52 protein-coding genes, 6 tRNA genes and 2 other RNA genes (1 of these 60 only partly in view) are annotated in these 56,641 nt (G+C 59.9%); 45 read left to right on the top strand and 15 right to left on the bottom strand.

The window, feature by feature from the left end:
* The 4 genes from fur to ybfF all read right to left on the bottom strand — a co-directional run.
* Positions 1-253, bottom strand: the 5' portion of a protein-coding gene (fur, locus tag ACRAWE_RS13915; RefSeq protein ID WP_019454058.1) for a ferric iron uptake transcriptional regulator. It extends 194 nt beyond the left edge of the window; 253 of the gene's 447 nt are visible here — the first part of the coding sequence; its start codon is at positions 251-253; its stop codon lies beyond the left edge, outside the window.
* A gap of 328 nt (positions 254-581) precedes the next feature.
* Entirely contained in the window at positions 582-1,121 is a 540-nt protein-coding gene (gene fldA / locus ACRAWE_RS13910; protein WP_004939938.1) for a flavodoxin FldA, read from the bottom strand.
* Between the two features lie 264 nt (positions 1,122-1,385).
* Positions 1,386-1,673, bottom strand: coding sequence for a LexA regulated protein (ybfE, locus tag ACRAWE_RS13905; protein WP_004939936.1), 288 nt, complete (start codon positions 1,671-1,673; stop codon positions 1,386-1,388).
* Positions 1,674-1,929: 256 nt separating this feature from the next.
* Positions 1,930-2,703: an esterase gene (gene ybfF / locus ACRAWE_RS13900; RefSeq protein ID WP_019454057.1), complete on the bottom strand. Its 774-nt coding sequence runs from the start codon at positions 2,701-2,703 to the stop codon at positions 1,930-1,932.
* A gap of 224 nt (positions 2,704-2,927) precedes the next feature.
* Between ybfF and seqA the strand changes: the two genes are divergently transcribed.
* The 4 genes from seqA (at position 2,928) to ACRAWE_RS13880 (ending at position 6,328) form a co-directional block, all read left to right on the top strand.
* The gene (gene seqA / locus ACRAWE_RS13895) at positions 2,928-3,470 is read left to right on the top strand and encodes a replication initiation negative regulator SeqA (protein WP_019454056.1); all 543 of its coding nucleotides are present in this window, start codon (positions 2,928-2,930) and stop codon (positions 3,468-3,470) included.
* 76 nt (positions 3,471-3,546) lie between these two features.
* Positions 3,547-5,190, top strand: coding sequence for a phosphoglucomutase (alpha-D-glucose-1,6-bisphosphate-dependent) (gene pgm, locus ACRAWE_RS13890; protein ID WP_432525494.1), 1,644 nt, complete (start codon positions 3,547-3,549; stop codon positions 5,188-5,190).
* Positions 5,191-5,381: 191 nt separating this feature from the next.
* The gene (locus tag ACRAWE_RS13885) at positions 5,382-6,029 is read left to right on the top strand and encodes a PadR family transcriptional regulator (protein WP_063918898.1); all 648 of its coding nucleotides are present in this window, start codon (positions 5,382-5,384) and stop codon (positions 6,027-6,029) included.
* Positions 6,029-6,328: a DUF3861 domain-containing protein gene (locus ACRAWE_RS13880; protein ID WP_019454052.1), complete on the top strand. Its 300-nt coding sequence runs from the start codon at positions 6,029-6,031 to the stop codon at positions 6,326-6,328. Before ACRAWE_RS13885 ends, ACRAWE_RS13880 begins: the two co-directional genes overlap by 1 nt.
* Positions 6,329-6,355: 27 nt before the next feature.
* Here ACRAWE_RS13880 and kdpE read toward each other — a convergent pair whose 3' ends face one another.
* The 6 genes from kdpE to ACRAWE_RS13850 form a co-directional block, all read right to left on the bottom strand.
* On the bottom strand, positions 6,356-7,045 hold the full coding sequence (kdpE, locus tag ACRAWE_RS13875; protein ID WP_019454051.1) for a two-component system response regulator KdpE: 690 nt from the start codon (positions 7,043-7,045) through the stop codon (positions 6,356-6,358).
* A gap of 16 nt (positions 7,046-7,061) precedes the next feature.
* Positions 7,062-9,758, bottom strand: a complete 2,697-nt coding sequence (gene kdpD, locus ACRAWE_RS13870; protein ID WP_432525493.1) for a two-component system sensor histidine kinase KdpD — start codon at positions 9,756-9,758, stop codon at positions 7,062-7,064.
* Positions 9,759-9,831: 73 nt separating this feature from the next.
* Positions 9,832-10,401 carry a potassium-transporting ATPase subunit KdpC gene (gene kdpC / locus ACRAWE_RS13865; protein WP_025160037.1) on the bottom strand — a complete coding sequence of 190 codons (570 nt, stop codon included), beginning with the start codon at positions 10,399-10,401 and terminating at the stop codon, positions 9,832-9,834.
* An 18-nt stretch (positions 10,402-10,419) separates the two neighbouring features.
* Entirely contained in the window at positions 10,420-12,489 is a 2,070-nt protein-coding gene (gene kdpB / locus ACRAWE_RS13860; protein ID WP_019454048.1) for a potassium-transporting ATPase subunit KdpB, read from the bottom strand.
* A gap of 26 nt (positions 12,490-12,515) precedes the next feature.
* Positions 12,516-14,204: a potassium-transporting ATPase subunit KdpA gene (gene kdpA / locus ACRAWE_RS13855; protein ID WP_019454047.1), complete on the bottom strand. Its 1,689-nt coding sequence runs from the start codon at positions 14,202-14,204 to the stop codon at positions 12,516-12,518.
* Positions 14,204-14,293 carry a K(+)-transporting ATPase subunit F gene (locus ACRAWE_RS13850; protein WP_016928742.1) on the bottom strand — a complete coding sequence of 30 codons (90 nt, stop codon included), beginning with the start codon at positions 14,291-14,293 and terminating at the stop codon, positions 14,204-14,206. The genes kdpA and ACRAWE_RS13850 overlap by 1 nt, the downstream gene beginning before the upstream one ends.
* 441 nt (positions 14,294-14,734) lie before the next feature.
* Here ACRAWE_RS13850 and ACRAWE_RS13845 point away from each other — a divergent pair, with 441 nt between their 5' ends.
* The 12 genes from ACRAWE_RS13845 (at position 14,735) to nei (ending at position 25,033) form a co-directional block, all read left to right on the top strand.
* The gene (locus tag ACRAWE_RS13845; RefSeq protein ID WP_004939916.1) at positions 14,735-14,944 is read left to right on the top strand and encodes a YbfA family protein; all 210 of its coding nucleotides are present in this window, start codon (positions 14,735-14,737) and stop codon (positions 14,942-14,944) included.
* 141 nt (positions 14,945-15,085) lie between these two features.
* Positions 15,086-16,042, top strand: coding sequence for a YbgA family protein (locus tag ACRAWE_RS13840; protein WP_063918902.1), 957 nt, complete (start codon positions 15,086-15,088; stop codon positions 16,040-16,042).
* 15 nt (positions 16,043-16,057) lie between these two features.
* Positions 16,058-17,488 (top strand): deoxyribodipyrimidine photo-lyase, encoded by a 1,431-nt coding sequence (phrB, locus tag ACRAWE_RS13835; protein ID WP_432525492.1) that lies wholly within the window; start codon positions 16,058-16,060, stop codon positions 17,486-17,488.
* Between the two features lie 22 nt (positions 17,489-17,510).
* The gene (locus ACRAWE_RS13830) at positions 17,511-18,491 is read left to right on the top strand and encodes an MBL fold metallo-hydrolase (protein ID WP_211129761.1); all 981 of its coding nucleotides are present in this window, start codon (positions 17,511-17,513) and stop codon (positions 18,489-18,491) included.
* An 18-nt stretch (positions 18,492-18,509) separates the two neighbouring features.
* Complete coding sequence (locus tag ACRAWE_RS13825; RefSeq protein WP_063918905.1) at positions 18,510-19,253, top strand: type 2 GTP cyclohydrolase I; 744 nt, start codon at positions 18,510-18,512, stop codon at positions 19,251-19,253.
* Between the two features lie 158 nt (positions 19,254-19,411).
* Entirely contained in the window at positions 19,412-20,068 is a 657-nt protein-coding gene (pxpB, locus tag ACRAWE_RS13820) for a 5-oxoprolinase subunit PxpB (protein WP_432525491.1), read from the top strand.
* Positions 20,062-20,994 (top strand): 5-oxoprolinase subunit PxpC, encoded by a 933-nt coding sequence (pxpC, locus tag ACRAWE_RS13815; RefSeq protein ID WP_063918906.1) that lies wholly within the window; start codon positions 20,062-20,064, stop codon positions 20,992-20,994. Before pxpB ends, pxpC begins: the two co-directional genes overlap by 7 nt.
* Complete coding sequence (pxpA, locus tag ACRAWE_RS13810; RefSeq protein ID WP_063918907.1) at positions 20,984-21,724, top strand: 5-oxoprolinase subunit PxpA; 741 nt, start codon at positions 20,984-20,986, stop codon at positions 21,722-21,724. Before pxpC ends, pxpA begins: the two co-directional genes overlap by 11 nt.
* 62 nt (positions 21,725-21,786) lie before the next feature.
* Positions 21,787-22,518: a DUF969 domain-containing protein gene (locus ACRAWE_RS13805; RefSeq protein WP_016928734.1), complete on the top strand. Its 732-nt coding sequence runs from the start codon at positions 21,787-21,789 to the stop codon at positions 22,516-22,518.
* The gene (locus ACRAWE_RS13800) at positions 22,515-23,534 is read left to right on the top strand and encodes a DUF979 domain-containing protein (RefSeq protein ID WP_019454039.1); all 1,020 of its coding nucleotides are present in this window, start codon (positions 22,515-22,517) and stop codon (positions 23,532-23,534) included. The genes ACRAWE_RS13805 and ACRAWE_RS13800 overlap by 4 nt, the downstream gene beginning before the upstream one ends.
* A gap of 8 nt (positions 23,535-23,542) precedes the next feature.
* A complete protein-coding gene (gene pcp, locus ACRAWE_RS13795; protein ID WP_019454038.1) occupies positions 23,543-24,187 on the top strand; it encodes a pyroglutamyl-peptidase I in 645 nt (214 codons plus the stop codon).
* A 54-nt stretch (positions 24,188-24,241) separates the two neighbouring features.
* Positions 24,242-25,033: an endonuclease VIII gene (nei, locus tag ACRAWE_RS13790; RefSeq protein ID WP_432525490.1), complete on the top strand. Its 792-nt coding sequence runs from the start codon at positions 24,242-24,244 to the stop codon at positions 25,031-25,033.
* A gap of 56 nt (positions 25,034-25,089) precedes the next feature.
* Here nei and ACRAWE_RS13785 read toward each other — a convergent pair whose 3' ends face one another.
* Entirely contained in the window at positions 25,090-26,382 is a 1,293-nt protein-coding gene (locus ACRAWE_RS13785; protein ID WP_016928730.1) for a citrate synthase, read from the bottom strand.
* Between the two features lie 729 nt (positions 26,383-27,111).
* On the opposite strand from ACRAWE_RS13785, the gene sdhC reads away from it, so the two are divergent.
* From sdhC to sucD, 8 genes are all read left to right on the top strand, one after another.
* Positions 27,112-27,501 (top strand): succinate dehydrogenase cytochrome b556 subunit, encoded by a 390-nt coding sequence (sdhC, locus tag ACRAWE_RS13780; protein ID WP_004939893.1) that lies wholly within the window; start codon positions 27,112-27,114, stop codon positions 27,499-27,501.
* Positions 27,495-27,842 (top strand): succinate dehydrogenase membrane anchor subunit, encoded by a 348-nt coding sequence (gene sdhD, locus ACRAWE_RS13775; protein ID WP_004939891.1) that lies wholly within the window; start codon positions 27,495-27,497, stop codon positions 27,840-27,842. The genes sdhC and sdhD overlap by 7 nt, the downstream gene beginning before the upstream one ends.
* The gene (gene sdhA, locus ACRAWE_RS13770) at positions 27,843-29,609 is read left to right on the top strand and encodes a succinate dehydrogenase flavoprotein subunit (protein ID WP_015376974.1); all 1,767 of its coding nucleotides are present in this window, start codon (positions 27,843-27,845) and stop codon (positions 29,607-29,609) included.
* A gap of 16 nt (positions 29,610-29,625) precedes the next feature.
* On the top strand, positions 29,626-30,342 hold the full coding sequence (locus ACRAWE_RS13765) for a succinate dehydrogenase iron-sulfur subunit (RefSeq protein WP_015376975.1): 717 nt from the start codon (positions 29,626-29,628) through the stop codon (positions 30,340-30,342).
* A 275-nt stretch (positions 30,343-30,617) separates the two neighbouring features.
* Positions 30,618-33,425: a 2-oxoglutarate dehydrogenase E1 component gene (sucA, locus tag ACRAWE_RS13760; RefSeq protein ID WP_004939884.1), complete on the top strand. Its 2,808-nt coding sequence runs from the start codon at positions 30,618-30,620 to the stop codon at positions 33,423-33,425.
* Positions 33,426-33,489: 64 nt separating this feature from the next.
* On the top strand, positions 33,490-34,707 hold the full coding sequence (gene odhB, locus ACRAWE_RS13755; RefSeq protein ID WP_015376977.1) for a 2-oxoglutarate dehydrogenase complex dihydrolipoyllysine-residue succinyltransferase: 1,218 nt from the start codon (positions 33,490-33,492) through the stop codon (positions 34,705-34,707).
* Positions 34,708-34,829: 122 nt separating this feature from the next.
* A complete protein-coding gene (gene sucC, locus ACRAWE_RS13750; protein WP_015376978.1) occupies positions 34,830-35,996 on the top strand; it encodes an ADP-forming succinate--CoA ligase subunit beta in 1,167 nt (388 codons plus the stop codon).
* Entirely contained in the window at positions 35,996-36,868 is an 873-nt protein-coding gene (gene sucD, locus ACRAWE_RS13745; RefSeq protein ID WP_004939878.1) for a succinate--CoA ligase subunit alpha, read from the top strand. Before sucC ends, sucD begins: the two co-directional genes overlap by 1 nt.
* Positions 36,869-36,940: 72 nt before the next feature.
* Here the strand turns inward: sucD and ACRAWE_RS13740 are convergent, their stop codons facing one another.
* Positions 36,941-38,839: a bifunctional metallophosphatase/5'-nucleotidase gene (locus ACRAWE_RS13740; RefSeq protein ID WP_063918910.1), complete on the bottom strand. Its 1,899-nt coding sequence runs from the start codon at positions 38,837-38,839 to the stop codon at positions 36,941-36,943.
* A gap of 683 nt (positions 38,840-39,522) precedes the next feature.
* Between ACRAWE_RS13740 and cydA the strand changes: the two genes are divergently transcribed.
* The 21 genes from cydA (at position 39,523) to pnuC (ending at position 51,701) form a co-directional block, all read left to right on the top strand.
* Positions 39,523-41,091 (top strand): cytochrome ubiquinol oxidase subunit I, encoded by a 1,569-nt coding sequence (cydA, locus tag ACRAWE_RS13735; protein WP_019454034.1) that lies wholly within the window; start codon positions 39,523-39,525, stop codon positions 41,089-41,091.
* A 14-nt stretch (positions 41,092-41,105) separates the two neighbouring features.
* A complete protein-coding gene (gene cydB / locus ACRAWE_RS13730; protein ID WP_019454033.1) occupies positions 41,106-42,245 on the top strand; it encodes a cytochrome d ubiquinol oxidase subunit II in 1,140 nt (379 codons plus the stop codon).
* A gap of 17 nt (positions 42,246-42,262) precedes the next feature.
* Positions 42,263-42,376, top strand: coding sequence for a cytochrome bd-I oxidase subunit CydX (gene cydX, locus ACRAWE_RS13725; RefSeq protein WP_004939868.1), 114 nt, complete (start codon positions 42,263-42,265; stop codon positions 42,374-42,376).
* Positions 42,376-42,672, top strand: a complete 297-nt coding sequence (gene ybgE, locus ACRAWE_RS13720; RefSeq protein ID WP_019454032.1) for a cyd operon protein YbgE — start codon at positions 42,376-42,378, stop codon at positions 42,670-42,672. Before cydX ends, ybgE begins: the two co-directional genes overlap by 1 nt.
* 130 nt (positions 42,673-42,802) lie before the next feature.
* Positions 42,803-43,207: a tol-pal system-associated acyl-CoA thioesterase gene (gene ybgC / locus ACRAWE_RS13715; RefSeq protein ID WP_025160034.1), complete on the top strand. Its 405-nt coding sequence runs from the start codon at positions 42,803-42,805 to the stop codon at positions 43,205-43,207.
* Positions 43,204-43,887, top strand: coding sequence for a Tol-Pal system protein TolQ (gene tolQ, locus ACRAWE_RS13710; protein WP_004939862.1), 684 nt, complete (start codon positions 43,204-43,206; stop codon positions 43,885-43,887). Before ybgC ends, tolQ begins: the two co-directional genes overlap by 4 nt.
* A 12-nt stretch (positions 43,888-43,899) precedes the next feature.
* Positions 43,900-44,328 (top strand): colicin uptake protein TolR, encoded by a 429-nt coding sequence (gene tolR / locus ACRAWE_RS13705; RefSeq protein ID WP_004939859.1) that lies wholly within the window; start codon positions 43,900-43,902, stop codon positions 44,326-44,328.
* An 81-nt stretch (positions 44,329-44,409) separates the two neighbouring features.
* Entirely contained in the window at positions 44,410-45,636 is a 1,227-nt protein-coding gene (gene tolA / locus ACRAWE_RS13700; RefSeq protein ID WP_019454030.1) for a cell envelope integrity protein TolA, read from the top strand.
* A 132-nt stretch (positions 45,637-45,768) separates the two neighbouring features.
* The gene (gene tolB, locus ACRAWE_RS13695) at positions 45,769-47,061 is read left to right on the top strand and encodes a Tol-Pal system beta propeller repeat protein TolB (protein ID WP_004939856.1); all 1,293 of its coding nucleotides are present in this window, start codon (positions 45,769-45,771) and stop codon (positions 47,059-47,061) included.
* A gap of 44 nt (positions 47,062-47,105) precedes the next feature.
* Complete coding sequence (gene pal / locus ACRAWE_RS13690; protein ID WP_025160033.1) at positions 47,106-47,615, top strand: peptidoglycan-associated lipoprotein Pal; 510 nt, start codon at positions 47,106-47,108, stop codon at positions 47,613-47,615.
* Between the two features lie 9 nt (positions 47,616-47,624).
* Positions 47,625-48,419, top strand: a complete 795-nt coding sequence (gene cpoB / locus ACRAWE_RS13685) for a cell division protein CpoB (RefSeq protein ID WP_063918913.1) — start codon at positions 47,625-47,627, stop codon at positions 48,417-48,419.
* Between the two features lie 178 nt (positions 48,420-48,597).
* Positions 48,598-48,673, top strand: a tRNA-Lys gene (locus ACRAWE_RS13680).
* A 29-nt stretch (positions 48,674-48,702) separates the two neighbouring features.
* Positions 48,703-48,778: transfer RNA gene (locus ACRAWE_RS13675), tRNA-Val, on the top strand.
* A 7-nt stretch (positions 48,779-48,785) separates the two neighbouring features.
* Positions 48,786-48,861 (top strand) — tRNA-Lys (locus tag ACRAWE_RS13670).
* 15 nt (positions 48,862-48,876) lie between these two features.
* Positions 48,877-49,001: non-coding RNA, RtT sRNA (locus ACRAWE_RS13665), on the top strand.
* A gap of 153 nt (positions 49,002-49,154) precedes the next feature.
* Positions 49,155-49,230, top strand: a tRNA-Lys gene (locus ACRAWE_RS13660).
* A gap of 13 nt (positions 49,231-49,243) precedes the next feature.
* Positions 49,244-49,366: non-coding RNA, RtT sRNA (locus ACRAWE_RS13655), on the top strand.
* A gap of 45 nt (positions 49,367-49,411) precedes the next feature.
* Positions 49,412-49,487 (top strand) — tRNA-Val (locus ACRAWE_RS13650).
* A 7-nt stretch (positions 49,488-49,494) separates the two neighbouring features.
* Positions 49,495-49,570 (top strand) — tRNA-Lys (locus ACRAWE_RS13645).
* Between the two features lie 323 nt (positions 49,571-49,893).
* On the top strand, positions 49,894-50,955 hold the full coding sequence (nadA, locus tag ACRAWE_RS13640; RefSeq protein WP_019454028.1) for a quinolinate synthase NadA: 1,062 nt from the start codon (positions 49,894-49,896) through the stop codon (positions 50,953-50,955).
* A gap of 20 nt (positions 50,956-50,975) precedes the next feature.
* A complete protein-coding gene (gene pnuC, locus ACRAWE_RS13635) occupies positions 50,976-51,701 on the top strand; it encodes a nicotinamide riboside transporter PnuC (RefSeq protein ID WP_063918914.1) in 726 nt (241 codons plus the stop codon).
* 35 nt (positions 51,702-51,736) lie between these two features.
* On the opposite strand, the gene zitB is transcribed toward pnuC, so the two are convergent.
* Genes zitB through ACRAWE_RS13620 form a run of 3 tightly spaced genes read right to left on the bottom strand, consistent with a single transcriptional unit; the run spans position 51,737 to position 56,501 of the window.
* Complete coding sequence (gene zitB / locus ACRAWE_RS13630; RefSeq protein WP_025160031.1) at positions 51,737-52,699, bottom strand: CDF family zinc transporter ZitB; 963 nt, start codon at positions 52,697-52,699, stop codon at positions 51,737-51,739.
* Positions 52,699-55,899 (bottom strand): ATP-binding protein, encoded by a 3,201-nt coding sequence (locus tag ACRAWE_RS13625; protein WP_432525486.1) that lies wholly within the window; start codon positions 55,897-55,899, stop codon positions 52,699-52,701. The genes zitB and ACRAWE_RS13625 overlap by 1 nt, the downstream gene beginning before the upstream one ends.
* Positions 55,896-56,501, bottom strand: a complete 606-nt coding sequence (locus ACRAWE_RS13620) for a response regulator (RefSeq protein ID WP_432525484.1) — start codon at positions 56,499-56,501, stop codon at positions 55,896-55,898. The genes ACRAWE_RS13625 and ACRAWE_RS13620 overlap by 4 nt, the downstream gene beginning before the upstream one ends.
* Between the last annotated feature and the right edge of the window lie 140 nt (positions 56,502-56,641).

Here is a 56,641-nt window from a genome sequence, read left to right as displayed (position 1 = left end):
GTTGGGTCAGTTCGAACACGGACTTGCCGCCTTCGAAATTGTGACGTGTCACAATGCCCGCATCGTCAAACTGGTTCAGTACGCGATAAACCGTTGCCAGGCCGATCTCTTCGCCCATATCAATCAGTTTTTTGTACAAATCTTCCGCACTGACGTGATGGCATTCCGGATTTTGCAGTACTTCCAGGATTTTGAGTCGCGGAAGCGTGACTTTTAAGCCGGCCTTCTTCAATGCGATGTTGTTGTCGGTCATGCGAATTCAGTCCTGTTACTATGCTAATCAAGTTGAGGCGTACTCGCCTGTGGCATCGGTCGGCACAAAGAGTTAATGCGTCTCATTATAGAACCGGTTGTACTAAATGGAAACCGCCGGTTGTTAACAAAGATATAATTGCACTATTGCATGTTTTGCATGCAACGCCTTGATGGGTGGGATAAACCGATAACTCAGTCTACCTTGACGGGGTGGGAAGTTACAAATCTGTAGCTTCTATCGCAGCAATCCCTGCTGCCGATGATGGCCCTGTGCGCACACTATGCACTTTACAGGGCCTTTGTTCAACCTTTCGCCAGTTGCGGCGTTAGCCGACGATATCGGCCAGGCTCAGCTCTTCGACGATCTGTTTGACCCAGGCATCGACGCGCTCGTTGGTCAGCTCCGGCTGGCGGTCTTCGTCGATCGCGAGACCAATGAAGTGGTTGTCGTCCGCCAGGCCTTTGGAGGCCTCGAAGTGGTAGCCTTTGGTCGGCCAGTGGCCCACGATGGCCGCGCCGCGCGGTTCAATGATGTCGCGGATGGTGCCCATCGCGTCACAGAAGTATTCCGCGTAGTCTTCCTGGTCGCCGCAGCCGAACAGCGCCACCAGTTTGCCGTTGAAATCGACTTCTTCCAGCGTCGGGAAGAAATCATCCCAGTCACACTGCGCTTCACCGTAGTACCAGGTCGGGATACCCAGCAGCAGGATATCGAACCCTTCCAGGTCTTCTTTGCTGCTTTTAGCGATGTCGTGTACTTCAGAGACGTCGTCGCCAAACTGTTTCTGGAGAATTTTCTGGATCATTTTGGCAATGTTTTCGGTATTGCCAGTGTCGCTGCCAAAGAAAATGCCTACAGTAGCCATATCGCGTATAACCTTTAAATTCAAGTAATTGCATTACTCGATGCCAGCACTGCCGCCGCTGACGCCGATTAAAATGATGCCATGACAAGAGCCTTTCGCCACGGAGGCGGGCGCCGACAGGCGCAGTCTCTTGCCGGTAAATGCGTATCATGCCAGAAAGTGGCGCCGGGGTTTTATCGCATTTATGCGATGCCGGAGAATGAAGAAAAGCGTGGTCGATCCGGCGTTGTCCTTAACGCCGCGCCGCGCGTGCGGCCGAAGAGATCAATGTTCCGGCTGTTCTTCCGCCAGTTGCGCCAACAGCATCTGCTCGATGAGTTCGCTGCGGCTAATGTTGCGCTGTTCCGCCAATTTGTTCAGGGCGTCCACCGCATCCGCGTTGATTTTCAGCTCTACGCGCCGCAATCCACGCACTTTATCGCGCCGTAACTGATTGCGCTTATTGATTCTAAGCTGTTCATCGCGGGAAAGCGGGTTGGTTTTCGGGCGCCCCGGACGGCGTTCATCTGCGAACAGATCCAGCGTCGTGCGATCCGTTTGTTCTTTTGCCATAGGTAGCGGTACTGCAAGGGAGTTTGCATCAAAAAGCGCTCGCACGCTTCCGGAGGCATCGGTTAACACACTTCGGGCCAATAAACCCTAACCCAAATTCACCCCCGAACCGGCGTTCGCGAACGCGCTGGCGCGGCGGCAAAATTATAGCGCGCCATATTACCCCAGCAGATGGAGCGGCGACAATGCCTAACTGCGGGCTAAACGCGCTAAGCCGTTATCTTTAGCGCGTTTTTTCGCCAGATGAGCGTATTTTTCAGGCTTCGTCGAGGAAACGGTGGATGGCGCGCAGCACCGCGTCCGGTTTTTCGGCGTGCACCCAATGGCCGGTGCCGGCGACGACATGGGCGCGGGCCTGCGGGAACTGGCGGGCGATGTCCGCACGATAGCTGTCCTGCACGTACGGCGACAGGCCGCCGCGAATGAACAGCGTCGGGTGCGGCCAGGCCGGCACGTCCTGCCAGCCGGTGATGTCTTCGTAGCGTTCGATCAGCACCGGCAGGTTGAAGCGCCATTCGCCATTGTGGAAGGACTTCAGCAGGAACTGGATCACGCCTTCTTCCTGCAGATAGTCGCGCATCAGCTGGGCGGCCGCCTGGCGTTGGGTGATGCCGGCGGCGCTGACGGCCTTCAGCGCGGCGAAGATCTCATCGTGGCGGCGAGTCTGGTAATCCACCGGCGCCACGTCGATGACGATCAGCTTAGCGATGCGCTCCGGCGCGATGGCGGTCAGCGCCATCGCCGCTTTACCGCCCATCGAATGGCCGATGACGATCGCTTTATCCAGCTGCAGTTCGTCGAGCAGCGCCAGCAGATCCTGCGCCATGGCGGGGTAGTTCATGTCGTCGGCGCGCGGGGAGAGGCCGTGGTTGCGCAGATCGACTTTGATCACGCTGTGCTGCTGGTGCAGATCGCGTGCCAGCACGCCCAGGTTGTCCAGATTGCCGAACAGCCCGTGGATCAGCAGCACCGGCAGCGCATCTGACTCGGCGGCCAGCAGTTGATAATGTAATTTCATGGCGAAGTTCATACTGAGAGAGATTCAGATTAGGGTATCATGATTGAATCGCACGATGAATCATGCGGAATTTTCGCGGCGCGGGCTTGGCAGTGCCGGCTATAGGTATTAGTCTGCATTTGCCGTCCGGAGGCACATTGTTGTGTTCGCTCCAGCGCTTTTAACCTTATAATCCCATGGCTTGAATGCAGGATCTGGCTTCAGGTTCTAAGTAGAAAAAACAGTATTGGATAAAGATGAAAACTATTGAAGTCGACGAAGAGCTTTACCGTTATATTGCCAGCCACACGCAACACATCGGTGAAAGCGCGTCCGATATTTTACGCCGCATGTTGAAATTCACCGCCGGTCAGCCGGTGCGCGCGTTGCCTGCCGCCAGTGCGTCGCAGTCCGTCGAGCTGGAAAAGGCGGCCCCGGCGCAGCGTCCGCGCGATCGCGTGCGCGCCATGCGCGAACTGCTGCTGTCGGATGAATACGCCGAGCAGAACAAAGCGGTCAACCGTTTCATGCTGGTGCTGTCCACGCTGTACACCCTCGATGCCGCCGGTTTCGCCGCTGCCACCGAGGCGTTGACCGGCCGTACCCGCACCTATTTCGCCGGCGATCAGCAGACCCTGCTGGCCAACGGCACGCACACCAAGCCGAAGCATGTACCGGGCACCCCTTACTGGGTGATCACCAATACCAATACCGGCCGCAAACGCAGCATGATCGAACACATCATGCAGGCCATGCAGTTCCCGGCGGAACTGATCGAGAAAGTTTGCGGTACCGTCTAATTTAGCGAACAGCCCGTCATGATGGCCGTGCGCGACATATTGCCCGGTCACCGACAGGGATGAGGGAGATATGTCGATGGCGAATAATCCACGTGCCGGGCAGCCCGCCCGCCAAAGCGATCTGATCAACGTAGCCCAGCTGACGTCGCAGTACTATGTGCTGCAACCGGAAGCCGGCAATCCCGCACATGCGGTGAAATTTGGCACCTCCGGCCACCGCGGCAGCGCGCAGCGCCACAGCTTCAACGAAGCGCACATCCTCGCCATCGCCCAGGCGATCGCTGAAGTTCGTCATCAGCAGGGCACTACCGGCCCATGCTATGTGGGCAAGGACACCCATGCGCTGTCCGAACCGGCCTTCATTTCCGTGCTGGAAGTGCTGACCGCCAACGGCGTCGATGTGATCGTGCAGGAAAACAACGGCTTCACGCCAACGCCAGCGGTATCGCACGCCATTCTGTGCCACAACCGCCGTGGCGGCGCGCAAGCCGACGGCATCGTCATTACGCCGTCCCATAACCCACCGGAAGACGGCGGCATCAAGTATAACCCGCCGAACGGCGGCCCGGCCGACACCAACCTGACGTCGGTGATCGAAAAGCGCGCCAACGACCTGCTGGCGCAGCAGTTGAAGGGCGTTCAGCGCCAGTTGCTGGACAAGGCCTGGAACAGCGGCCATCTGCACGCCAAAGATCTGGTGCAGCCTTATGTCGAAGGGCTGGTTGAGGTGGTAGACATGCCGGCCATCCAACGCGCCGGTCTGAAGCTGGGCGTGGATCCGCTCGGCGGTTCCGGCATCGCCTATTGGCAACGTGTGGCGGAGCACTACAAGCTGGATCTGACGCTGGTGAACGATTCCATCGATCAGACGTTCCGCTTTATGCACCTGGACCACGACGGCATCATCCGCATGGACTGTTCGTCCGAGTCGGCGATGGCCGGCCTGCTGGCGCTGCGCGACAAATTCGATCTGGCGTTCGCCAACGATCCGGATTACGACCGCCACGGCATCGTCACGCCAAAAGGCCTGATGAACCCGAACCACTATCTGGCGGTGGCCATCAACTACCTGTTCCAGCACCGCCCGCAGTGGGGCGCCGATGTCGCGGTAGGTAAAACGCTGGTGTCCAGCGCGATGATCGACCGCGTGGTGGCCGATCTGGGCCGCAAGCTGGTGGAAGTGCCGGTCGGCTTCAAGTGGTTCGTGGACGGCCTGTTCGACGGCAGCCTGGGCTTCGGCGGCGAAGAGAGCGCCGGGGCCTCGTTCCTGCGCTTCAACGGCCAACCTTGGTCGACCGACAAAGACGGCATTATCATGTGTCTGCTGGCGGCTGAAATCACCGCGGTAACCGGTGAAAATCCACAGCATCACTATGACGATCTGGCCAAGCGCTTCGGTGCGCCAAGCTACAACCGCATCCAGGCGCCGGCGACGGCGGCGCAAAAAGCGGCGCTGTCCAAGCTGTCGCCGGAGATGGTCAAGGCCAATACCCTGGCGGGCGACCCGATCACCGCGCGTCTGACTGCTGCGCCGGGCAACGGCGCTTCGATCGGCGGCCTGAAAGTGATGACCGACAACGGCTGGTTCGCGGCCCGTCCTTCCGGTACCGAAGAGGCATACAAGATCTACTGCGAGAGCTTCCTCGGGGCGGAACACCGCGAGAAAATCGAGCACGAAGCGGTCGAAATCGTCAGCGAAGTGCTGGCTTCCGCCAAATAATCGCTGTTCTCGTCTGATAAAAAGCGCTGTTTTTACAGCGCTTTTTTTATGCCTGTAATTTAGATATATCTTTTTCTCGGCGCAGGCTTGCGCATTTAGATATATCGATCTAGATTAGCGTTATCGACGCTGTTTAGATATATCTAAACAACCTCGTATTGATGTTCACTGTTAAAGCGAGGTATCACACCATGTTTCATCGATTAGGTTTGCACCGGCATCACCACCACCACCATGAATGCGAAGCAGGCGATGGCCGCCATCATCGCGGCGGGCGCCATCACTTCGGCGGCGACGGCGAAGAGCATGGCCGAGGCGGGCGCGGTGGCCGCGGCGGGCGTCATCGCCTGTTCGAACACGGCGATCTGCGCCTGGTACTGCTGGCGCTGGTGGCGCGCAAGCCCAGCCACGGGTACGAATTGATCAAAGCGATCGAAGAAGCCTCTTCCGGCCTGTACGTGCCGAGCCCGGGGGTGATTTACCCCACGCTGACGCTGCTGGAAGAGCAGGACTTTCTCGAACCGCTCACCACCGGCAACGGCCGCAAAAGCTACCGCATCACCACGGCGGGCGAGGGCGAGCTGCAAAAGCATCAACAGGTAGTTGAAGTCATTCTGGCGCGTCTGGCGGGCGCCGGCCGCGAGCATCATCGGCACGGCAACCTGGCGGAAGGCATTTACGACGCCATGAACCGTCTGCGCAGTCTGCTGCGCGGCAACGTGATGCGCGCCGATCTTACGCCGCAGCAGGTGGAGCGCATCAACGCCGCGCTGTTGACCGCCGTGGCGGCGATCGAAAGCGAAATGCAAATTCAACCCACGCAGCAGGAGAAGAACTGATGCCCGGCCACCGTTTTAACATTACCGTTGAAGCCCTGAGCGATCGCCAGGGCAACCCCGTCGAGAAAACACCGCTGAGTTTTGAGGTGACTAACCACGACGATATTCTCGAGATCGTCGAGCGCATCCGGGCGCGTGACGATCTGAACTTCGGCCCTGAACAGAGCGCGGCCTTCGCGGTAGGGTTGAAACTGTTCTCCGAAGTGATGATTGAAAACCGCAAACATCCGGTGTTCGCTCCGCTGCGCGAGGCGTTTAAAGAATTTATGGTTGGCTTGAAGAAGGGCCCGGCGGCGTAAAGGCGCGGCAAACCGCGCCCGTCGGGGTTAAGGCATGAAACGATAGCCGACGCCGGTTTCGGTCAGCAGATGTTTGGGCCGGGCCGGATCGGCTTCCAGCTTCTGCCGCAGATGGCCCATGTAGATGCGCAGGTAGTGGCTGTGTTCCACGTAGTTCGGCCCCCAGACATGGCTCAACAGCTGGCGTTGGGTAATCACCTTGCCGGCGTTGGCCAGCAGTTCCGCCAACAGGCGAAACTCTATCGGCGTCAGGTGCAGATCTTCGTCGTTGCGTAGCACCCGGCGGTTGACCAGATCGACGGTGATTTCCGAAAAGCTCACCAGCGGGCTTTCCTGCTGGCTGGCGGAGTGGCGGCGCAGCGCGACCCGCACCCGCGCCAACAGTTCGCCGATGCCGAACGGTTTGCTGAGATAGTCGTCGGCGCCGGCGTCCAGCGCGGCGATTTTGTCCTCTTCGGCGTTGCGCGCCGACAGCACGATCACCGGAATGGCGCTCCACTGCCGCAGATCGCGGATGTAGCTCAGCCCGTCGCCATCCGGTAAGCCCAAATCAAGGATGATCAGATCCGGTTTGCGCGTACCGGCCTCAATCAGCCCGCGTTGCAGGGTTTCACTTTCAAACACCCGCAGGCCTTCGCTCTCCAGCGCGGTGCGCACGAAGCGGCGGATCTCTTTTTCATCTTCAACAATCAGAATGTTGGTTGGCGTTATGCTCACGTTTCCCCTGCGTTGATTACAGATCGAAGGCATCGCCGTCGATCTCGGGCGGTTTTTCCAGCGGCAGCACGAAGCGGAAGCTGGCGCCGCCGTTGGCGCCGTTTTCCGCCCAGATGCGGCCATCATGCACTTCAATAATGGCACGGCAAATGGCTAACCCCAAGCCGACGCCGGGGATCGCCGACTCTTTATTGCCGCGTGAAAACTTGTCGAAAATCAGCTGCAGCTGATCGGCCGGGATGCCGGGGCCGTTATCCCAGACCTCGACTTCCAGCCACTCGGGCAGCGTGCGGGCGCGAATGCCGATGGTGGCCTCGGCGCCGGCGTATTTATTGGCGTTTTCCAACAGGTTGGTGAACACCCGTTCCAGCAGGCTGCCGTCGCAGTTGACCAGGATCTGTTCCGGCGGCAGCTCGACCACGATCGGATGCTGGCTGAGCAGCGGCTCCAGCATGTGCAGCGAGGCGCCGACGATCTCTTCCAGCGACTGCCACTCTTTACGCAGGCTGAAACCGCCGGATTGGATGCGCGCCATATCCAGCAGGTTGTTCACCAGCCGGGTGGTGCTCAGCACCTGCTGGCGGATCTGGCTGGCCTGGGTGGCGTGATTGGAACCTTCGGCCGCCAGGTCCAGCGTGAGGATTTCCGCCTGGCCGAACAGCACGGTCAGCGGCGTGCGCAGATCGTGCGACAGCGCCGCCAGCAGTGAGTTGCGCAGCTGTTCGCGTTCGGCGTCCAGCTTGGCTTCTTCGGCGCTGCGCGCCAGGTGCAGCCGCTCCAGCGCGCTGGCGATCAGCACCGCGAAAGTCTGCAGCAGCCGCTGCTGTTCCGGCACCATCAGCTGGCGCAAGTTGTTGGGCTCGATCGCCAGCAGGCCGAAGGTCTGCTTGGGGGTATTGAGCGGCAGCAGTTGATAAGGCACGCCGGGCAGGGTGTCGGTGCCAGCGCCGGCCGGCAACCCTTTGTCGAAGCTCCAGCGCGCGATGGCCTCGTCTACCGACAGCAGGCCGCCTTCTTCGCCGACCATTTGCTGCAGCCGGCCGTCCTCCTGCGGCAGCAGCAGTACGGTTTTCGCCTGGAAGCTGCTGGAGAGGAAGTGGCGGCTGGTATTGGCGATGTCGGCCACGGTCAGCGCGCGGCTCAGCCCGCGCGACATTTCGTACAGGTGGCGCGCCCGCTGCTCGCGGTAGCGCGCTACCCGGGCCTGATAACGCACCCCGGCGGTCAGGTTGCCGATGATGATGCCGACGGCGAGCATCACGCCGAAGGTCAGCAGATATTGCATATCGCTGACGGCGAACGACCATTCGGGCTGGACGAAGAACAGATCGAAACTGGCGACGTTGATCACCGCCGCCAGCACCGATGGCCAACGGCCGAAGAACAGCGCGACGATCGCCACGCCGAGCAAATAGACCATCACCAGGTTGGCCTGATCGAAGCCCGGCAGCAGCCACTGGGAGAGCAGGGTAATCAGCGCGCACAGCGCCACGGCGACCGCGCAACCGCGCAGCTGCATGCGCCATTTCTCGTTGAAGCCGCGGCCGTCGTGCTCTTTGCCCGGCGGCGGCTGCGCGTTGTCACTTTCCAGCGCGACGATCACCAGATCGAGATCCGGGCCCAGCCGGCCGAGGCGATCGGCGAAGCTGCCGCGCAGCTTCCAGCGCTGCTCGCTGCGGCGGCCGATGATGATTTTGCCGAGGTTATGCTCGCGAGCGTAGCGCAGCACCGCCCGCTCTTCGGACGGATCGGCCAGGGTGGCGGTTTCAGCGCCCAGCTCCTGCGCCAACCGCAGCGCGCGCAGAATGGCGCGGCGCTGGTTTTCCGGCAGCCGGTGCAGCTTGGGGGTTTCCACATAGACTGCATGCCAGTGGCAGCCTAGCCGCGCAGCCAGCCGGGCGGCGATGCGTACCAGCTTTTCGTTGCCGCTGTTGTGGCCGACGCACAGCAGAATGCTGTCGCGGGTGTGCCACACTTTCTCGCGCCCTTGCGTATCGCGAAACTCGCGCATCTGGTCATCGACCCGATCGGCGGTGCGACGCAGTGCCAGCTCGCGCAGGGCGATCAGGTTGCCTTTACGGAAGAAATGCTCGATGGCGCGCTCGGCCTGGCCGGGAATGTACACTTTGCCTTCGTGCAGCCGCCGGCGCAGATCGTCCGGCGGCAGATCGACCAGCACCACTTCGCTGGCCTCGTCAAACACGTGGTCAGGCACCGTTTCGCGCACCCGCACGCCGGTCACGCCGCCCACCACGTCGTTAAGGCTTTCCAGATGTTGTACGTTGACGGTCGTCAGCACGTCGATGCCGGCGTCCAGCAGTTCTTCCACATCCTGCCAGCGTTTGGGGTGACGCGAGCCGTGGGCGTTGCTGTGCGCCAGTTCGTCCATCAGGATCAGCGCCGGGTGGCGCGCCAGCGCGGCGTCGAGATCGAATTCATGCACCAGTCGGCCGCGATGCTGAATGCGTTTTTGCGGCAGCAGCGCCAGGCCGTCGAGCAGGGCGGCGGTCTCGCTGCGGCCGTGGGTTTCCACCACGCCGACCAGCACGTCCAGCCCCTGACCGCGTAAGCGCTGGGCCTCCTGCAGCATGGCGTAGGTTTTACCCACGCCGGCGCAGGCGCCGAAGAATACCTTCAACCGTCCGCGCGGTTTTTCATTGGCCAGCGCCAGCAGGCTGTCGGGATCGGGACGCTGCTGTTCTTCTTCGACCATGACAATTCCTTGTGTTACCAAGCAAAAAGGGGTTCGGCACGCCGAACCCTATCACTATGCTGAATCCGACGCGTTACTTCAACGCATCCAGCGCCAGGTTCAGCTTCAGTACGTTGACCACCGATTCTCCCATGAAGTTGGGCGTGGCCCGATCGACGTTGTCGTCGATCAGTTTGGCGACCTGCTCCGGCGGCAGATGGCGCGCCGCCGCGACCCGCGCCAGCTGATACTGTGCGGCGGCGATCGAAATCTGCGGATCCAACCCGCTGCCGGAGGCGGTCAGCAGATCCACCGGGATCGGGCCGCTCATCGCCGGATTGGCCTGGCGCAGCTGCGCCGCGCGTTCGGCGATAGCCTTATCCAGCGCCGGGTTGGTGGCCGCCAGGTTGCTGCCGGCAGAGGCCAGTGGATTATAGGCCGAATCACCGGTGGCCGAAGGACGGCCCCAGAAATAGTCGGCGCGCGTGAAGTTCTGGCCGATCAGCGCGGAGCCGACCGCCTTGTCATCCCGGTACAGCAGCGAACCGTTGGCCGCGCCCGGAAACAGCAGCTGCGCCAGCCCGGTGGTCAGCAGCGGATAGGCGATGCCGGTGATCAGCGTCAGCAGGATCAGCATCACCAGCGCAGGTCGTAAATAAGTCATGTTCATTTCCCTCAATGGTTAACCGGCGACGTGCAGCGCGACCAGGATCAGGTCGATCAGTTTGATGCCGATGAACGGCACCAGCAGACCGCCGACCCCATACAACCACAGGTTGCGGCGCAGCAGGGCCGCGGCGCTCATCGGTTTGTAGCTCACCCCTTTCAGCGCCAGCGGGATCAGGAACACGATCACCAGAGCGTTGAAGATCACCGCCGACATGATGGCGGAGGCCGGGGAGTGCAGGTGCATCACGTTCAGCGCGTTCAGCTGCGGATAGGTGGCCGCGAACGCCGCCGGAATGATGGCGAAGTATTTGGCCACGTCGTTGGCGATGCTGAAGGTGGTCAGCGAGCCGCGCGTCATCAGCATTTGCTTGCCGATGTGTACCACTTCGATCAGCTTGGTCGGGTTGGAATCCAGATCGACCATGTTGCCCGCCTCTTTGGCGGCCTGGGTGCCGGAGTTCATCGCCACCGCCACATCGGCCTGCGCCAGCGCCGGGGCGTCGTTGGTGCCGTCGCCGGTCATCGCCACCAGGCGGCCTTCCGCCTGATACTGGCGGATCAGCGCCAGCTTGGCTTCCGGCGTGGCTTCCGACAGGAAGTCGTCCACCCCGGCTTCGGCGGCGATCGCCGCTGCGGTCAGCGGGTTATCGCCGGTGATCATCACCGTTTTGATGCCCATCTTGCGCAGCTCATTGAAGCGCTCCTTGATGCCGCCCTTGACGATATCCTTCAACGCCACCACGCCCAGCACCCGTGCGCCTTCCGCCACCACCAGCGGCGTGCCGCCGGTGCGCGCCACGCTTTCCACCAGATCGTCCACCGCCCGCGGGAAGTGCCCCTGATTGGATTCGACGTGGCGGCGAATGGCGTCCACTGCGCCTTTACGGATCATACGCTCCTGCACGTTGACGCCGCTCATGCGGGTCTGGGCGGAGAAGGGCACGAAGGTGGCATTCAGCGCCTGCAGATCGCGTTCGCGCAGGTTAAAACGCTGTTTGGCCAGCACCACGATGCTGCGGCCTTCCGGCGTTTCGTCCGCCAGCGAGGCCAGTTGCGCGGCGTCCGCCAGTTCCTGTTCTTTCACGCCCGGCGCCGGCAAAAACTCTGAGGCCTGACGGTTGCCCAGCGTGATGGTGCCGGTTTTATCCAGCAGCAGCACGTCCACGTCGCCGGCGGCTTCCACCGCGCGCCCGCTGGTGGCGATCACGTTGGCGCCGAGCATGCGGCTCATCCCGGCCACGCCAATGGCGGACAGCAGGCCGCCGATGGTGGTGGGGATCAGGCAGACCAGCAGCGCGACCAGCACGGTGATGGTGACCACGCTGCCGCTGCCGGCCGCTTCGACGCTGTACTGCGAGAACGGGAACAGGGTGGCGGTGGCCAGCACGAACACGATGGTCAACGCCACCAGCAGAATGGTCAGCGCGATCTCGTTCGGCGTTTTGCGGCGCTTGGCGCCCTCCACCATGGCGATCATGCGATCGAGGAACGTTTCCCCCGGATTGACGCTGCACTGCACCACCAGCCAGTCGGACAGCACGCGGGTGCCGCCGGTGACCGAGGAGAAGTCGCCGCCGGACTCGCGGATCACCGGCGCGGATTCGCCGGTGATGGCGCTTTCATCCACCGAAGCGCCGCCTTCCAGCACCTCGCCGTCGCATGGGATGGTGTCACCGGCTTCCACCAGCACGATATCGCCTTTGCGCAGGCTCTCGGCGGCCACTTTCTCCGTGGCACCGTCGCGGCGCGGGCCAGCCAGCTTTTTCGCCCAGCTGGTTTTCTTGGTGCCCTTCAGGCTTTCCGCCTGGGCCTTGCTGCGGCCTTCGGCCAGCGCTTCGGCGAAGTTGGCGAACAGCACGGTGAACCACAGCCACAGGGAGACGCTGCCGGTAAAGGCGGCGGCGCCGTCGGTCTGGCCGGTGAGGATCGCCAGCCAGATGGCGGTGGTCAGAATGCTGCCGATATACACCACGAACATCACCGGATTGCGCCATTGAACGCGAGGGTCCAGTTTTTTCAGCGCATCGATCAGCGCGGTGCGCACCAGAGCCGGTTCAAACAGCGCGCGTTGTTTGCGAGTCATCTCTTATTCTCTCTCTGTGACGTCGGTTAGTTTGCCAACCAAAGTTGCAAATGCTCGGCCACCGGGCCCAGCGCCAGCGCCGGCACGAAGGTCAGCGCCCCCACCAGCAGCACGGTGCCGATCAGCAGGCCGATGAACAGCGGCCCATAGGTCGGCAGGGTGCCGTTGCCCGCCGGCTGGCGTTGCTTGGCGCTCAGTGAACCGGCGATCGCCAGCACCGGCAGGATCACCCCGAAGCGGCCGACGAACATGGCGAAGGCCAGCAGCAGGTTGTAGAACGGCGTATTGACGCTCAACCCGGCGAAGGCGCTGCCGTTGTTGTTGGCGGCGGAAGACAGGGCGTACAGCACTTCGCTGAAGCCGTGAGCGCCCGGGTTGAGAATGCCGGCGCGGCCCGCGTCGGTGCCGATGGCCAGCGCACTGCCCAGCAACACCAGCGTCGGCGTGACCAGGATCGCCAACGCGGTCATCTTCATGTCATAGACGTCGATTTTCTTGCCCAGGTATTCCGGGGTGCGGCCGATCATCAGACCGGCGATAAACACCGTCAGCATCACGAACAGCAGCATGCCGTACAGACCGGAGCCGACGCCGCCGAACACCACTTCACCGATCTGCATCAGCCACATCGGCACCATGCCGCCCAGCGCGGTGAAGGAGTCGTGCATGGCGTTGACCGCCCCGCAGGACGCGGCGGTGGTCACCACCGAGAACAGGCTGGTGGCGAGAATGCCGAAGCGCGACTCTTTGCCTTCCATATTGATGTTGCTGTCGGCGCCCAGTGCGCTCAGGTGCGGGTTGCCCGCCAGCTCGGCATACATCACCACCACCACCGCCACCACGAAGATCAGCGCCATCGCCCAGATCAGCGCATGGCCCTGGCGGTTTTCACCGGCCAGTTGGCCGAAGGAGAAGCACAGCGCGCAGGGGATCAGGAAGATGGCCAGCATCTGCACGAAGTTGGTCAACACGGTCGGGTTTTCGAACGGATGCGCCGAGTTGGCGCCGAAGAAGCCGCCGCCGTTGGTGCCGAGCATCTTGATCGCTTCCTGCGAGGCCACCGGCCCCATTGGCAGCGTCTGCTGCGCGCCTTCCAGCGTGGTGACGTGCAGGTAAGGCAGGAAGTTTTGCAGCGTGCCCTGGCTGACGAAGAACAGGGCGATCAGCAGCGCGATCGGCAGCAGCACGTACAGCGTGATGCGGAACAGATCGGCCCAGGCGTTGCCGACGGTCTTGCCGGCGCGGCGGGTAAAGGCGCGGATCAGCGCAAAGGCCACGGCGATGCCGGTGGCGGCAGAGACGAAGTTCTGCACCGCCAGCCCGGCCATTTGGCTGAAATAACTGAGGGCGCTTTCGCCGCTGTAGGCCTGCCAGTTGGTGTTGGTGACGAAGCTGACGGCGGTGTTGAGCGCCAGATCCCAGGAGAGGCCCGGGAAGCCTTGCGGGTTGAGCGGCAGCGAGCCCTGCGTCATCAGCAAGGCGAACAGCAGCGCCAGGCCGAGCAGGTTGAACGCCAGGATCGCCAGCGCGTACTGCCACCAGTTCATCTCGGTGGCGCGAATGCCGCAGGCACGCCAGACGCCGGCTTCCACCCCGCGTAGCGCAGGCAGCGGCTCACCTTCGATCAGGCGCGCCATAAAGCCGCCCAGCGGCCGGGCCAGCAGCAGAAGCACCAGCAGGAAGCTGGCGATCAGTAAAAAGGCTGAAGCCGCCATCAGAAATCCTCCGCGTTAAACAAGGCGTAGACCAGATAGGCCAACAGCAGCAGAACCAACAGCGCACCACCAATAACGCTGAAACTCACGGGACACCTCCAGAGGTGTTGTTTTTGATAGAGGCAGTGTAGGGAGAGGGGTAGAAAGAAGATGAAAAAATCGCGCGGGCGGGTGTAAAAAAAGTATAAAAATGGCTGAAATTTCAGCGGAAATTAGGCGTTTCAGGCATCAGGCTCGCGGTGAGATTGCGCCTGATGCCTGAATGAGAACGGGCAGAGGCGGGAGATAACGAACCAGGAAATAACCACAATGTAACCCATGTTTAGTTAAAAATTAACTTGGCTGTAACAAAATTACGAATCACTGAGGTGATTAGCGATTTTTTGTGCGATTTAGTGGTCGGATGAGTAGTAAACTTTCATCAAGTGCGCTAAAATTTTGCTCAGTTACCAAATTACCGATTGTTCATTTGATACGCCGACGCCGTTTTCCCTGACAAATCAACGGCAGGCGTTTTTAAGGAGGTTCGCATGTCTACTACCTATCACGCTTATTCACTGCATCGGATTCTCCTGCGCCGCAGCGCAGTAGTCATCGCGGGCATTTTGGCCCTGCCGGTGATGCTGTTCCGCAGCGATCGCGGGCGTTTTTACAGCTACCTGCACCGCGTCTGGTCAAAAACCAGCGACAAGCCGGTCTGGCTGCAGCAGGCGGAATTGGCGTCCTGCGATTTCTACTGAGTCACTGCCGACTCACGAAAAACCCTCGCCCTGCGGCGGGGGTTTTTTTATGCCTCTGGCCGCCCCTATCAAGCGCAAGGTCGTATTCGGCAAGCCGTTCTTCTACACTTTCCTCATCGGCCAACAACACGGGAGAGAGGTATGAGCGACAAGATCCCTATCGGCATCAGCGCCTGTTTACTGGGCGAGACGGTGCGTTTCGACGGCGGCCACAAGCGGCTGGCCTTTGCGGTGGAACAGTTGGCGCCCTATGTGCGCTTTGAGCCCGTTTGCCCGGAAATGGCGATCGGCCTGCCGACGCCGCGCCCGGCGCTGCGCCTGGTGAAGCAGGCTCAGCCCTGGCCGGCGATGCGTTACAGCAATGACGCGAGCGTGGATCTGACCGAGGAGATGCGCCGCTTCTCCGCACAGCGCGTGGCGGCGCTGCAGCATCTGTGCGGCTATATCGTCTGCGCCAAGTCGCCGAGCTGCGGCCTGGAGCGAGTGCGGGTCTACAGCGAAAACGGCAAGGACTCGCGTAAAAACGGCGTCGGGCTGTTTACCGCTGAACTGCTGCGTCAGATGCCGTGGCTGCCGGTGGAAGAAGACGGACGATTGCAGGATGCGGCACTGCGGGAAAACTTCATTGAACGGGTGTACGCGCTGTACGAGCTGAATATGCTGTGGCGTCAGGGGCTGACCCGCGGCGGGCTGATCGCGTTTCACAGCCGCTACAAGCTTTCACTGCTGGCGCATTCGCAGCCGGCGTATCGCGAGCTGGGGCGCTTCGTCGCCGATATTCACCGCTGGGACTCGTTGGAAGCCTTCGCTGTGGAATACCGCAGCCGCCTGATGGCGCTGTTGGCGCACAAGGCGACGCGCCGCAACCACACCAACGTGTTGATGCACGTGCAGGGCTATTTCCGCCGTCAGCTCAGCGCGGCGCAACGCCAGGAGCTGGCGCACCTGATCGACCGTTATCGGCAGGGCATGCAGCCGCTGTTGGCGCCGATCGCGCTGCTTAAACATTACATGGCGGAATACCCCGACCGCTATCTGGCGGAACAACGCTATTTCGAACCTTACCCGGAGGCGCTGCGTTTGCGTTACGGCCATTGATTGACAAGGAGTTTTATGACCACTCATCTGGTCTGGTTGCGTAACGATCTGCGTATCACCGACAACAAAGCGCTGCACGCTGCCTGCAGCGATCCCGAAGCCCGAGTGTTGGCGGTGTTTATCGCCACCCCGCAGCAGTGGCGGCAACATGAGATGGCGCCGCGGCAGGCGGCGCTGATCCATGCCAGCCTGCGGGCGGTGCAGCAGGCGCTGGCGCAAAAAGGCATTGCGTTGCATTGCCATGCCGGCACGGATTTTGCCGCTTCGATCGACTGGCTGGCGGACTATTGCCGGCGGGAGCAGGTGGATGCGCTGTTTTACAATCGCCAGTACGAACTGAATGAACAGCGACGCGATGCGCGGCTGGAGCTGCAGTTGAATGGACGGGTAACGTGCCACGGTTTTGATGACAGCCTGCTGTTGCCACCGGGCAGCGTGCAAACCGGCGGCGGGGAGATGTACAAGGTCTATACGCCGTTTCGCAACGCCTTCATTCATCGCCTGACCGAGTCCGATCTCAACTGCTTGCCGGCACCGAAAACCCGTGCCGGTGGCGCGTTGCCTGTGCCTGAGGCGCCAGCGGCGTTCGATTACCCTACGGCAGACATCGGGGATGGCTATCCCGCCGGCGAGGAGGCCGCGCTGCAGCGGCTGCGCGCCTTTTGCCGCGAGCAGGTGCAGGATTACCTTCGCCAGCGCGATCTGCCGGCCCTCGCCGGTACCAGCAGCCTGTCGCCCTATCTGGCGATCGGCGCGCTGTCGCCGCGCCAGTGCTTCAACCGCCTGCGTGCCGAATGCCCGCAGTTGCTGGAAGATCGCGAGAGCGGTGCCTTCGCCTGGCTCAACGAGCTGATTTGGCGCGAGTTCTACCGCCATCTGCTGGTGGCCTATCCCGAGCTGTGCCGCCATCGGCCGTTTATCGCCTGGACGGACAAGGTGCGCTGGTGCGATGACGCGGAGAAACTGCAGGCCTGGCAGCGGGGCGAGACCGGTTACCCGATCGTCGATGCCGCCATGCGCCAGCTGAACACCACCGGCTGGATGCACAACCGGCTGCGCATGATCAGCGCCAGTTTCCTGGTGAAGGACCTGCTGATCGACTGGCGGGCCGGTGAGCGTTATTTCATGTCGCAATTGCTGGACGGCGATCTGGCGGCCAACAACGGCGGCTGGCAGTGGGCGGCTTCCACCGGCACCGACGCCGCGCCGTATTTCCGCATCTTCAACCCGACAACGCAGGGTGAACGTTTTGATCCACAAGGCACTTTTATCCGTAAATGGTTGCCGGAACTGGCGGATGTGCCCGACAATGACATCCATCATCCTCACCGTTGGGCGGAAAAGCAGCCATGCGTGCTGAATTACCCGCTGCCGATCGTCGATCATAAGCAAGCCCGTCTGGAGACGCTGGCGGCGTTCGAGGCGGCGAAACGGGGAGAGTCTTGAGGCAACTGCAAGGAGCGACGCAATGATGAAAAAGGTGTTGGCCCTGTGCCTGAGCGGCTATTCCGCGCTGGCGATCGCCGGCTTTGACGTGGTGGCGCTGGGCGTCGATGGCGGCGTCAGCGACGGCAACCTGACTTCCTACCTGATCCGCAGCGACAATCAGCCGCAGTATGTGGCGCTGGACGCCGGTTCGCTGCTGCCGGGCATCGCCAAAGGGCTGGAGAAGGGCAGCTTCCCGCAGGTGACGCCCGAGCTGGCCGCGCCTTATACGCCGCAGGGCTATGTGTTCCGGCAGTTGATCGGCAGCTACTTTATCAGCCACGGCCATCTGGACCACGTGGCGGGGCTGATCGTCGGCTCGCCGGAAGACAATAAAAAAACCGTTTACGCCCAGGCGGACACCGTGCTGACCTTGCGTAATCACTACTTTAACTGGAAGGCCTGGCCGAACTTTACCGACGCCGGCAACGGCGCGCGGCTGGGCACCTACCGGCTGCAAACGGTGCGGCCGCAGCAGCGGTTTACCCTCGGCCTGACCGGGTTGACCGGCGTGATGTACCCGCTCAGCCACGATCGCTACCCGTCGTCGATGCTGCTGATTTCCAACGGCAACGAGTTCTTCGCCTATTTCGGCGATACCGGGCCGGATAAGGTGGAGCAGTCGCGCGATCTCGATACCGTCTGGCGCACGCTGGGGCCGCTTGTCGAGCAGAAAAAGCTCAAAGGCATGATTATCGAAACCTCTTATCCCAACGGGGTTGAGGACAAACATCTGTACGGCCATTTGACGCCGGCCTGGCTGCTGAAGGAGCTGAAGAACCTGACGCAGTACAGCGGCGGCGAAGGCTCGCTGAACGGTCTGCCGGTGGTCATCAGCCACATCAAGCCCAGCCTGAAGCAGGGCGAAGACGCGCGCGCCGCCATTGCGCAGCAGCTGGCGCAGGGCAACGATCTGGGGGTGAAATTCATCCTGATGGCGCAGGGCGACCGACAGACATTTTGACTATGAAGAGAGAAGAGAATGCGTAACCTCGATCTGGAACAACTGATCAACACGGAACTGAACGCTGCGGCGTTTCAGGACTACGCCCCCAACGGTTTGCAGGTAGAGGGGCGTGCGCATGTACAGCGCATCGTGACCGGCGTCACCGCCTGTCAGGCGCTGCTGGACGCCGCGGTGGCGCATCAGGCCGACGCGATTATCGTACACCACGGCTATTTCTGGAAAAACGAGGCGCCGGCGGTACGCGGCATGAAACGCAATCGCCTGAAAACGTTGCTGACCCACGACATCAACCTGTACGGCTATCATTTGCCGCTGGACGCGCATCCGGTGCTGGGCAACAACGCGCAGCTGGCGCAGGCGTTGGGCATTCGGGTGATTGGCGAAGTCGAGCCGCTGGTGCCGCACGGCGAATTTGAACAGCCGCTGACCGGCGAAGCGCTGCAGCAGCGTATCGAAAGCCGGCTGGGGCGCGCGGTGTTGCACTGCGGCGATAACGCGCCTGAGCACATTCGCCGGGTGGCCTGGTGCACCGGCGGCGGCCAGGGCTTTATCGACAGCGCGGCGCGCTTTGGCGTCGATGCTTTTATCAGCGGTGAAGTCTCTGAGCAGACCATCCACAGCGCGCGCGAAATGGGCGTTCACTTCTTCGCCGCCGGCCACCACGCCACCGAGCGCGGCGGCGTGAAAGCGTTGGGAGAGTGGCTGGCTCAGTACCACGGCTTTGATGTGACCTTTATCGATATCCCGAATCCCGCCTGATTTCTTCTTCCCCGGATCCAGCCCGGCCTGTGCGCCGGCTGAATCCTTTTACCGCGCTATTTCCTTATTTTCCCTATGGTTGCGTTCTATTGACAGCCGGGGCCGCGTCACGCATAACTGGTGTGTTTTTCATCGCGATAATAATAAGGAGAATAAGGGTGCAACAAGCACGATGTTACCTGTTGGGTGAAAGAGCGGTGGTGCTTGAACTGTCGCCGCCGGTGACGCTGCCCAGCCAGCGGCGCATTTGGGCGTTGGCGGAAAAGCTGAATCACCATCCCGACGTGCGGGAAGTGGTGCCGGGGATGAATAACCTGACGCTGTTGCTGCATACGCCGCAGGCCGATGCCGAAGCGATGCTGGCATTGCTGCAGCAGGGGTGGGAGAGCAAAGAGAGCCTGACGCCGGAATCGCGTCAGGTGGATATTCCGGTTATCTACGGCGGGAAACAGGGCCCCGACCTGGATGAGGTGGCGCGTCATACCGGCATGACGCCGCAACAGGTGGTGGAATGCCACGCGGCGGCGGCCTATGTGGTCTATTTCCTCGGCTTTCAGCCGGGCTTCTCCTATTTGGGCGGCATGCCGGAACAACTGGCGACGCCGCGCCGCGCTGAACCGCGTCTGGCGGTGGCGGCCGGCTCCGTCGGCATCGGTGGCAGCCAGACCGGCATCTATCCGCTGGTGACGCCCGGTGGCTGGCAGCTGATTGGCCGCACGCCGCTGGCGCTGTTCAATCCGCATGAAATGCCGCCGACGTTGCTGCGCCCGGGCGATAACGTACGCTTCGTGCCACAGAAGGAGGGCGTATGCTGATTATTCTGCGTGCCGGCATCTATACCACGGTGCAGGATTTGGGCCGCGAGGGATTCCGCCGTCTGGGCATCAGCACCGGCGGAGCGCTGGATCAACCGGCGCTGAAGATAGCCAACCTGCTGGTGGGCAATACGCCGGAGGCCGCCGGGCTGGAGATCACCCTCGGCCAGTTCAGCGCCGAGTTTACCCGCTCTGGCTGGATCGCCCTGACCGGCGCCGGCTGCGACGCGCAGCTGGACGGCAAACCGCTGTGGACCGGCTGGCGCTATCCGGTGAGAAAGGGGCAGCGGCTGGCGCTGGGCACGCCGAAACGCGGCATGCGCAGCTACCTGGCGATCTCCGGCGGCATCGCCGTGCCGGAAATGCTGGGCTCGCGCAGCACCGATATGAAAGCCGCCTTTGGCGGATGCGAGGGGCGTAATCTGAAGGACGGCGACCGGTTGCCGCTCGGCAAATCTGCCGCTCAACCGCAGCATTCCTGCGGCGTGAAGCAACTGCTGTTCACCAATCGCATCCGCGCGTTGCCGGGGCCGGAGTACGCCGAATTCAGCGAAGAGGCACAGGAGACGTTCTGGCGCGCCGCCTGGCAGCTCAGCCCGCAGAGCAACCGCATGGGTTACCGTCTGCACGGCGGCACGCCGCTGGAGCGCACCACCGACCGCGAGATGCTGTCGCACGGCCTGTTGCCCGGCGTGGTGCAGGTGCCGCACAACGGCCAGCCGATCGTGCTGATGGCCGATGCGCAAACCACCGGCGGTTACCCGCGTATTGCCTGCGTGATCGAAGCCGATCTCTACCATTTGGCGCAGATCCGACTCGGCGAACCGATTCACTTCGTTCTCTGCTCACTGGCGGAGGCGCAGCGCGCCAAGGCCGAGCAGGATCTCTTCCTTCGACAGATTGCCTGGGGGTTACATGATCGTTGATTTGAACGCCGATCTCGGCGAAGGCTGCGCCAACGACCAGGCGCTGCTGCAATTGGTGAGCTCGGCCAACATCGCCTGCGGCTTCCACGCCGGCGATGCGCAGACCATGCGTCAGTCGGTGCGCTGGGCATTGGAGTACGGCGTGGCGATCGGCGCCCACCCGAGTTTTCCCGATCGGGAGAACTTCGGCCGCACCCGCATGCAGCTGCCGCCGGAAACGGTGTACTCGCAGGTGGTGTATCAGCTCGGGGCGCTGGCGGCTATCGCCCGCGCCGAGGGCGGGGTGATGGTGCACGTCAAGCCGCACGGCATGCTGTACAACCAGGCGGCGGTTGAGCCGGCGCTGGCGGAAGCGATCGCCCGGGCGGTGCAGGCGGTCGATCCGGCGCTGCGGCTGGTGGGGCTGGCCGGCAGCGAGCTGATCCGCGCCGGGGAAAAGCTCGGTCTGACCACCCGGCAGGAGGTGTTCGCCGACCGCGGCTACCAGGCAGATGGCACACTGGTGCCGCGCGGCTTGCCGGGGGCGCTTATCGAGGACGACGAACAGGCGCTGGCGCAAACGCTGGAGATGGTGCGCCATCACCGGGTGCGCAGCGTGGATGGCGTCTGGACCGCGGTTCAGGCGGAAACCGTCTGCCTGCATGGGGATGGCGAGCATGCGCTGGCGTATGCGCGCAGGCTGCGGGACAGTTTTGTTCAGCAGGGGATCCGCGTCAGCGCGGAGCAGTAAAGCAGTAAAGCAAGACACAACATCACAAGCAAAAAACTATTAGAAAATATCGAGGGAAGACTATGGAACAGGCCGTGAATCTCTGGCCACTGATCGGCATCGCCGCTATCGTGGTCGGGTTTGTATTGCGTTTCAACCCGGTGCTGGTGGTCATCGCCGCCGGCATCATCACCGGTCTGGCGGCGCTGATGCCGCTGGACGTCATTCTGGAAAAGCTCGGCGAAGGCTTTCTCAACACCCGTAACCTGCCGCTGATCCTGCTGCTGCCGCTGGCGGTGATCGGCCTGCTGGAGCGCCACGGGTTGAAAGAGCGGGCGCAGGCGTGGATCGCCAAGATCAAAAGCGCCACCGCCGGCCGGCTGCTGATCGTGTACCTGTTCGTGCGCGAGATTACTGCGGCGATGGGCTTGACCAGCCTGGGCGGGCACCCGCAGATGGTGCGGCCACTGCTGGCGCCGATGGCGGAAGGGGCGACGGAAAACCGCTACGGCGAGCTGCCGGAGCGCACTCGCCACCGCCTGCGCGCCATGTCGGCCGCCACCGACAACGTCGGGCTGTTCTTCGGCGAAGATATCTTCGTGGCCTTCGGCGCGATCATCTTCATGCACAACTTTATGCTGGAGTCCGGCGGCATTCAGACCGAGCCATTGCATATCGCGCTGTGGGGCATTCCGACCGCCATTTTCGCTTTCCTGATCCACGCTTTCCGGCTGTATCGGATGGATAAACAGCTGAGCGCCGAGCTGGCGCAGCTGAATCAGGCGGCGCTGCAGGCGAAGGGGGAAGCACGATGAACTTCCAGCAACAATATCTCTACTGGCTGGCCGGCGCGGTGCTGCTGATTGTGGCGGTGATGTCCTTCCGCGATCGCGCCAACCCGCGCCGCATCACCACCGGGCTATTTTGGGGGCTGTACGGCCTGGTGTTCCTGGTCGGCGACTGGACTTACCGCCTGCTGGGCGATGTGCTCGGCGAAGGCAGCAACGAGAAACGCATGCTGCACATCATCGTTGGCGTGGTGGTGGTGGTGATGGCCCTGATCGCCGGCTTCGGCGGCGTGCGCCTCGGCAGCTATCATCAGCGAACGCCGCAGGAGCGCGAGGCCAGCGCCAAGCGGTTGGGCAACAGGCTGTTTATCCCCGCCCTGGCGATCCCGGTGGTGACGGTGATCGGCGTGCTGCTGTTCAACAACATTCCGGCGTTGCAAAGCGCAGTGTTCGGCAGCGGTAACCACGCGACGCTGATCACGCTGTTCTCGATGACCGTCGGCTGCCTGATTGGCCTGGCGATCGCGGTGAAAATGACCCATGAGAAGGCGTTGCAGCCGGTGCAGGAAGCGCGGCGCCTGCTGGATTCGATCGGCTGGGCGTTCATTCTGCCGCAGATCCTCGCCACGCTGGGCCTGCTGTTTACCGTCGCCGGCGTCGGCACCGCGATCTCGCATTTAACCCAGGAGTATCTGGCGGTGGATAACCGCTTTATCGCCGTGGCGGTCTACGCTATCGGTATGGCGGTGCTGACCATGGTGATGGGCAACGCCTTCGCCGCGTTCCCGATCGTCACCGCCGGCATCGGCATTCCGATCCTGGTGCTGCAACACGGCGGCAACCCGGCGGTGATGGCGGCGATCGGCATGTTCTCCGGCTATTGCGGCACCCTGATGACGCCGATGGCGGCGAACTTCAACATTGTGCCGGCGGCGCTGCTGGAGCTGCCGGACAAGAATGCGGTGATCAAGGCGCAGGTGCCGACCGGCGTGCTGCTACTGCTGGTTAACGTGTTCCTGCTGTATTTCCTGATGTTCCTGTAGGAGTAAGGATGCAAAAAGTATTGATTACCGGCTTCGAGCCGTTTGGCGGTGAGCGCCTCAACCCTTCCTGGGAAGTGGTGAAGCAGCTCAACGATCTGGAACTGGTCGGTACGCGCATTGTGGCGCGCCAGCTGCCGTGCGTGTTCGGTGCGGCGCTGGAGGCGCTCAACGCGGCGATCGATGAGGTGCAGCCGCTGATGGTGTTGGCTGTCGGCCAGGCCGGCGGCCGCACCGATATCACGATTGAGCGGGTGGCGATCAACGTCGACGATGCGCGCATTCCCGACAATCAGGGGCAGCAGCCGGTGGACGAGCCGATCGTCGCCGGCGGCCCGGCGGCCTATTTCAGCACTTTGCCGATCAAGGCGATGGTCAGTTCGATGCGCGAGGCCGGCATTCCGGCCTCCGTTTCGCAGACCGCCGGCACCTACGTGTGCAACCATGTCATGTATGGCTTGTTGCACCGGCTGAGCGGCCAGCGCGAGGTGAAGGGTGGGTTTATTCATATCCCGTACCTGCCGGAACAGGCGGCGGCGCACCCCGGCGCGCCGAGCATGGCGGCCTCGACGGTGCTGTTTGCGCTGGAGCTGGCCGTTTCCATCGCTTTGCAGGTGGAGCACGATCTGAAAGTGGCGGGCGGTGCAACGCATTAAGCCTGATAATCCCCGGCGCATCGGGCTGCGCCGGGTCTATGTAAGGAGTGGTCTATGCCGGAAGGACCGGAGATTCGCCGGGCGGCGGACAAACTGGCGGCGGCGGTGATCGATCAGCCGCTGACCGCCGTCGATTTCGCTTTTCCTCAGCTGAAACATTATCGCCAGCGTTTGCTCGGCGAGCGCATCGTCGCCATCGAGCCGCGCGGCAAGGCGCTGTTGACCCACTTTTCCAACGGGCTGACGATGTACAGCCATAACCAGCTGTACGGCGTGTGGAAAGTGGCGGCGGCGGGGGAGACGCCGGACACCAAGCGCGATCTGCGGGTGCGGCTGGAAACCGCCCACCGCGCGATATTGCTCTACAGCGCTTCCGATATTACCGTCGGGCCGCGTGAGGAAATAGAGCAACACCCGTTTTTGCAACGCATCGGCCCCGATGTGTTGGACATGTCGCTGACGGTAGACGATGTGGCGGAGCGGTTGCTGACGCCGCGTTTTCGTCGCAGGCAACTGAGCGGCATGCTGCTCGATCAGGCGTTTCTTGCCGGATTGGGCAACTATCTGCGCGCCGAAATCCTGTGGCAGGCCGAACTGGCGCCGCAGCACAAACCGCAGGATCTGACGCCAGAGGCGCTGCGCCACCTGGCGGAGGCATTGTTGGCGGTGCCGCGTCTTTCCTACCAGACGCGCGGGCAGGCGGATGACAACCGTCATCACGGCGCGCTGTTTCGCTTCAAGGTGTTTCATCGCAGCGGCGAGCCGTGCGAACGCTGCGGTGGGATGATCGTGCGCACCGAGCTGTCGTCGCGGCCGTTCTATTGGTGCCCGGGCTGCCAGAAATAGCCAAAAAAAACGCCGCCCGAAAGGGCGGCGCTGTAAGTTTCAGCCGGGAAGGCGGCTTACTTGTTTTTCAGCTGGGATTTGAAATCACGCTCGGCATAGCCGGTGTACAGCTGACGCGGACGGGCAATTTTGATGCCTTCGTCGTGCATTTCGTTCCAGTGGGCGATCCAGCCGATGGTGCGCGCGATGGCGAAGATCACGGTGAACATGGAAGAAGGAATGCCCATCGCCTTCAGGATGATGCCGGAGTAGAAGTCGACGTTCGGGTACAGTTTCTTCTCGATGAAGTACGGGTCGTTCAGCGCGATGTGTTCCAGCTCCATCGCTACCTGCAGCAGGTTGTCGTCCTTCTTGTTCAGCTCTTTCAGCACTTCGTGACAGGTTTCGCGCATCACGGTGGCGCGCGGATCGTAATTCTTGTACACGCGGTGGCCGAAGCCCATCAGGCGGAAGGAGTCGTTCTTGTCCTTGGCGCGCTTGATGAACTCTGGAATGTGCTCGACGGTCTTGATCTCTTCCAGCATTTTCAGCGCCGCTTCGTTGGCGCCGCCGTGTGCCGGTCCCCACAGGGAGGCAATGCCGGCCGCGATGCAGGCGAACGGGTTGGCGCCGGAAGAGCCGGCGGTACGCACGGTTGAGGTGGAGGCGTTCTGCTCATGGTCGGCGTGCAGGATCAGGATGCGATCCATGGCGCGCTCCAGCACCGGGTTCACCACGTACTCTTCGCACGGGGTGGCGAACATCATGTGCAGGAAGTTGCCGGCATAGGACAGATCGTTGCGCGGGTAAACGAACGGCTGGCCCAGGGAGTATTTGTAGCACATCGCCGCCACGGTCGGCATTTTGGACAGCAGACGGAACGCGGTGATTTCACGGTGACGCTCGTTGTTGACGTCCAGCGCATCGTGGTAGAACGCCGCCAGCGCACCGGTCACGCCGCACAGCACCGCCATCGGGTGCGAGTCGCGACGGAAGCCACGGAACAGATGGGTGATCTGGTCGTGGATCATGGTGTGGCGGGTCACGGTGGTCTTGAAGGTTTCGAATTCTTCCGGCGTTGGAGTCTCGCCGTACAGCAGGATGTAGCACACTTCCAGGTAGGAAGATTCTTTCGCCAGCTGCTCGATAGGGAAGCCGCGGTGCAGCAGCACGCCTTTGTCGCCGTCGATGAAGGTAATCTTGGATTCGCAAGAAGCGGTGGAGGTAAAGCCGGGATCAAATGTGAAATAACCTTTGGAACCCAGAGCGCGGACATCGAGGACATCGGGGCCCAGTGTCGGTGTCAATACGCCCAGTTCGATCGGAGCTTCGCTGTCATTAATGGTTAGCGTCGCTTTCTTATCAGTCATTTACTGTCTCCTTAGCGCCTTATTTTAAAAACCACTAACAACTGAAATACCTTAAATCTCTGCAGGTTGCCCGCAAAAAAATGGTGCGGACGCTAACTCTGTGAGCGACTGCGCAACTGTGCGCGGGTAGGGTACAGAGTGCTGACCAGGCGAACGAGACGGGTGACCAGTTGTTAACGATTCATAGTAATTCGTTATAGTCTGTTAATCTTACCTATGAGCTGTTCGAAGAGATGTGAACCTATCCCAATAATCTGTTTTTATGTGCTTTATTTGCTTTTGACGCCGGCAAACTCGAGCGGGAAACAACGGCTATTGGGATAGGTTCGCCAAATACACTGTTGCATAACTCGAACCCGGGAGGAAGTGTATCTGCTGACCCATAGCGCATCATAGGACCGTTTGTGCCCCTATATGTAATGGAAATGTTGATCTCTTGTCAAATCAGATAATTAATTTTGCACTAATTGTGAAATCCGTGATCTGAATCACTGTTCGGGGGAAATGTTATCAAAGCGGTTGTATGAGAATTGTAATCAGAATGTGATCCTCCTATACTGCCGCCAGGTCTCCGGATTACCCTGAAGTAGGAGCACCCAGCGTTATAAATGCGCGCCGTTTGAGCACAGAGGATGTTGATGTTTGAGCGCGTGACGTGTAAGGGTTTTAGGCTCTTAACGCTGTCTGATCCCCGCCCAGGCCCGGAGGAAGGAAAATAATAAGAGCTGTGTGGGCAAATACGTGAAAAAACAACGACCTGTCAACTTGGATCTGCAAACGATCCGGTTCCCCGTAACTGCGATAGCGTCTATCTTACACCGAGTCTCTGGCGTAATTACCTTCGTTGCCGTGGGTATCCTCCTCTGGCTGCTGGGCCTGTCACTCTCTTCCCAAGAGGGGTTCCTGCAGGCGGCCGCCATCATGAATAGCTTCATCGTCAAATTCATATTCTGGGGCATCCTCACGGCGCTGGCCTATCACATTTGCGGTGGCATCCGTCACTTGTTAATGGATTTTGGCTATATCGAAGAGAGTTTGGCCGCCGGCACCCGTTCCGCCCAGGTGGCGATCGGTCTGACCGTCGTGCTGTCAGTTCTGGCTGGAGTCCTCGTATGGTAAACAACGTTTCTGCATTAGGGCGCAACGGCGTGCACGATTGGCTGCTGCTGCGCGCTTCCGCTATCATCATTACCCTGTACGTCCTGTATATCCTGGGCTTTTTCGTCACGGCTCCGGAACTCACTTATGACATCTGGCGCGGTTTCTTCGCCACTTCCATTACGAAAGTGTTCACTCTGCTGACCTTGCTGTCGATTCTGGTGCACGCCTGGATCGGGCTGTGGCAGGTGCTGACGGACTACGTCAAGCCGCTGGCGGTTCGCCTGGTGTTGCAGCTGGCTGTCGTGGTCGCGTTGCTGGTCTATTTACTGTACGGAACAATCGTAGTGTGGGGTGCTTAAATGAAACTGCCAGTCAGAGAGTTTGATGCCGTCGTAATCGGCGCCGGCGGTGCGGGCATGCGTGCCGCGCTGCAAATTTCCCAAGCGGGCTCGACCTGTGCCCTGCTGTCCAAAGTTTTCCCGACCCGTTCCCATACCGTGTCCGCACAGGGCGGCATCACCGTCGCGCTGGGCAACAGCCACGAGGACAACTGGGAATGGCATATGTACGACACGGTGAAAGGTTCCGACTATATCGGTGACCAGGACGCCATCGAATATATGTGTAAAACCGGCCCGGAAGCGATTCTGGAACTGGAACACATGGGGCTGCCGTTCTCTCGTCTGGACGACGGTCGCATCTATCAGCGTCCGTTCGGCGGCCAGTCGCTGAACTTCGGCGGCGAGCAGGCGGCGCGTACCGCAGCCGCAGCCGACCGTACCGGCCATGCGCTGCTGCACACCCTGTACCAACAGAACCTGAAAAACCACACCACTATCTTCTCCGAGTGGTATGCGCTTGATCTGGTGAAAAACCAGGACGGCGCGGTGGTCGGCACCACGGCTATCTGCATCGAAACCGGTGAAGTGGTTTACTTCAAAGCCAAGGCCACCGTGTTGGCGACCGGCGGCGCAGGCCGTATTTACCAGTCCACCACCAACGCCCACATCAACACCGGCGACGGTGTCGGCATGGCGCTGCGCGCCGGCGTGCCGGTACAGGACATGGAAATGTGGCAGTTCCACCCGACCGGCATCGCCGGCGCGGGCGTGCTGGTGACCGAGGGTTGCCGCGGCGAAGGCGGTTACCTGCTGAACAAACACGGCGAGCGCTTCATGGAGCGTTATGCGCCGAATGCCAAAGATCTGGCGGGCCGCGACGTGGTTGCCCGTTCGATCATGATCGAAATCCGCGAAGGCCGCGGCTGTGACGGTCCTTGGGGCCCGCACGCCAAGCTGAAGCTGGATCACCTGGGTAAAGAGGTGCTGGAATCCCGTCTGCCGGGCATTCTGGAACTGTCCCGCACCTTCGCGCACGTCGATCCGGTGAAAGAGCCGATCCCGGTTATCCCAACCTGTCACTATATGATGGGCGGCATTCCGACCAAGGTGACCGGCCAGGCGCTGACCGTGAACGAGAAAGGCGAAGACGTGGTGATCCCGGGGCTGTTCGCCGTGGGCGAAATCGCCTGCGTATCGGTGCACGGCGCCAACCGTCTGGGCGGCAACTCGCTGCTCGACCTGGTGGTGTTCGGCCGTTCCGCCGGTATGCACCTGCAGGAATCGCTGGAAGAGCAGGGCGTGAGCCGTGACGCCAGCGACTCCGACGTGGAAGCCTCGCTGGACCGTCTGAACCGTTGGAACAACACCCGTTCCGGCGAAGACCCGGTTGAAATTCGCAAAGCGCTGCAGTCTTGCATGCAGCACAACTTCTCGGTATTCCGCGAAGGCGATGCGATGGCCAAGGGCCTGGAAGAACTGAAAGTGATCCGTGAACGACTGAAGAACGCACGCCTGGACGATACCTCCAGCGAGTTCAACACCCAGCGCATCGAGTGTCTGGAGTTGGATAACCTGATGGAGACTGCGTATTCCACCGCCGTGTCGGCCAACTTCCGTACCGAGAGCCGTGGCGCACACAGCCGCTTCGACTACCCGGAACGCGATGACGCCAACTGGCTGTGCCATTCGCTGTATCTGCCGCAATCGGAAAGCATGACGCGCCGCGAAGTGAACATGCAACCGAAGCTGCGCCCGGCATTCCCGCCGAAAGTGCGTTCTTACTAATTGCGGAGATCGACAGATGAAACTCGAATTTTCCATTTATCGCTACAATCCGGATGTCGACGACGCCCCGCACATGCAGGACTACACCCTGGAAGCGGAAGAAGGCCGTGACATGATGCTGCTGGATGCGTTGATCCAGCTGAAAGAAAAAGACCCGACCCTGTCGTTCCGTCGCTCATGCCGCGAAGGCGTGTGCGGTTCCGACGGCCTGAACATGAACGGTAAAAACGGCCTGGCGTGCATCACCCCGGTTTCGTCGCTGCGTAAAGGCAACGGCAAGATCGTGATCCGTCCGCTGCCGGGCCTGCCGGTGGTGCGCGATCTGGTGGTGGATATGGGCCAGTTCTATACCCAGTATGAAAAGATCAAGCCTTACCTGCTGAACGACGGCAAGAACCCGCCGGCGCGCGAGCACTTGCAGTCGCCGGAGCAGCGCGCCAAGCTGGACGGTCTGTACGAGTGCATTCTGTGCGCCTGCTGCTCGACCTCTTGCCCATCGTTCTGGTGGAACCCGGACAAGTTCATCGGCCCGGCCGGTCTGCTGGCGGCGTATCGCTTCCTGATCGACAGCCGTGACACGGAAACGCAAGAACGTTTAGATGATCTGGACGACGCTTTTAGTGTTTTCCGCTGCCATAGCATTATGAATTGTGTCAGTGTATGTCCTAAAGGCTTGAACCCGACGCGTGCTATCGGGCATATCAAGTCCATGCTGCTGCAACGCGGCGCATAAACGGAATGAGATGCTGCGCCGGGCTCTTTTCCGGCGCACGTCCCATAGGGGAGGGAACCTCTAAAAACTGACCCGCGGCTGCGGCGCTATGCAGCCTGGTTCTTCCGCCGGTTTTTAGAGGTTCCTTGTAAGGGACCGCAAGGTCCATAACAGAACGTATCGGGCCGTCATGGCCGCAAGTACGTCGAGTGAACCGTTTTACGGCAAACCGTATTCATCACGGTAATTATGTTAACCACGGCGAAAACTAAAGCTTCAAAGCTTAAGGGATCATGATGCAGAACGGCGCAATGAAGGCCTGGCTGGATTCCTCCTATCTGGCGGGCGCGAACCAGTCTTACATAGAGCAGCTCTATGAAGACTTCTTAACCGATCCGGGTTCCGTTGAAGATAGCTGGCGTTCCATTTTTCAACAGCTACCAACCGCGGGTGTCAAACCCGATCAGCTTCACTCTCAAACGCGCGATTACTTCCGCCGCCTGGCGAAAGACTCCGCGCGCTACAACACCACCATCACCGATCCGGAAACCGACGCCAAACAGGTCAAGGTACTGCAGCTGATCAACGCCTTCCGCTTCCGCGGGCATCAGCATGCCAACCTCGATCCGCTTGGCCTGTGGCAGCGCGAGCAAGTTCCTGACCTTGATCCCGCTTACCACAACCTGACCGAAGCCGATTTCCAGGAAACCTTCAACGTGGGCTCTTTCGCCATCGGCAAAGAAACCATGAAGCTGGGCGATCTGTACGCTGCGCTGAAGCAGACCTACTGCGGTTCGATCGGTGCGGAATACATGCACATCACCAACACCGAAGAGAAACGCTGGATCCAGCAGCGCATCGAGTCGGTGGTGGGGCGCGCCAGCTTTACCGCCGACGAAAAACGCCGTTTCCTGAACGAGCTGACCGCGGCGGAAGGCCTGGAACGTTACCTGGGCGCCAAATTCCCGGGTGCCAAACGCTTCTCGCTGGAAGGCGGCGACGCGTTGGTGCCGATGCTCAAAGAGATGGTGCGCCACGCCGGTAAGAACGGCACGCGCGAAGTGGTGTTGGGCATGGCCCACCGCGGCCGTCTGAACGTGCTGATCAACGTGCTGGGCAAAAAGCCGGCCGATCTGTTCGACGAATTCGCCGGCAAGCATAAAGAACACCTCGGCACCGGTGACGTGAAATATCACCAGGGCTTCTCCTCCGACGTGGAAACCGAAGGCGGCATGGTTCACCTGGCGCTGGCGTTCAACCCGTCGCACCTGGAGATCGTCAGCCCGGTGGTCATGGGCTCGGTACGCGCCCGTCGCGATCGTCTGGACGAAGCGCGCAGCAACATGGTGTTGCCGATCACCATCCACGGCGACGCCGCCATCACCGGCCAGGGCGTGGTTCAGGAAACCCTGAACATGTCTCAGGCTCGCGGTTACGAAGTGGGCGGCACCGTGCGTATCGTCATCAACAACCAGGTTGGTTTCACCACCTCCAACCCGCTGGATGCGCGCTCTACCGAATACTGCACCGACATCGCCAAAATGGTTCAGTCGCCGATCTTCCACGTTAACGCGGACGATCCGGAAGCCGTGGCCTTCGTCACCCGTCTGGCGTTGGATTTCCGTAACACCTTTAAGCGTGACGTGATGATCGATCTGGTCTGCTACCGTCGCCATGGGCACAACGAGGCCGACGAGCCGAGCGCCACCCAGCCGGTGATGTATCAGAAGATCAAGAAACACCCTACGCCGCGCAAAATCTACGCTGACGTTCTGACCGAGCAGAAAGTGGCCAGCCTGGAAGATGCCACGGAAATGGTCAACCTGTACCGCGACGCGCTCGACCGCGGCGATTGCGTGGTTGAAGAGTGGCGTCCGATGAACCTGCACTCCTTCACCTGGTCACCGTACCTGAACCATGAGTGGGACGAAGAGTACCCGAGCAAGGTTGAGATGAAGCGTCTGCAGGAACTGGGCCGCCGCATCAGCACCGTGCCGGAAGCGATCGAAATGCAGTCGCGCGTGGCGAAAATCTACGCTGACCGCGCCGAGATGGCCGCAGGCAACAAGCCGTTCGACTGGGGCGCCGCCGAAACGCTGGCCTACGCCACCATGGCGGATGAAGGCATTCCAATCCGCATCTCCGGCGAAGACGCCGGCCGCGGCACCTTCTTCCACCGTCACGCGGTGGTGCACAACCAGAAAAACGGTTCGGTCTACGTTCCGCTGGCGAACATCCACAGCGGCCAGGGCGAATTCAAAGTCTGGGACTCCGTGCTGTCTGAAGAAGCGGTGCTGGCGTTCGAATACGGCTACGCGACGGCGGAACCACGCACGCTGACCATTTGGGAAGCGCAGTTCGGCGACTTCGCCAACGGCGCACAGGTCGTTATCGACCAGTTCATCAGCTCCGGCGAGCAAAAATGGGGCCGTATGTGCGGCCTGGTGATGCTGCTGCCGCACGGCTATGAAGGCCAGGGCCCTGAGCACTCTTCCGCGCGTCTGGAACGCTATCTGCAGCTGTGCGCAGAGCAGAACATGCAGGTGTGCGTCCCGTCCACGCCGGCGCAGGTTTACCATATGCTGCGTCGTCAGGCGCTGCGCGGTATGCGCCGTCCGTTGGTGGTGATGTCGCCGAAGTCGCTGCTGCGTCACCCGCTGGCGATTTCTTCGCTGGACGAGCTGGCCAACGGCACCTTCCTGCCGGCGATCGGCGAGATCGACGACTTGGATCCGAAAGCGGTCAAGCGCGTCGTGCTGTGCTCCGGCAAGGTCTACTACGACCTGCTGGAACAGCGTCGCAAGAACGAGCAGAAAGACGTGGCCATCGTGCGTATCGAGCAGCTGTATCCGTTCCCGCATCAGGCCGTTCAGGCCGTGCTGGAGCAATACTCGCACGTGCATGATTTCGTCTGGTGTCAGGAAGAGCCGCTGAACCAGGGCGCCTGGTACTGCAGCCAACACAACTTCCGTGAAGTGGTGCCGTTCGGGGCTTCTTTACGTTACGCAGGACGTCCGGCCTCCGCTTCTCCGGCGGTGGGCTATATGTCCGTACACCAGAAGCAGCAGCAGGCTCTGGTGAACGACGCGCTGAATATTGACTAATGTTCGCTCGCTTGCCGGCCGAGGGGCCGGCAAGCAGATGATAAAAAACTTAAGGGAAAGCTAAATGAGTAGCGTAGATATTCTGGTTCCTGACCTTCCTGAATCGGTTGCCGATGCGACCGTAGCCACCTGGCACAAAAAACCGGGCGACAGCGTGCAGCGTGATGAAGTCCTGGTTGAAATCGAAACCGACAAAGTGGTGTTGGAAGTGCCGGCCAGTGAAGCGGGTATTCTCGATGCTATCGTGGAAGAAGAGGGCGCGACCGTACTGTCTCGCCAGCTGCTCGGCCGCATCCGCCCAGGCGACAGCTCCGGCAAACCGACCGCCGAGAAGAGCCAGGAGAAAGAATCCACTCCTGCACAGCGCGCTACCGCGAGCCTGGAAGAAGAAAGCAATGACGCGCTCAGCCCGGCGATTCGCCGCCTGATCGCCGAACACGACCTCGATGCCGGCGCCATCAAAGGCACCGGCGTGGGTGGCCGCATCACCCGTGAAGACGTGGAAGCGCACCTGGCCAAAGGCGGCGCCGCTGCCAAACCGGCCGCCGCCGCTGAAGCCGCACCGCAGCCTGCTCTGGCCGGCCGCAGCGAAAAACGCGTGCCGATGACCCGCCTGCGCAAACGCGTCGCCGAGCGTCTGCTGGAAGCGAAGAACAGCACCGCGATGCTGACCACCTTCAACGAAATCAACATGCAGCCGATCATGGACCTGCGCAAGCAGTACGGCGAAGCCTTCGAGAAACGCCACGGCGTGCGTCTGGGCTTCATGTCCTTCTACATCAAGGCGGTGGTTGAAGCGCTGAAGCGCTTCCCGGAAGTGAACGCGTCGATCGACGGTTCCGACGTGGTTTACCACAACTACTTCGACATCAGCATCGCGGTTTCTACCCCGCGTGGCCTGGTGACGCCGGTACTGCGCGATGTGGACGCCATGAGCATGGCTGACATCGAGAAGAAAATCAAAGAGCTGGCCGTTAAGGGCCGCGACGGCAAACTGACCGTGGAAGAGCTGACCGGCGGTAACTTCACCATTACCAACGGCGGCGTATTCGGCTCGCTGATGTCCACCCCGATCATCAACCCGCCGCAGAGCGCCATCCTGGGCATGCACGCCATCAAAGATCGCCCAATGGCGGTCAATGGTCAGGTGGTGATCCAGCCGATGATGTATCTGGCGCTGTCTTATGACCACCGCCTGATCGACGGTAAAGAATCCGTCGGTTATCTGGTGACGGTCAAAGAGATGCTGGAAGATCCGGCTCGTCTGCTGCTGGACGTCTAGTAACCCTTGCCGGGCGCGGCGTGCCGCGCCCGCACTCTGTGCTATGTGGCCGGAAAACCATGCGGTTTGCCGCGGAATAATGGTCCGGCTAAAAACCTTCAGAACTGAATGGATAGAACATCATGAATTTACACGAATATCAGGCAAAACAGCTGTTTGCTCGGTATGGCATGCCGGCACCAACCGGTTACGCCTGTACCACTCCGCGTGAAGCAGAAGAAGCCGCATCCAAAATCGGCTCCGGCCCGTGGGTGGTGAAATGTCAGGTTCATGCTGGCGGCCGCGGTAAAGCGGGCGGCGTTAAAGTCGTCAACAGCAAAGAAGATATCCGTGCTTTCGCGGAAGCCTGGTTGGGCAAGCGTCTGGTGACTTACCAGACTGACGCGCTGGGCCAGCCGGTTAACCAGATCCTGGTTGAAGCGGCGACCGACATCGATAAAGAACTGTACCTGGGCGCCGTCGTAGACCGCGCGACCCGTCGCATCGTATTCATGGCGTCTACCGAAGGCGGCGTGGAAATCGAGAAAGTGGCGGAAGAAACCCCTGAACTGATCCACAAAATGACCATCGATCCGCTGGCGGGTCCACAGCCTTATCAGGGTCGTGAGCTGGCCTTCAAACTGGGCCTGACCGGTAAGCAAGTCAGCCAGTTCGCCAAGATCTTCATGGGTCTGGCGACGCTGTTCCTGGAGCGTGACCTGGCGATGGTTGAGATCAACCCGCTGGTGATCACCAAGCAGGGCGATCTGGTGTGCCTGGACGGCAAACTGGGCGCCGACGGCAACGCCCTGTTCCGTCAGCCGGAACTGCGTGAAATGCGTGACCCTTCTCAGGAAGACGAGCGTGAATCCCGTGCGGCTCAGTGGGAGCTGAACTACGTTGCCCTCGACGGCAACATCGGCTGCATGGTTAACGGCGCCGGTCTGGCGATGGGCACCATGGACATCGTTAAACTGCACGGCGGCGAACCGGCCAACTTCCTGGACGTGGGCGGCGGCGCGACCAAAGAGCGCGTGACCGAAGCGTTCAAAATCATCCTGTCCGACGACAAGGTGAAAGCGGTTCTGGTTAACATCTTCGGTGGTATCGTACGTTGCGATCTGATCGCCGACGGCATCATCGGCGCAGTGGCTGAAGTGGGCGTTAACGTCCCGGTCGTGGTGCGCCTGGAAGGGAACAATGCCGAACTGGGCGCCAAGAAACTGGCGGACAGCGGCCTGAATATCATTGCTGCGACCAGCCTGACTGATGCGGCTCAGCAAGTTGTTGCAGCAGTGGAGGGTAAATAATGTCCATTTTAATCGATAAGAACACCAAAGTAATTTGCCAGGGCTTCACCGGTAGCCAGGGGACTTTCCACTCCGAACAAGCTATCGCTTACGGCACCAAAATGGTTGGCGGCGTAACTCCGGGCAAAGGCGGCACTCAGCACCTGGGCCTGCCGGTGTTCAACACCGTGCGCGAAGCGGTTGAAGCGACCGGCGCGACCGCCTCGGTCATCTACGTTCCAGCACCGTTCTGCAAAGACTCCATCCTGGAAGCGATCGATGCCGGCATCAAACTGATCATCACCATCACCGAAGGCATCCCGACTCTGGACATGCTGACCGTGAAAGTGAAGCTGGACGAAGCCGGCGTGCGCATGATCGGGCCGAACTGCCCAGGCGTTATCACTCCGGGCGAGTGCAAAATCGGCATCATGCCTGGCCATATCCACCTGCCAGGCAAAGTGGGCATCGTTTCCCGCTCCGGCACCCTGACCTATGAAGCGGTGAAACAAACCACCGATGCCGGTCTGGGCCAGTCCACCTGCGTGGGCATCGGCGGCGACCCGATCCCGGGTTCCAACTTCATCGATATCCTGAAGATGTTCCAACAGGATCCGCAGACCGAAGCGATCGTGATGATCGGTGAGATCGGCGGCAGCGCTGAAGAAGAAGCGGCGGCTTACATCAAAGAACACGTCACCAAACCGGTTGTCGGCTACATTGCCGGCGTCACCGCGCCGAAAGGCAAGCGTATGGGCCACGCGGGCGCCATCATCGCCGGCGGCAAAGGCACGGCGGACGAGAAGTTTGCTGCGCTGGAAGCGGCGGGCGTGAAAACCGTTCGCAGCCTGGCGGACATCGGCGACGCGGTAAAAGCGGTGCTGAAGCGCTAAGAGTTTAGTACGAAATAACAATATCTCGACATGTTTGGCCACCCATTGGGTGGCCTTTTTTATGGGCGAAGATCAGAACTCGTTGAGCGCCTTGATCAGCGCGATCCGATCCTGCAGGCGGCGCTGTTGCACCGGATCCGCCGCGGTCTGCCGCTGCTGATCCAGCGAGGTGAGGGCGGCGCGGCAATCGTCGGCGTTGCTGAACAGCGCATCTTTGACGTTGATCGACGCAACGTTGGTGTAGCGGCCGTCGTCGGTGGTCGGCACCTGGATAACGCCCTCATTGAGCAGCCGTTTGACGATCGCCCGCTGCGGTTCGTATCCCTCCATGCCGATCAGTTTCCAGCGCTGCGGCACCACGCCCTGATAGTGGCCGTGTTTCACCTCCGTCAGGTAGCGCAGTGTCAGGTGGCGAATGGTGCCTTCTTCTTCACCGTAATGCGCTTTGCTGTCGAACAGCACCGGGAAGGATTGCCCCTCCAGCGCGCCGCCCTTTTGCGTCAGATGACCCATGCGGTAACTGTTCATGCCCAGGCGGATCGGCATGTCGTCGGTGACCGGCGTGCCGTCCGCCAGGCGCAGATCGACGATGCGCGAACCGGCGGGTTGGCGCAGATCGATGGTGTAGGTGACGCCGTCGAAGAAATCGTTGGTGGAATATTTGGACGAACGTCGCGCTGGGTTAAAGCTGTAGGTGACGTCGCCCGGCTGCAGCTGATTGAAGTAGCCGGCGGACCATTCCATGTAGCGTTTAAGCGCTTTGCCGTTGAGCTGATAAACGGTGATCTCGCCGCCGGCGTATTGGTAGTTAAAGGCGATATCTTTGGCCTTGATATCGCCGACGTCCAGCTTGGCGCGATCGTTGTCGATCTGCAGGGCGATCACCTGCGCCAGCGGCGCATAGTGCCGGGCGGCCTGCTGGAATAACTCACTGATGCCGGTATCCTGCACGTGCACCTGAGGAATGCCGCGGAACTCGTCGGCAGGTACCAGATCGCTGCCGCTCAGCTTCGCCACCACCCGATTGGCGTTGGCGCGCAAAATGTCGTGATACGGCTGGTAGAGCGCCTGCATGGCGCTGTCCGGCGTCAGCCCTTTGATGGGGTAGGTGTAGCTGTTTTTGTCGATCAGCGTGAATTTGCCGTCACGGCGTTCAAATTGCAGATCGATGCGCGACAGCGCGCGGCCGTATTTATCCGGTTCGGTGATGATGACGCCGTTGACCACCGCTTTGTCGATCTTCACATGCATGTGGCCGGCGACGATCGCCGCCAGCTCCGGGTTGGCGTTAGCGATGTCGGCCACGCCGGTGCCCGGGCGCTGGTTCTCGTTGTCGATGCCCATGTGCGCCACCAGCACGATGGCGTCGACCTGGCCGTCAATTTGCCTGATGACCTGTTTCACCGCCTGCACCGGATCGGTGAAGTTCAGCCCTTTGATGCGGTCGGTGCCTTTGGCGAATTCGGCGGTCATCGGCGTGTCCATGCCGATAATGCCGATCTTCACGCCCTGGCGTTCGACGATGGTGTAAGCGGGCAGGTAGGGTTTGCCGCTGTCCCAGACAATATTGCCTGCCAGCGCCGCCCCCTTGAACTGTTTGAGCGGCGTAGCCAGCACCGGCAGACCGAAGTCGAATTCGTGGTTGCCCATCACCCAGACATCGTAATTGAGCGCGTTGAGGCCCAGCATCATCGGGCTGACGGCTTCATGCTTGAAGGTTTCGACGAAGTTGCCCTGGATAGTGTCGCCGGCGTCCACCAGAATCAGGTTGGGCTGTTCGGCGCGCACCTTTTTGACCTGGGTGGCTATCTGGCTCAGGCTGCCCGCCAGGTTTTCCGTATCGCTGGCGTAGTCCCAGGGCACGAAGGTGCCGTGCAGATCGGAGGTGCCCAATAGGGTGATGTTTACCGTGTCGGCGGCCATGACGTTTCCCGAGAGTCCCAAGACAGAGGCAAAGATGATTTTTTTCATAACATATTGTCGCTCAATGCAATTTTAACATAAGTGGTCATTTTGCTACAAAATCGCAACCTTTACGATCCAATAGCGAGAAATAGACTAATATAGGAGGGAGATTTGTTGTTTTGTGACTGCAATCACTGTCACGGCTTAATGGAAATAAAAGGTTAATTATGTCGCAGAATAAGCGCGTAATAATACAATGGCGGCTCTTTTAAATTACATTTATTTAACACAAAAATATCATTAAAAAACAATTAAACCATTGCGCAACATGACCCTAAGAAAATTATGCGAAATGTGCTGATGAATATGGAAATAATATGCGGATAGGCTTAAATTGTCTCAGATCAAATTAGGCCGAAGTACCTCTTTCGGCTAAGATTTGACCTGTAACCAAAAGTCCAACCCACGTCACGTAAAAACCTATTTATTGTGTGGGATTGGGCGAGTATCATCCATGTTGTGATTATGGATGGTTGATCTTGTTGCATTTGTTACCCGTTGTCGGTTTTCAGTGGCGCGCTTGTCGACGGCCCAAGAGGCTATTGGCCGAGTGTGCGGTTGAAAGCGGAGAAGCTGGATCAAATTTGTTGTGTTTAAGGGCATTCACTGCGGGGCGTTACTGGCGGCTTTGAAAGAAGCGTGCCGATAACCGCGTGTCGGAGTCTTCCTGCGAGGAGCAAGGAGTCAAGATGTTTGATATTGTCGAACTGTCGCGCTTACAGTTTGCTTTAACGGCGATGTACCATTTCTTATTTGTCCCATTAACGCTCGGTATGGCGTTCTTGCTGGCAATTATGGAAACGGTATATGTCCTGTCTGGCAAACAAATCTATAAAGACATGACCAAATTCTGGGGCAAGTTATTTGCGATTAACTTTGCTCTGGGTGTGGCCACCGGTTTGACCATGGAGTTCCAGTTCGGGACTAACTGGTCGTATTTCTCTCACTACGTCGGCGATATCTTCGGGGCCCCATTGGCTATCGAAGGTCTGATGGCGTTCTTCCTTGAATCGACGCTGGTCGGCCTGTTCTTCTTCGGCTGGGATCGTCTGAGCAAGGTGCAGCACATGGCGGTAACCTGGTTCGTGGCCCTCGGCTCCAACCTGTCCGCGCTGTGGATCCTGGTCGCCAACGGCTGGATGCAGAACCCGATCGCGTCGGATTTCAACTTCGAAACCATGCGCATGGAGATGGTCAGCTTCTCCGAGCTGGTGCTTAACCCGGTTGCGCAGGTGAAATTCGTTCACACCGTGGCTTCCGGCTACACCTGTGGCGCGATGTTCGTTCTGGGCATCAGCTCCTACTATCTGCTGAAAGGCCGCGACATCGCCTTCGCCAAGCGCTCCTTCGCCATCGCCGCCAGCTTCGGTATGGCTGCCATTCTGTCCGTTATCGTTCTGGGTGATGAATCCGGTTACGAAATGGGCGACGTGCAGAAAACCAAACTGGCCGCCATCGAAGCGGAGTGGGACACTCAGCCGGCGCCGGCGTCCTTCACCCTGTTCGGCATTCCCGATCAGGACAAGATGGAAAACTCCTTCTCTATTCAGATCCCGTATGCGCTTGGCCTGATCGCCACCCGCTCCACGGACACTCAGGTCACCGGCCTGAAAGATCTGATGGCGCAGCATGAAGTGCGTATCCGCAACGGCATGAAAGCCTACCAGCTGCTGGAAGAGCTGCGTGGCGGCAACACCGATCCTGCAGTGCGCGCCGAATTCAACAAAACCAAGCAAGACCTGGGCTACGGCATGCTGCTGAAGCGCTATACCCCGAACGTCACCGACGCGACGGAAGCGCAGATCCAGCTGGCGACCAAGGACTCCATTCCGCGCGTGGCGCCGCTGTACTTCGCCTTCCGCATCATGGTGGCCTGTGGCGTAATCATGCTGTTGATCATCGGCCTGTCGTTCTGGAACGTGATCCGCGGCCGCATCGGCCAGAAAAAATGGCTGCACCGCGCGGCGCTGTACGGTTTGCCGCTGCCTTGGATCGCGATCGAGTCCGGTTGGTTCGTGGCGGAATACGGCCGTCAACCGTGGGCGATTGGTGAGGTGCTGCCGACGGCGGTCGCCAACTCTTCGCTGACCGCGGGCGACATTCTGTTCTCGATGGGGCTGATCTGCGGCTTGTACACCCTGTTCCTGGTGGCTGAATTGTACCTGATGTTCAAGTTTGCACGTCTGGGTCCAAGCAGCCTGAAAACCGGCCGCTATCACTTTGAACAACCGACTGCCGCCGTGCAGGAAGCGCGCTAAACAGGAGTCCACGTATGTTTGACTATGAAGTACTGCGATTTATTTGGTGGGTTCTGGTTGGCGTACTGCTGATCGGCTTCGCCGTCACCGACGGTTTCGACATGGGCGTCGGCATTCTGGTGCGCATCATCGGGAAAACCGATACCGAGCGCCGGGTGATGATCAACTCCATCGCCCCGCACTGGGACGGTAACCAGGTATGGCTGATCACCGCCGGCGGCGCGCTGTTCGCCGCCTGGCCGATGGTGTACGCAGCGGCCTTCTCCGGCTTCTACGTCGCGATGATCCTGGTGCTGGCCGCCTTGTTCTTCCGCCCGGTCGGTTTCGACTACCGTTCCAAGCTGGAGAGCAGCCGTTGGCGCAACATGTGGGACTGGGGCATTTTCATCGGCTCCTTCGTGCCGGCAGTGGTGTTCGGCGTGGCGTTCGGCAACCTGCTGCAGGGCGTGCCGTTCCACATGGACGAGTACATGCGTCTGTTCTACACCGGCAACTTCTTCCAACTGCTGAATCCGTTCGGTCTGTTGGCGGGCGTGGTCAGCCTGACCATGCTGGTCACTCAGGGCGCGACCTATCTGCAAATGCGCACCACCGGCGAGATCCACCTGCGTTCACGCGCCGCGGCACAAATCGCGACGCTGATCATGGCAGTGTGCTTCCTGCTGGCGGGCGTATGGCTGGTGAAGGGCATTGACGGCTTCGTCGTGACGTCGGCTCTGGACACCCTGGCGGAATCCAACCCGATGCGTAAAGAAGTGGCGCATCAGGCCGGCGCATGGTTGATCAACTTCAACAAGTATCCGCTGCTGTGGGCGTTGCCTGCACTGGGCGTGGTGCTGCCGTTGTTCACCATCCTGTTCTCGCGTCTGGAGAAAGGCGCGCTGGCGTTCGTCACCTCGTCGCTGACCATCGCCTGCGTCATCCTCACCGCCGGGGTCACCATGTTCCCGTTCGTGATGCCTTCCAGCACCGTGCCTAACGTCAGTCTGACCATGTGGGACGCGACCTCGAGCCTGTTGACGCTGAAAGTGATGACCGTTGTGGCGGCGATCTTCGTGCCTATCGTTTTGGCGTACACCAGCTGGTCGTACTACAAAATGTTCGGTCGCCTCGACAAGAACTACATCGAAAACAACAAGCATTCGCTGTACTAAGGATAAGGAGCTAAACCATGTGGTATTTTGCCTGGATTCTCGGAACGCTTCTTGCCTGCGCCTTCGGCATCATCACGGCGCTGGCGCTTGAGCAGAGCGAAGCGACCAAAGCTCAGCAAGACGGTAAGTGATGAGCTCGTCCGTGATTGACAAGCTGTACGCTGTCACCGACAAGGGCCCGATCCGGGCCCTTTCCCTGGTGCTGGCGTTGATTTTGGCGGGGTGCGTGTTCTGGGATCCGACGCGTTTCGCCGCCAAAACCAGCTCGCTGGAGATTTGGGAAGGGTTGCTGCTGATTTGGGCAGTGTGCGCCGGGGTGATCCACGGTTTCGGATTCCGCCCGCAGCGCAGCGTCTGGCGCGCTTTTTTTGCGCCGCTTCCCGCAATTGTGATCTTGTGCGCAGGATTACTTTACGTTTCTTTATAATCTCCCTGATGTCCCCACGTTATGGGCCCTCACGGCCCATAATTATTTTCATTCCCATCTTGTAACCCATTCCCAACCCGATCCGTCTTGCGTATAGTAGCAGCGTTAAATTGCATTGCTGGGAAGTAGAGTGAGTAATACGTTGTTTCGATGGCCGGTTCGCGTTTACTACGAGGATACCGATGCCAGTGGTGTGGTCTATCACGCCCGCTACGTCGCCTTTTTTGAAAGAGCGCGCACAGAGATGCTGCGTCAGCACAACTTTCATCAACAGCAGCTGCTCAGTGAACAAGTCGCTTTTGTCGTCCGGCGCATGACGGTGGATTATCTGGCTCCGGCTCGTCTCGACGAGCAACTGGAGGTTCAGAGCGAAATCACCTGTCTGCGCGGGGCTTCTCTCACGTTTGCTCAACGCATTGTCAATTCTGACGGGGCCCTACTGAGCCAGGCAGATGTCCTGATTGCCTGTATTGATCCACACCAAATGAAGCCAAGAGCGCTTCCTAAGTCTATTGTCGCGGAGTTTAAGCAGTGACTGACATGAACATCCTAGATTTATTCTTGAAGGCGAGCCTGCTGGTTAAGCTTATCATGTTGATTTTGATATGCTTCTCGGTGGCCTCTTGGGCGATCATCATTCAGCGTACCCGCATCCTCAATGCGGCGACGCGCGACGCCGAAGCCTTTGAAGACAAATTCTGGTCCGGTATCGAGCTTTCCCGTCTGTACCAGGAAAGTCAGGCGCGTCGCGATAGCCTGACCGGTTCCGAGCAGATCTTCCATTCCGGGTTCAAAGAGTTCGCCCGCCTGCACCGCGCCAACAACCATGCGCCGGAGTCGGTGATCGAAGGGGCGTCGCGCGCGATGCGCATCTCGATGAACCGCGAGCTGGAAACGCTGGAAACCCATATTCCGTTCCTCGGCACCGTCGGTTCGATCAGCCCGTATATCGGCCTGTTCGGCACCGTGTGGGGGATCATGCACGCCTTTATCGCGCTGGGCGCGGTGAAGCAAGCCACGCTGCAGATGGTGGCGCCGGGTATTGCCGAAGCGCTGATCGCCACCGCGATCGGTCTGTTCGCCGCAATCCCGGCGGTTATGGCCTATAACCGTCTCAACCAGCGCGTCAACAAGCTTGAGCAGAATTACGACAACTTTATGGAAGAGTTCACCGCTATTCTGCATCGTCAGGCCTTCTCCAGCGACAGCAAATAAGTAGGAGGTAGCATGGCGAGAGTACGTGGACGTAGTCGGCGCGAGCTGAAGTCCGAAATTAACATCGTTCCGCTGCTCGACGTGTTGCTGGTGCTGCTGCTGATCTTTATGGCAACCGCGCCAATCATCACGCAGAGCGTGGAGGTTGACCTGCCGGACGCCACCGATTCCAAAACGGTGTCCAGCGATGACAATCCGCCGGTGATCCTCGAAGTTTCCGGCGTAGGTCAATACACCTTGGTGGTGGATCACAACCGTATGGAGCTGCTGCCGCCTGAGCAAGTCGCGGCCGAGGCCAAGTCGCGTTTGGCGGCTAACCCGAAAACGGTCTTTTTGATCGGCGGTGCGAAGGAAGTCCCTTACGATGAGATTATCAAGGCATTGAATATTCTCCATCAGGCGGGCGTGGCTTCCGTGGGGCTGATGACCCAGCCGATCTGACCGTAAGGCGAACGGCAACCCGGTTCCTGCGCTACGGCCCAGGAACCCCGTATAAGCAACACCAGTTTTTGGGAATCTATTTTGGTAAAGGCAACTGAGCAAAACGATAAGCTGAACCGCGCCGTTATTGTTTCGGTCGTTCTGCACTTCATATTGATTGCCCTGCTGATTTGGGGATCGCTGCAGGAAAAGGTCGACATGGGCGCCGGCGGCGGTGGCGATGGCACCGTGGTGGGTGCGGTGATGGTCGATCCCGGCGCGGTGGTGGAGCAGTACAACCGCCAGCAGCAGCAGAGCAACGATGCGCAGCGTGCCGAAAAGCAGCGCCAGAAAAAAGCGGAGCAACAGGCCGAAGAGCTTCAGCAGAAGCAGGCGGAGCAACAGCAGCGCCTGAAAGAGCTGGAGAAAGAGCGTTTGGCGGCGCAGGAGAAAGCCGCGCAGGACGCCAAGGCGCAGGCTGAACAACAGCAGAAGGCGGCGGAGCAGCAGAAACAGGCTGCCGAGCAGCAAAAAGCGGCGGAAGCCGCCGCAGCCAAGGCCAAAGAGCAACAGAAGGTTGCCGAAGCCGCCGCCGCCAAGGCGAAAGCCGAAGCGGAAAAGATAGCGAAGGCGCAGGCGGACGCGCAGAAGAAAGCTGAAGCGGAAGCCAAGAAAGAAGCGGCCGCCGCTGCCGCCGCCAAGAAACAGGCGGAAGAGGCGAAGAAAGCCGCGGCCGCCGCCGCAGAGCAAAAGGCAGCAGAGGCCGCAGAGAAGAAAGCGGCCGCTGAAGCCGAGAAAAAAGCCGCAGCGGAAGCCGAGAAGAAGGCCGCCGCCGAGGCAGAGAAGAAAGCTGCGGCCGAGAAAGCGGCAGCCGCCAAAAAAGCCGCTGCGGACGCCAAGAAGAAGGCTGCCGCTGAGGCTGCGAAACAATCGGAGGAAGTTAGCGATCTGTTTGGCGGCCTGGCGGACGGCAAGAACGCGCCGAAGGGCGGCGGTGCCAAATCGAAAGGTGATGGTAAACCGGCCGGGCAGGGCAATGCCAAGGCGGCAGGCGCCAGCGGGGCGGATATCAGCGGTTATATGGGGCAGATTCAAGGGGCGATTCAGAGCAAGTTCTATGACGCCAGTTCGTTCGCCGGCAAAACCTGCGACCTGCGTATCAAGCTGGCGCCGGACGGCCTGCTGATAAGCGTACAAGCGGCAGGGGGCGATCCTGCTCTGTGTCAAGCAGCGGTGTCTGCCGCCAAGTTGGCACACATACCGAAGCCGCCGAGCGATGCCGTTTATCAGCACTTTAAGAATTCTATACTTGAATTCAAGCCGCAATAACGGTTGATTGAGTGAGTGATATCACAGGGATGTACTAAGGTAACCAACAGGGATTATGTAGTTTTACGTGAGTTGGTTTGTTAAAATTCTGCTAATTTATCGCAGGCATCCCGCCTGGATAAGGGAGATGAGATGAAGCAGGCATTTCGAGTAGCGCTAGGTTTTTTAATTCTGTGGGCGTCCGTGCTGCACGCGGAAGTTCGCATTGAAATCACCCAAGGGGTCGACTCCGCTCGCCCGATTGGCGTGGTGCCGTTTAAATGGGCGGGCCCAGGCACGCCGCCGGAAGATATCGGCAAGATTGTCGGTGCGGATCTGCGCAACAGCGGCAAATTCAACCCGATCGACGTGGCGCGTATGCCGCAGCAACCGACCTCCGCGTCTGAAGTGACGCCGGCGGCCTGGACTGCATTAGGCATCGACGCCGTGGTTGTCGGCCAGGTTCAACCTGGTGCCGACGGCAGCTACCTGATCTCCTACCAGCTGGTGGACACCTCGGGTTCGCCGGGCACCGTATTGGCGCAGAATCAGTATAAAGTGACCAAACAGTGGTTGCGTTATTCTGCTCATACCGCCAGCGATGAAGTGTTCGAGAAGCTGACCGGCATCAAGGGCGCATTCCGTACCCGTATCGCCTATGTCGTACAGACCAACGGCGGGAAATTCCCGTACGAGCTGCGCGTAGCGGATTACGACGGTTACAACCAGTTCACGGTGCACCGTTCGCCTGAGCCGCTGATGTCACCGGCCTGGTCGCCGGACGGTAGCAAACTGGCTTACGTGACCTTCGAGAGCGGCCGTTCCGCGCTGGTGGTGCAGACCTTGGCTAACGGCGCTATCCGCCAGATCGCTTCGTTCCCGCGCCACAACGGTGCGCCGGCGTTCTCGCCGGACGGCAGCAAGCTGGCTTTCGCGTTGTCCAAGAGCGGCAGCCTGAATCTGTATGTGATGAACCTCGGCTCCGGCCAGATCACGCAGCTGACCGATGGCCGCAACAACAACACCGAACCGACCTGGTTCCCGGATGGCCAGTCTCTGGCGTTTACCTCCGACCAGGGCGGGCGTCCGCAGATTTATAAAATCAGCGCCAGCGGCGGTGCCGCACAGCGTCTGACGTGGGAAGGCTCTCAGAACCAGGATTCTGAAGTCAGCTCCGATGGTAAATTCCTGGTGATGGTGAGCACCAACAGTGGTGCACAACACATCGCCAAACAAGATCTTGGATCGGGCGCCGTTCAGGTTTTGACCGGCACCTTCCTGGATGAAACGCCTAGTATTGCGCCAAACGGCACCATGGTGATCTATAGCTCCACGCAAGGTATGGGCTCCGTGTTGCAGTTGGTGTCAACTGATGGGCGTTTCAAAGCGCGTCTTCCGGCAACTGATGGACAGGTCAAATTCCCTGCCTGGTCGCCGTATCTGTGATGCATGTGTAAATATGTATGGCAAACTATAAAAGGATCAAAGAAATGCAACTGAACAAAGTGCTGAAAGGGCTTCTGCTGGCACTGCCAGTTCTGGCTGTAGCAGCTTGTAGTTCTAACAAAAGCGCAAACAACGACCAATCTGGTATGGGCGCTGGCACTGGTATGGAAAACGGCAGCAGCAACCTGTCTTCCGAAGAACAAGCTCGTCTGCAGATGCAAGAACTGCAGAAGAACAACATCGTTTACTTCGGTCTGGACAAGTATGACGTAAGCTCCGAATTCGCTCAGATGCTGGACGCGCACGCTGCATTCCTGCGTAACAACCCGTCTTACAAAGTGACCGTTGAAGGCCACGCTGACGAACGCGGCACGCCGGAATACAACATCGCTCTGGGTGAGCGCCGTGCTAACGCCGTTAAAATGTACCTGCAAGGTAAAGGCGTTTCCGCTGACCAGATCTCTATCGTTTCTTACGGTAAAGAAAAACCAGCAGTACTGGGCCACGACGAAGCGGCTTATGCTAAAAACCGTCGTGCCGTTCTGGTTTACTAAGAGAATCGCATGAACAGTAACTTCAGACGTCACCTGTTGAGTCTGTCGTTACTGGTTGGCGTAGCGGCCCCCTGGGCCGCTACTGCCCAAGCGCCAATCAGTAATGTCGGCTCCGGCTCGGTCGAAGACCGCGTCACTTCACTTGAGCGTATCAGCAATGCTCAAGGCCAGCTTTTAAACCAACTCCAGCAACAACTCTCTGATAACCAACGCGACATTGATTCTCTCCGTGGGCAAATCCAGGAAAGCCAGTATCAGTTGAATCAGGTCGTTGAACGCCAGAAGCAAATCTATCAACAGATGGATAGCCTCGGCCAGAGCGGCGCTCAGAGCGCCTCTGCGGCGGCGGGCGCTGCCAGTGGGGCAGCCGCAGGCGCATCTTCCGATGCGGGCGGCAGCACGCCTGCGGCCGCTTCTGCGACGCCGAGCGGTGGTGATGAGAACAGCGACTACAACGCCGCTGTTTCTCTGGCGCTGGAAAAAAAACAGTATGACCAGGCGATTTCCGCCTTTCAGTCCTTCGTAAAACAGTACCCGAAGTCTACCTATCAGCCCAACGCCAACTATTGGCTGGGTCAGTTGTTCTACAACAAGGGTAAAAAAGACGACGCGGCCTACTATTTTGCGGTGGTGGTGAAGAATTACGCTAAATCACCGAAGGCGCCGGACGCCATGTACAAGGTGGGTATCATCATGCAGGAGAAAGGGCAGGCCGATAAAGCCAAAGCCGTGTTCCAGCAGGTGATTAAACAATACCCAACCAGTGCGGCGGCCAAACAGGCGAAAAGTCGCGTAGGCGGTTAATAGTCAGAAAAATGAGCCCAGAAGTTAGTCGATTTGACCGATTTCTGGGCTCATTCGCGTGAAGAACAAGCAGTTGAACGCATCAGTAAAAAATTTAGGTTGCGCTGCCAAGATAAATTAGTAATATATGCCGCCGTTGCCAAGACATCTTGCAAGATGTTAAAGCGGCAGGGAAATTGGGTCGTTAGCTCAGTTGGTAGAGCAGTTGACTTTTAATCAATTGGTCGCAGGTTCGAATCCTGCACGACCCACCAATTTCTGAAGTAGCAGTAACCACAACAGTGGGTGATTAGCTCAGTTGGTAGAGCATCTCCTTTACACGGAGGGGGTCGGCGGTTCGAGCCCGTCATCACCCACCACTGTTATGGGTCGTTAGCTCAGTTGGTAGAGCAGTTGACTTTTAATCAATTGGTCGCAGGTTCGAATCCTGCACGACCCACCATTCTTCGAGAATGGCTGTGATAGAGAATCGTAAAGGATGAGAACCGTAAAGGTTCGAGTCTCGCACAGCGAGACAACATCACTCCGGTGATGGCCCGCAAGGGCGAGGCCAAAGGCCGAGTTATCCTGCACGACCCACCATTCTTCGAGAATGGCAGCTTCAGAATCGGTTTGATGTGGCAAAGTAAAGGTCCGAGTCGAGTACCCGTCGAGTTGTCCTGAACCTCCCCATCCTTGTTTTCCGCGAGTCGGTTGTTTGTAACCTATTCGCCATCAGCAGTAAACCACATCAGTGGGTCGTTAGCTCAGTTGGTAGAGCAGTTGACTTTTAATCAATTGGTCGCAGGTTCGAATCCTGCACGACCCACCACTCTTTAATAGAGTAAGGTGTTAAATCGTCAGGATGAGAACCGTAGAGGTTCGAGTCTCGCAAAGCGAGACAACATCACTCCGGTGATGGCCCGAAGGGTGAGGCCAAAGGCCGAGTTATCCTGCACGACCCAGCACTCTTTAATAGAGCAAGATGTGAAAAATAGCAGTACCACAGCAGTGGGTGATTAGCTCAGTTGGTAGAGCATCTCCTTTACACGGAGGGGGTCGGCGGTTCGAGCCCGTCATCACCCACCACTGTTATGGGTCGTTAGCTCAGTTGGTAGAGCAGTTGACTTTTAATCAATTGGTCGCAGGTTCGAATCCTGCACGACCCACCAATTCAGAAAAAAGCGCCTTTTGGCGCTTTTTTCGCATCTGTAATCCCGCACCCGAATCTTCTGCTTTCTCGTTTCAACACCGCAACGTTCTGCATCTTGTCCTTCTCCGAACGCTATACGTTCTCACCGGGGCATTATCTGCAGCGATTTGCGCGGTCAACGTCTATGTTTTTTAATCCATTAAACACTTAGTGCGCAAATATGAAAATATCAGCGGACTTTTCGCGCTATTTTAGGTATTTTGTTTAGTATATAAAACCAAGGGCGTTGCGGCAGGGAGATATTCACGCGGCAGGCGCCTAGCCTAGCATGAGATTGCAGCGATGAGTGAAATGTTTGATGTCAACGCGGCGGTGTATCCCTTCCCGCCGAAACCGGTACCGCTGGACGTAGCGGAAAAAGCCTTTTATCGCGAGAAGATCAAAACCCTGCTCAAGCAGCGCAACGCGGTAATGGTCGCCCATTATTATACCGACCCGGAAATTCAGGCGCTGGCGGAAGAAACCGGCGGCTGCGTGGCGGACTCTCTGGAAATGGCGCGCTTCGGCAGCGCCCATCCGGCTTCCACGCTGTTGGTGGCCGGCGTGCGTTTCATGGGGGAAACCGCCAAGATCCTCAGCCCGGAAAAGCAGGTGCTGATGCCGACCCTGTTTGCCGAATGCTCGCTGGACTTGGGCTGCCCAGAAGAAGAGTTCCATGCGTTTTGCGACAGTCATCCCGATCGCACCGTGGTGGTCTATGCGAACACCTCGGCGGCGGTCAAAGCGCGCGCCGACTGGGTGGTGACCTCCAGTATCGCCGTCGAACTGATCGAGCATCTGGATAGCCTGGGCGAGAAGATCATCTGGGCGCCGGATCGCCATCTCGGCAGCTATGTGCAAAAGCAGACCGGCGCCGACGTGTTGTGCTGGCAAGGCGCTTGCATTGTCCATGACGAGTTTAAGACCCAGGCGCTGCGGCGCATGAAGGCGCTCTATCCGCAGGCGGCCATCCTGGTGCATCCCGAATCGCCTCAGGCGGTGGTCGAGCTGGCGGATGCGGTGGGATCGACCAGCCAGTTGATTCAGGCGGCGAAAACATTGCCGCATCAACAGCTGATCGTCGCCACCGATCGCGGTATCTTCTATAAGATGCAGCAGGCCTGTCCGGATAAGGAGCTATTCGAGGCACCGACCGCCGGAGAAGGCGCGACCTGCCGCAGCTGCGCACATTGCCCGTGGATGGCGATGAATGGCCTGAAGGCGATTGCCGAAGGGTTGGAGCAGGGGGGCGCACAGCATGAGATCCACGTGGCCGCCGCGCTGCGTGAAAAGGCGCTGGTGCCGCTGAACCGCATGCTGGATTTCGCCGCTCAGCTTAAGATGCAGGTTAAAGGCAACGCTTAACCGTTTAAAAGGATGACCTCATGAGCTTCTTCAGTACCAGCAATATTCTGGTGCATATTCCGCTTGGCGCAGGCGGTTACGATCTGTCGTGGATCGAAGCCATCGGCACGCTGTTCGGATTGCTGTGCATCTGGTACGCCAGCAAGGAAAAGATCATCAACTACCTGTTCGGTCTGATCAACGTCACGCTGTTCGCGGTGATTTTCTTCCAGATCCAGCTGTACGCCAGCCTGCTGCTGCAGCTGTTTTTCTTCGGCGCCAATATTTACGGTTGGTATGCCTGGAGCCGCCAAACCCAGGATAACCAGGCCGAGCTGCAGATCCGTTGGTTGCCGCTGCCGAAAGCGTTGGCCTGGGCGGCGATTTGCGTCATCGGCATCGGCCTGATGACCTTCAACATTGACCGCGTGTTCGCCTGGCTGACGCAGATTGCGGTGGCGGTGATGCAAGGGCTGGGGCTGAACGTACAGATGCCTGAGCTGCAACCGGATGCGTTCCCGTTCTGGGATTCGGCAATGATGGTGCTGTCCATCGTGGCGATGATCCTGATGACGCGCAAGTATGTAGAAAACTGGCTGCTGTGGGTGGTTATCGATGTCATCAGCGTGGCGATTTTCGCCTACCAGGGCGTGTACGCGATGGCGCTCGAGTATGTCATTCTGACGCTGATCGCCCTGAACGGCTCCTGGCTGTGGATCAAGAGTGCCGGGCGCAACCATTCCAATCCGTTGTCTTCCGCTCCCTGACAACGCAGAGGGCGCCGTGATGGCGCCCTCTTGGTTTAATGGCGATGTCCCAGGTGGGAGTGCGCTTCGGCATGTGAGTGTTCACTCGGCTCCGGCGCCCGGTTGATGCCGCAGTCCGGCGTCTCGCAGTGCCGGTATTCCATCTGAATGGTCACGTGGCCAATCTTGTAGTGCTCCAACAGATAAGCCTGAATGCGTTGCAACAGCCCATCGTGGTCATGCGGCGGGATCACCTGTGCATGCAACGTCATCAGCTTCTGTTCGCCGATCTGCCAGACGTGCACGTGATGGATGTTGCGCACTTCCGGGATGTTCAGGCACAGATCTTTTTGCAGCTTGGCGATATCGACTTCCTGCGGCGTGCCTTCCAGCAGCTCGTGGAAGCTTTCCTTCAGCAGCCGCCAGGCGCTGCGCAGCACCAGACAGGAGACCAGCACCGACAGGATCGGGTCAATCGGCGTCCAGCCGGTGGCGAGAATAACGATGGCGGCGGCGATGGCGCCCACCGAGCCGAGCAGATCGCCCAGCACATGCAGCGCGGCGGCGCGCACGTTGATGTTCTTCTCTTCGCTGCCGCGATGCAGCAGCCAGAAGGCGAACAGGTTAGCCAGCAGCCCCGCTATGGCGATGATCAGCATCGGGGTACCCATCACCGGCTGCGGTTCAAAGAAACGCTGTATCGCTTCCCACAGGATGAATACCACGATCACCAGCAGCGCCGCGGCGTTGAGGAAGGCCGCCAGCGTAGTCAGACGCAGATAACCGAAGGTGTGGCGCGCGTTGGGTTTGCGTTGGGAGAAGTGCACCGCCATCAGTGCCACCAGCAGCGCGGCGGCATCGGTCAGCATGTGGCCGGCGTCGGCCAACAGCGCCAGCGAGCCCGACCAGAGACCGCCAATCACTTCGGCCACCATAAAGACGGCGGTGACTAAAAAAGCAGTCAGTAGGCGTTTACTATTACTGTCTTTCGGCAGGTGTTGGTGTGGAGTGTCCGACATTATTCATCCTTATGCATAGCGAAAGAGGGGGCGGCAGTGAGCAGAGCATCCAGCTCCGGCAATATCTGCGCCACTAACGCCTCTAATTTAGTATAAGCGGTGCCGGCAAGCTCGCCCCGGCGTGCGGTTTCCACCAGTTGCTGGCACAGCTGCGCGGCTTCCGGCAGCTGCAGCATCAGCAGGCTGCCCTTGATACGATGCGCAGCCTGCTCCAGGTGCTGCCAGTCGTTTGCGGCGACGGCGCTCGCGAGTCGCTGGCGGTCTTGCCGTAGCGTATCGCTGAGCGTCTGCGCCAGCCGCTGCATCATGGCGCGATCGCCATCCGCCATCTCTGCCAGCGTTTGCCGTAAGTCAGTAAGGACTGACTTTTTCTCCTGAGCCTGCGGTTGCTGAGCCAGTATCTGGCCGATCGCCGCCAGTGAAATCGGCTTGGTCAGGAAGTGGTCGATCGCCACCAGCGCAGGTGGGATGCGGGTGAACTCCTGCACATCCGCCGAACAGAGCACGATGCGGCAAGGCGCGCGTTGCAGCCGCTGTTCGTCGCGCCGGATCAGCCTGGCGAGCGTCAGGCCGTCGGGGCGCGGCATGTTATAGTCGATAAACAACAGATCGAACGGCTGACGACGCTGGGCCTTCAGCAGCGCATAACCTTGCTCAAAGCGGGCGGGCTGCAGCCCGAAATGGCGCAACTGGCGCTCCATCAGCAACAGATTGGTGGGGTGATCGTCGATCAACGCGGTACGCAACGAGGAAGACGGCAGGGCGAGGGGCCGCTCCTCCGGGGCGATAACCGGCGACGCGCCGCCCAGCTCAACCGGTATCGCTACCTCGACACGGGTGCCGACGCCCGGCTGCGATTGCAGCTCGATGCGGCCACCCATCTGCTCGACGATCTCCTTGCAGATCGACAGCCCCAGGCCCGTGCCTTGCACCGAGATGCGCTGCGCGCCGCGCGCGCGGTAAAACGGTTGGAACAGCTTGCCGAGCTCATCGGCGGCGATGCCGCAGCCGCTGTCGTTCACCGTCAGATGCAATACCCCCCGCAGCTCATCCTGCGCGCGCCAGCCGACGCCGACCTGAATTGCACCGCGTGGCGTAAACTTTATCGCGTTGTTTATCAGGTTGTTAGCTACCTGAAGTAAACGCTCACCATCAATGACCACCGCCTCCGGCAGCGCCGGATCCGCCACCACGCTCAACGTCAGCGGCCGTTCGCCGATCAGCGGCCGGTAGAGAGCGTCAATGCGCGCGACCCAGGGGCGCAGCGCCACCGGTTTCGGCGCCAGCGTCAGCGAACCGGTTTCCAGCCGGGCGTGATCCTGCAGGTCGTTGAGCAGGTTGAGCAGCGAAGAGGCAGAACTGTAAATCACCGGCAGGCCTTCCGGCGCCGGCTGGCGTTTAAGCTCCAGTTCCAGCAGGCCGAGAATGGCGTGCATCGGCGTACGCAGTTCGTGGCTGACGGTGGCGAGGAATTTGCTCTTCATGCGGTTTTCCGCTTCGGCGCGGCGGCGCGCCTGCTCAAGCTCTTCGCGTTCGCGTTTTTCTCGGCGCTGCAGCATGAAACGGCGCAGCGTCAGCGCCAGCAGCAGCACGGTGGCGGCGGCCAGCAGCGCCAGCAGCCAGGTGGTTTGCGGCGGCATGCGGTTGTCGTTCACCGCGTCTATCAGGTTGCTGCGATCGACGATCCATTCGTCGCGCAGCGATTGCAGAGTGTCCGCCGGGATCTGCATCAGGTTCTTATCGAGGATCGCCAACAGCAGCGGCTGATCGCGGCGTACGCCGAAGGCCACCGGATAGGGAATGTTGTTGGCGGCGAAGGCCAGCTTGATGGCGCCGGAATAGCGCGACAGCGCCAAAAAGTTGGCGGAGATGACGTTATCCACCAACGCATCCAGCTGACCGTTGGCCAGCGCGTCATACATGGATTTGCTGTCGGCGAAGCTGATGGTCTGCTCCCGCTCCGGCACCAGCCCCTGAGCCAAATCGCCCTGCAGCACACCGATGCGCTTACCGGCCAGATCGTTCCAGGTCGAGATGCCGTTGGCGTACTGGCCGACGTAAACACCCCACAGCGAACGGTGGATAGGCATGCTGGCGCCGTAGCGCGCCTTGACGCCGCGCGCCAGCGGCAGGGCGGCGCGGAAGCTGGCCTGGCCGGACTGCACCAGCTGATCGGCTTGCTCGGCGTTGCGCGCCCACAGCGGCGCGAAACGCAGCCCGGTGTTTTGCGCGATGATGTTGAGAATATCGATGGCGTAGCCGCGCGGCTGGCCGTCGGAACCGCGATAGGCGAACGGGAAGTTGTTCTCGATGGCGGCGTAGTAAACCACACGGTGGCTCGCCACCCAGTTTTTCTCCATCGTTGTCAGATCGGCATTGCCGGTGTCGAGGTAGCTGGGGATCTTTTTGCTCCAGCGGCTCTGCAGGGCGTTCATCAGTTCCATCGGCGCGTCGGCGATGGCGGTGTCCAACGTGTCTATCAGCCGTGGATCGGCGGCGGCGAACACGAAGGACAGATTGCCCAGATTCTCGTTGCTTTCAATCTGATAGAGCTGGCCGAGCTGCAGCTGGTCGATGATAAAGCTGGCGCTGGCCTCGTCGGCGATAAAGTAGTCGCTGCTGCCGTTGAGCAGCGAATAGACCGCCTGCAGGTTGTTGTCGTAGCGCTGGATCTGCGACGCCACCGCCTGCAGGGCACCGCCGGACTGCATGTCGGTCAGCGCGCCGATCGCGACGCGGGCGTTGGCGGAATTGAGCATCACCGGCCGATCGTTGCTGCGATCGCGCAATACGCGCAGGTTGCTGACGTAATAGGGCTGGGAGATTTCCAGGCCGTGCAGCGCCTCACTTTGCGGAATGCCGTACAGCAGATCGACCTTGCCGTCGTGCAGCGCCTGCTCCAGCTGCGTCAGGTCGGCGAAGCCGTAAATGGCAAAGCGGATGCCGGTCACCTGCTGGATATAGCCGAGGTAGTCGGCGTTCAGCCCGTACAGATCGTCGTCCACGATGATGTTGTACGGGCTGGTGTTCTCGCTGATGATGCCGACGCGCAGCGTACGGTCGCGCCAGGGGTTCTTCTCGCCGACGATCAGCATGTTCTCGGGGGTATTCAGGTTGCTGACCAGCTGATAGCGCACCGGTTCCGCCGCCTGCGCCAGGCCGCACCACAGCAACAGCAGCAGCAGGGCGCGGCGCATCATGGCGCCAGCTCTTTAAACACCGCCGCCAGTTCCAGCAGGTTGCCGGCGCCGGTTTTGCGCTGGATATTTTTCTTGTGGGTGCTGACGGTCTTGTTGCTGATGTGCAGCCGATCGGCGATCTGCAGGTTGGACAGTCCCTGGCTCAGCAAACCCAGCACCTCGAGCTCCTTGGGCGTGAGCTGCCCGCCGTCCGCCGTCGGCGCTTCTTCGGTCAGCGCGGCGGCGGGGAAGTGGGTTTCTCCGTCCAGCACCTGCTCGATCGCCTGTACCAGGTGCGCCAGCGAGCTGCCTTTATTGACGAAACCATTGGCGCCGGCGGCATGGGCCATGCGTGCATAGACCTCGGCTTCCTGCGCGGTGTAGATCAGGATCGGCTGCTGCGGGTAGCGGCGGCGGATTTTTTTCAACAGCTGCAGCCCGTCGACCTGCGGCAGGCCGATATCCAGGATCACCAGGCTGAAAGCGGCCTCGGCCAGCAGGGCCAACGCCTGAACGTCGTCCTGCGCCGCCTGCAGGCGGTAGGCGCGGGCTGATTTCATTAGCGCCGCTTCCAGTGCGACATGGACCACCGGGTGGTCATCAACTAATAACAGAGAGGGCATGTTCAACTCGGGTCACTTTATATTCCGATCGCTAGCATAGCGAAAAAGGAGGCTCTGCGCTCCCCTGATGAAACAGCACAATCTGCTGTTAATTTGGCGGTTCCAGCGGCGGGGGGCAAAGGTGATTTACAGCGCCATTC

The organism is Serratia sp. BFP-2025, assembly GCF_050880365.1.
GTDB lineage: Bacteria > Pseudomonadota > Gammaproteobacteria > Enterobacterales > Enterobacteriaceae > Serratia > Serratia surfactantfaciens.
This window is presented reverse-complemented; position numbering and strand designations above follow the sequence as displayed.

What these genes read in the sequence shown, in the direction of transcription:
- sucA (WP_004939884.1), top strand. Translation starts at nt 30,618, where the DNA reads ATGCAGAACGGCGCAATGAAGGCCTGGCTGGATTCCTCCTATCTGGCG.
- cydX (WP_004939868.1), top strand. Translation starts at nt 42,263, where the DNA reads ATGTGGTATTTTGCCTGGATTCTCGGAACGCTTCTTGCCTGCGCCTTC.
- pgm (WP_432525494.1), top strand. Translation starts at nt 3,547, where the DNA reads ATGGCGAATAATCCACGTGCCGGGCAGCCCGCCCGCCAAAGCGATCTG.
- ACRAWE_RS13785 (WP_016928730.1), bottom strand. Translation starts at nt 26,382, where the DNA reads ATGACTGATAAGAAAGCGACGCTAACCATTAATGACAGCGAAGCTCCG.
- ACRAWE_RS13885 (WP_063918898.1), top strand. Translation starts at nt 5,382, where the DNA reads ATGTTTCATCGATTAGGTTTGCACCGGCATCACCACCACCACCATGAA.
- seqA (WP_019454056.1), top strand. Translation starts at nt 2,928, where the DNA reads ATGAAAACTATTGAAGTCGACGAAGAGCTTTACCGTTATATTGCCAGC.
- tolB (WP_004939856.1), top strand. Translation starts at nt 45,769, where the DNA reads ATGAAGCAGGCATTTCGAGTAGCGCTAGGTTTTTTAATTCTGTGGGCG.
- ACRAWE_RS13800 (WP_019454039.1), top strand. Translation starts at nt 22,515, where the DNA reads ATGAACTTCCAGCAACAATATCTCTACTGGCTGGCCGGCGCGGTGCTG.
- ACRAWE_RS13840 (WP_063918902.1), top strand. Translation starts at nt 15,086, where the DNA reads ATGAGCGACAAGATCCCTATCGGCATCAGCGCCTGTTTACTGGGCGAG.
- cydB (WP_019454033.1), top strand. Translation starts at nt 41,106, where the DNA reads ATGTTTGACTATGAAGTACTGCGATTTATTTGGTGGGTTCTGGTTGGC.
- tolR (WP_004939859.1), top strand. Translation starts at nt 43,900, where the DNA reads ATGGCGAGAGTACGTGGACGTAGTCGGCGCGAGCTGAAGTCCGAAATT.
- kdpB (WP_019454048.1), bottom strand. Translation starts at nt 12,489, where the DNA reads ATGACTCGCAAACAACGCGCGCTGTTTGAACCGGCTCTGGTGCGCACC.
- ACRAWE_RS13825 (WP_063918905.1), top strand. Translation starts at nt 18,510, where the DNA reads ATGCGTAACCTCGATCTGGAACAACTGATCAACACGGAACTGAACGCT.
- zitB (WP_025160031.1), bottom strand. Translation starts at nt 52,699, where the DNA reads ATGTCGGACACTCCACACCAACACCTGCCGAAAGACAGTAATAGTAAA.
- cydA (WP_019454034.1), top strand. Translation starts at nt 39,523, where the DNA reads ATGTTTGATATTGTCGAACTGTCGCGCTTACAGTTTGCTTTAACGGCG.
- ybgE (WP_019454032.1), top strand. Translation starts at nt 42,376, where the DNA reads ATGAGCTCGTCCGTGATTGACAAGCTGTACGCTGTCACCGACAAGGGC.
- phrB (WP_432525492.1), top strand. Translation starts at nt 16,058, where the DNA reads ATGACCACTCATCTGGTCTGGTTGCGTAACGATCTGCGTATCACCGAC.
- ACRAWE_RS13830 (WP_211129761.1), top strand. Translation starts at nt 17,511, where the DNA reads ATGATGAAAAAGGTGTTGGCCCTGTGCCTGAGCGGCTATTCCGCGCTG.
- sdhD (WP_004939891.1), top strand. Translation starts at nt 27,495, where the DNA reads ATGGTAAACAACGTTTCTGCATTAGGGCGCAACGGCGTGCACGATTGG.
- kdpD (WP_432525493.1), bottom strand. Translation starts at nt 9,758, where the DNA reads ATGGTCGAAGAAGAACAGCAGCGTCCCGATCCCGACAGCCTGCTGGCG.
- kdpC (WP_025160037.1), bottom strand. Translation starts at nt 10,401, where the DNA reads ATGACTTATTTACGACCTGCGCTGGTGATGCTGATCCTGCTGACGCTG.
- kdpA (WP_019454047.1), bottom strand. Translation starts at nt 14,204, where the DNA reads ATGGCGGCTTCAGCCTTTTTACTGATCGCCAGCTTCCTGCTGGTGCTT.
- ACRAWE_RS13620 (WP_432525484.1), bottom strand. Translation starts at nt 56,501, where the DNA reads ATGCCCTCTCTGTTATTAGTTGATGACCACCCGGTGGTCCATGTCGCA.
- cpoB (WP_063918913.1), top strand. Translation starts at nt 47,625, where the DNA reads ATGAACAGTAACTTCAGACGTCACCTGTTGAGTCTGTCGTTACTGGTT.
- pcp (WP_019454038.1), top strand. Translation starts at nt 23,543, where the DNA reads ATGCAAAAAGTATTGATTACCGGCTTCGAGCCGTTTGGCGGTGAGCGC.
- ACRAWE_RS13805 (WP_016928734.1), top strand. Translation starts at nt 21,787, where the DNA reads ATGGAACAGGCCGTGAATCTCTGGCCACTGATCGGCATCGCCGCTATC.
- pxpC (WP_063918906.1), top strand. Translation starts at nt 20,062, where the DNA reads ATGCTGATTATTCTGCGTGCCGGCATCTATACCACGGTGCAGGATTTG.
- sdhA (WP_015376974.1), top strand. Translation starts at nt 27,843, where the DNA reads ATGAAACTGCCAGTCAGAGAGTTTGATGCCGTCGTAATCGGCGCCGGC.
- sucC (WP_015376978.1), top strand. Translation starts at nt 34,830, where the DNA reads ATGAATTTACACGAATATCAGGCAAAACAGCTGTTTGCTCGGTATGGC.
- ACRAWE_RS13845 (WP_004939916.1), top strand. Translation starts at nt 14,735, where the DNA reads ATGTCTACTACCTATCACGCTTATTCACTGCATCGGATTCTCCTGCGC.
- nadA (WP_019454028.1), top strand. Translation starts at nt 49,894, where the DNA reads ATGAGTGAAATGTTTGATGTCAACGCGGCGGTGTATCCCTTCCCGCCG.
- ybfF (WP_019454057.1), bottom strand. Translation starts at nt 2,703, where the DNA reads ATGAACTTCGCCATGAAATTACATTATCAACTGCTGGCCGCCGAGTCA.
- nei (WP_432525490.1), top strand. Translation starts at nt 24,242, where the DNA reads ATGCCGGAAGGACCGGAGATTCGCCGGGCGGCGGACAAACTGGCGGCG.
- pnuC (WP_063918914.1), top strand. Translation starts at nt 50,976, where the DNA reads ATGAGCTTCTTCAGTACCAGCAATATTCTGGTGCATATTCCGCTTGGC.
- ACRAWE_RS13740 (WP_063918910.1), bottom strand. Translation starts at nt 38,839, where the DNA reads ATGAAAAAAATCATCTTTGCCTCTGTCTTGGGACTCTCGGGAAACGTC.
- ybfE (WP_004939936.1), bottom strand. Translation starts at nt 1,673, where the DNA reads ATGGCAAAAGAACAAACGGATCGCACGACGCTGGATCTGTTCGCAGAT.
- pxpA (WP_063918907.1), top strand. Translation starts at nt 20,984, where the DNA reads ATGATCGTTGATTTGAACGCCGATCTCGGCGAAGGCTGCGCCAACGAC.
- pal (WP_025160033.1), top strand. Translation starts at nt 47,106, where the DNA reads ATGCAACTGAACAAAGTGCTGAAAGGGCTTCTGCTGGCACTGCCAGTT.
- ACRAWE_RS13880 (WP_019454052.1), top strand. Translation starts at nt 6,029, where the DNA reads ATGCCCGGCCACCGTTTTAACATTACCGTTGAAGCCCTGAGCGATCGC.
- fldA (WP_004939938.1), bottom strand. Translation starts at nt 1,121, where the DNA reads ATGGCTACTGTAGGCATTTTCTTTGGCAGCGACACTGGCAATACCGAA.
- ACRAWE_RS13765 (WP_015376975.1), top strand. Translation starts at nt 29,626, where the DNA reads ATGAAACTCGAATTTTCCATTTATCGCTACAATCCGGATGTCGACGAC.
- odhB (WP_015376977.1), top strand. Translation starts at nt 33,490, where the DNA reads ATGAGTAGCGTAGATATTCTGGTTCCTGACCTTCCTGAATCGGTTGCC.
- sucD (WP_004939878.1), top strand. Translation starts at nt 35,996, where the DNA reads ATGTCCATTTTAATCGATAAGAACACCAAAGTAATTTGCCAGGGCTTC.
- ACRAWE_RS13625 (WP_432525486.1), bottom strand. Translation starts at nt 55,899, where the DNA reads ATGATGCGCCGCGCCCTGCTGCTGCTGTTGCTGTGGTGCGGCCTGGCG.